Annotated in this window: 52 protein-coding genes; 18 read left to right on the forward strand and 34 right to left on the reverse strand. The window is 68.9% G+C overall.

Annotation, left to right across the window (positions count from 1 at the left end):
- Positions 1–25: 25 nt before the first annotated feature.
- The 3 genes from rpsF to FPZ61_RS06315 all read right to left on the reverse strand — a co-directional run bounded on the left by rpsF (position 26) and on the right by FPZ61_RS06315 (position 1,964).
- Positions 26–379, reverse strand: a complete 354-nt coding sequence (gene rpsF / locus FPZ61_RS06305; RefSeq protein ID WP_185464801.1) for a 30S ribosomal protein S6 — start codon at positions 377–379, stop codon at positions 26–28.
- Between the two features lie 114 nt (positions 380–493).
- The gene (locus FPZ61_RS06310; protein WP_185464802.1) at positions 494–961 is read right to left on the reverse strand and encodes a Tic20 family protein; all 468 of its coding nucleotides are present in this window, start codon (positions 959–961) and stop codon (positions 494–496) included.
- A 70-nt stretch (positions 962–1,031) separates the two neighbouring features.
- Positions 1,032–1,964 (reverse strand): shikimate dehydrogenase, encoded by a 933-nt coding sequence (locus FPZ61_RS06315; RefSeq protein ID WP_185464803.1) that lies wholly within the window; start codon positions 1,962–1,964, stop codon positions 1,032–1,034.
- A gap of 154 nt (positions 1,965–2,118) precedes the next feature.
- Between FPZ61_RS06315 and dnaK the strand changes: the two genes are divergently transcribed.
- Positions 2,119–4,038: a molecular chaperone DnaK gene (dnaK, locus tag FPZ61_RS06320; protein WP_185464804.1), complete on the forward strand. Its 1,920-nt coding sequence runs from the start codon at positions 2,119–2,121 to the stop codon at positions 4,036–4,038.
- A 140-nt stretch (positions 4,039–4,178) separates the two neighbouring features.
- On the opposite strand, the gene pstS is transcribed toward dnaK, so the two are convergent.
- The 3 genes from pstS to psbQ all read right to left on the reverse strand — a co-directional run bounded on the left by pstS (position 4,179) and on the right by psbQ (position 6,860).
- Positions 4,179–5,186 carry a phosphate ABC transporter substrate-binding protein PstS gene (gene pstS / locus FPZ61_RS06325; protein ID WP_185464805.1) on the reverse strand — a complete coding sequence of 336 codons (1,008 nt, stop codon included), beginning with the start codon at positions 5,184–5,186 and terminating at the stop codon, positions 4,179–4,181.
- A gap of 67 nt (positions 5,187–5,253) precedes the next feature.
- Entirely contained in the window at positions 5,254–6,312 is a 1,059-nt protein-coding gene (locus FPZ61_RS06330) for an FAD-dependent oxidoreductase (RefSeq protein ID WP_185464806.1), read from the reverse strand.
- 50 nt (positions 6,313–6,362) lie between these two features.
- The gene (psbQ, locus tag FPZ61_RS06335) at positions 6,363–6,860 is read right to left on the reverse strand and encodes a photosystem II protein PsbQ (protein WP_185474778.1); all 498 of its coding nucleotides are present in this window, start codon (positions 6,858–6,860) and stop codon (positions 6,363–6,365) included.
- Positions 6,861–6,976: 116 nt separating this feature from the next.
- On the opposite strand from psbQ, the gene purU reads away from it, so the two are divergent.
- Positions 6,977–7,831, forward strand: a complete 855-nt coding sequence (gene purU / locus FPZ61_RS06340) for a formyltetrahydrofolate deformylase (protein ID WP_185464808.1) — start codon at positions 6,977–6,979, stop codon at positions 7,829–7,831.
- Entirely contained in the window at positions 7,828–9,108 is a 1,281-nt protein-coding gene (locus tag FPZ61_RS06345) for an O-antigen ligase family protein (RefSeq protein WP_185464809.1), read from the forward strand. The genes purU and FPZ61_RS06345 overlap by 4 nt, the downstream gene beginning before the upstream one ends.
- On the opposite strand, the gene FPZ61_RS06350 is transcribed toward FPZ61_RS06345, so the two are convergent.
- The 4 genes from FPZ61_RS06350 to acnB form a co-directional block, all read right to left on the reverse strand.
- Complete coding sequence (locus tag FPZ61_RS06350) at positions 9,099–10,712, reverse strand: radical SAM protein (protein WP_185464919.1); 1,614 nt, start codon at positions 10,710–10,712, stop codon at positions 9,099–9,101. The genes FPZ61_RS06345 and FPZ61_RS06350 overlap by 10 nt on opposite strands.
- A gap of 91 nt (positions 10,713–10,803) precedes the next feature.
- Positions 10,804–11,253: a hypothetical protein gene (locus FPZ61_RS06355; protein WP_185464810.1), complete on the reverse strand. Its 450-nt coding sequence runs from the start codon at positions 11,251–11,253 to the stop codon at positions 10,804–10,806.
- A 106-nt stretch (positions 11,254–11,359) separates the two neighbouring features.
- Entirely contained in the window at positions 11,360–12,796 is a 1,437-nt protein-coding gene (locus FPZ61_RS06360) for a ClC family H(+)/Cl(-) exchange transporter (RefSeq protein ID WP_370593344.1), read from the reverse strand.
- On the reverse strand, positions 12,793–15,420 hold the full coding sequence (gene acnB, locus FPZ61_RS06365) for a bifunctional aconitate hydratase 2/2-methylisocitrate dehydratase (protein WP_185464811.1): 2,628 nt from the start codon (positions 15,418–15,420) through the stop codon (positions 12,793–12,795). The genes FPZ61_RS06360 and acnB overlap by 4 nt, the downstream gene beginning before the upstream one ends.
- A 130-nt stretch (positions 15,421–15,550) precedes the next feature.
- On the opposite strand from acnB, the gene FPZ61_RS06370 reads away from it, so the two are divergent.
- Both FPZ61_RS06370 and FPZ61_RS06375 read left to right on the forward strand, forming a co-directional pair.
- Positions 15,551–16,624: a 3-deoxy-7-phosphoheptulonate synthase gene (locus FPZ61_RS06370; protein WP_185464812.1), complete on the forward strand. Its 1,074-nt coding sequence runs from the start codon at positions 15,551–15,553 to the stop codon at positions 16,622–16,624.
- Positions 16,625–16,766: 142 nt separating this feature from the next.
- On the forward strand, positions 16,767–17,108 hold the full coding sequence (locus FPZ61_RS06375; RefSeq protein WP_185464813.1) for a hypothetical protein: 342 nt from the start codon (positions 16,767–16,769) through the stop codon (positions 17,106–17,108).
- Here FPZ61_RS06375 and FPZ61_RS06380 read toward each other — a convergent pair.
- From FPZ61_RS06380 to FPZ61_RS06395, 4 genes are all read right to left on the reverse strand, one after another.
- Entirely contained in the window at positions 17,098–17,742 is a 645-nt protein-coding gene (locus FPZ61_RS06380; RefSeq protein ID WP_185464814.1) for a diacylglycerol/polyprenol kinase family protein, read from the reverse strand. The genes FPZ61_RS06375 and FPZ61_RS06380 overlap by 11 nt on opposite strands.
- Before the next feature lie 49 nt (positions 17,743–17,791).
- Positions 17,792–18,772 carry an RpoD/SigA family RNA polymerase sigma factor gene (locus FPZ61_RS06385; protein ID WP_255441424.1) on the reverse strand — a complete coding sequence of 327 codons (981 nt, stop codon included), beginning with the start codon at positions 18,770–18,772 and terminating at the stop codon, positions 17,792–17,794.
- Between the two features lie 181 nt (positions 18,773–18,953).
- Positions 18,954–21,089: a polyphosphate kinase 1 gene (gene ppk1, locus FPZ61_RS06390; RefSeq protein ID WP_185464815.1), complete on the reverse strand. Its 2,136-nt coding sequence runs from the start codon at positions 21,087–21,089 to the stop codon at positions 18,954–18,956.
- Positions 21,090–21,196: 107 nt separating this feature from the next.
- On the reverse strand, positions 21,197–22,393 hold the full coding sequence (locus tag FPZ61_RS06395; RefSeq protein WP_185464816.1) for an MFS transporter: 1,197 nt from the start codon (positions 22,391–22,393) through the stop codon (positions 21,197–21,199).
- Here FPZ61_RS06395 and FPZ61_RS06400 point away from each other — a divergent pair.
- The 3 genes from FPZ61_RS06400 to FPZ61_RS06410 are packed head-to-tail and all read left to right on the forward strand — an operon-like array spanning position 22,392 to position 25,386.
- On the forward strand, positions 22,392–23,225 hold the full coding sequence (locus FPZ61_RS06400; RefSeq protein ID WP_185464817.1) for a glycosyltransferase family 2 protein: 834 nt from the start codon (positions 22,392–22,394) through the stop codon (positions 23,223–23,225). The two genes, FPZ61_RS06395 and FPZ61_RS06400, sit on opposite strands and share 2 nt — an antisense overlap.
- Entirely contained in the window at positions 23,225–24,547 is a 1,323-nt protein-coding gene (locus tag FPZ61_RS06405; RefSeq protein ID WP_255441425.1) for a hypothetical protein, read from the forward strand. The genes FPZ61_RS06400 and FPZ61_RS06405 overlap by 1 nt, the downstream gene beginning before the upstream one ends.
- The gene (locus FPZ61_RS06410) at positions 24,544–25,386 is read left to right on the forward strand and encodes a DUF547 domain-containing protein (protein WP_185464819.1); all 843 of its coding nucleotides are present in this window, start codon (positions 24,544–24,546) and stop codon (positions 25,384–25,386) included. Before FPZ61_RS06405 ends, FPZ61_RS06410 begins: the two co-directional genes overlap by 4 nt.
- A 21-nt stretch (positions 25,387–25,407) precedes the next feature.
- Here the strand turns inward: FPZ61_RS06410 and FPZ61_RS06415 are convergent, their stop codons facing one another.
- The 5 genes from FPZ61_RS06415 to FPZ61_RS06435 are packed head-to-tail and all read right to left on the reverse strand — an operon-like array spanning position 25,408 to position 31,077.
- Positions 25,408–26,484 (reverse strand): methyltransferase domain-containing protein, encoded by a 1,077-nt coding sequence (locus FPZ61_RS06415; RefSeq protein ID WP_221629824.1) that lies wholly within the window; start codon positions 26,482–26,484, stop codon positions 25,408–25,410.
- Positions 26,485–26,533: 49 nt separating this feature from the next.
- Positions 26,534–28,759, reverse strand: a complete 2,226-nt coding sequence (locus tag FPZ61_RS06420; RefSeq protein WP_185464820.1) for an FAD-dependent oxidoreductase — start codon at positions 28,757–28,759, stop codon at positions 26,534–26,536.
- Positions 28,756–29,769: an arsenosugar biosynthesis radical SAM (seleno)protein ArsS gene (gene arsS, locus FPZ61_RS06425; RefSeq protein ID WP_185464821.1), complete on the reverse strand. Its 1,014-nt coding sequence runs from the start codon at positions 29,767–29,769 to the stop codon at positions 28,756–28,758. Before arsS ends, FPZ61_RS06420 begins: the two co-directional genes overlap by 4 nt.
- A 10-nt stretch (positions 29,770–29,779) precedes the next feature.
- Complete coding sequence (locus FPZ61_RS06430; RefSeq protein WP_185464822.1) at positions 29,780–30,505, reverse strand: anti-sigma factor domain-containing protein; 726 nt, start codon at positions 30,503–30,505, stop codon at positions 29,780–29,782.
- Positions 30,502–31,077: a sigma-70 family RNA polymerase sigma factor gene (locus tag FPZ61_RS06435; protein ID WP_370593348.1), complete on the reverse strand. Its 576-nt coding sequence runs from the start codon at positions 31,075–31,077 to the stop codon at positions 30,502–30,504. Before FPZ61_RS06435 ends, FPZ61_RS06430 begins: the two co-directional genes overlap by 4 nt.
- A 153-nt stretch (positions 31,078–31,230) precedes the next feature.
- Between FPZ61_RS06435 and FPZ61_RS06440 the strand changes: the two genes are divergently transcribed.
- The 3 genes from FPZ61_RS06440 to glp are packed head-to-tail and all read left to right on the forward strand — an operon-like array spanning position 31,231 to position 33,505.
- On the forward strand, positions 31,231–31,710 hold the full coding sequence (locus FPZ61_RS06440) for a DM13 domain-containing protein (protein WP_185464824.1): 480 nt from the start codon (positions 31,231–31,233) through the stop codon (positions 31,708–31,710).
- Between the two features lie 24 nt (positions 31,711–31,734).
- The gene (gene moaC / locus FPZ61_RS06445) at positions 31,735–32,238 is read left to right on the forward strand and encodes a cyclic pyranopterin monophosphate synthase MoaC (RefSeq protein ID WP_255441426.1); all 504 of its coding nucleotides are present in this window, start codon (positions 31,735–31,737) and stop codon (positions 32,236–32,238) included.
- Between the two features lie 13 nt (positions 32,239–32,251).
- Positions 32,252–33,505, forward strand: coding sequence for a gephyrin-like molybdotransferase Glp (gene glp / locus FPZ61_RS06450; protein ID WP_185464826.1), 1,254 nt, complete (start codon positions 32,252–32,254; stop codon positions 33,503–33,505).
- Positions 33,506–33,533: 28 nt separating this feature from the next.
- On the opposite strand, the gene FPZ61_RS06455 is transcribed toward glp, so the two are convergent.
- The 5 genes from FPZ61_RS06455 to FPZ61_RS06475 are packed head-to-tail and all read right to left on the reverse strand — an operon-like array spanning position 33,534 to position 35,772.
- Positions 33,534–34,016 (reverse strand): molybdenum cofactor biosynthesis protein MoaE, encoded by a 483-nt coding sequence (locus tag FPZ61_RS06455; RefSeq protein ID WP_185464827.1) that lies wholly within the window; start codon positions 34,014–34,016, stop codon positions 33,534–33,536.
- Positions 33,979–34,218, reverse strand: a complete 240-nt coding sequence (locus FPZ61_RS06460; RefSeq protein WP_185464828.1) for a MoaD/ThiS family protein — start codon at positions 34,216–34,218, stop codon at positions 33,979–33,981. The genes FPZ61_RS06455 and FPZ61_RS06460 overlap by 38 nt, the downstream gene beginning before the upstream one ends.
- Positions 34,215–35,198 carry a class I SAM-dependent methyltransferase gene (locus FPZ61_RS06465; protein WP_185464829.1) on the reverse strand — a complete coding sequence of 328 codons (984 nt, stop codon included), beginning with the start codon at positions 35,196–35,198 and terminating at the stop codon, positions 34,215–34,217. Before FPZ61_RS06465 ends, FPZ61_RS06460 begins: the two co-directional genes overlap by 4 nt.
- Positions 35,199–35,244: 46 nt before the next feature.
- Complete coding sequence (gene cutA / locus FPZ61_RS06470) at positions 35,245–35,580, reverse strand: divalent-cation tolerance protein CutA (RefSeq protein WP_185464830.1); 336 nt, start codon at positions 35,578–35,580, stop codon at positions 35,245–35,247.
- Between the two features lie 6 nt (positions 35,581–35,586).
- Positions 35,587–35,772, reverse strand: a complete 186-nt coding sequence (locus FPZ61_RS06475; RefSeq protein WP_185464831.1) for a DUF305 domain-containing protein — start codon at positions 35,770–35,772, stop codon at positions 35,587–35,589.
- Between the two features lie 156 nt (positions 35,773–35,928).
- Here FPZ61_RS06475 and FPZ61_RS06480 point away from each other — a divergent pair, with 156 nt between their 5' ends.
- Together FPZ61_RS06480 and FPZ61_RS06485 are read left to right on the forward strand one after the other, a co-directional pair.
- Positions 35,929–38,025: a copper-translocating P-type ATPase gene (locus tag FPZ61_RS06480; protein WP_185464832.1), complete on the forward strand. Its 2,097-nt coding sequence runs from the start codon at positions 35,929–35,931 to the stop codon at positions 38,023–38,025.
- Positions 38,025–38,471: a cupredoxin domain-containing protein gene (locus FPZ61_RS06485; RefSeq protein ID WP_185464833.1), complete on the forward strand. Its 447-nt coding sequence runs from the start codon at positions 38,025–38,027 to the stop codon at positions 38,469–38,471. Before FPZ61_RS06480 ends, FPZ61_RS06485 begins: the two co-directional genes overlap by 1 nt.
- Positions 38,472–38,482: 11 nt before the next feature.
- Here FPZ61_RS06485 and FPZ61_RS06490 read toward each other — a convergent pair whose 3' ends face one another.
- From FPZ61_RS06490 to FPZ61_RS06520, 7 genes are all read right to left on the reverse strand, one after another.
- A complete protein-coding gene (locus FPZ61_RS06490; RefSeq protein WP_185464834.1) occupies positions 38,483–38,707 on the reverse strand; it encodes a hypothetical protein in 225 nt (74 codons plus the stop codon).
- A gap of 380 nt (positions 38,708–39,087) precedes the next feature.
- The gene (gene dacB / locus FPZ61_RS06495) at positions 39,088–40,692 is read right to left on the reverse strand and encodes a D-alanyl-D-alanine carboxypeptidase/D-alanyl-D-alanine-endopeptidase (RefSeq protein ID WP_185464835.1); all 1,605 of its coding nucleotides are present in this window, start codon (positions 40,690–40,692) and stop codon (positions 39,088–39,090) included.
- On the reverse strand, positions 40,692–42,305 hold the full coding sequence (dacB, locus tag FPZ61_RS06500; RefSeq protein ID WP_185474780.1) for a D-alanyl-D-alanine carboxypeptidase/D-alanyl-D-alanine-endopeptidase: 1,614 nt from the start codon (positions 42,303–42,305) through the stop codon (positions 40,692–40,694). Before dacB (FPZ61_RS06500) ends, dacB (FPZ61_RS06495) begins: the two co-directional genes overlap by 1 nt.
- 41 nt (positions 42,306–42,346) lie before the next feature.
- Positions 42,347–43,594, reverse strand: coding sequence for a type III glutamate--ammonia ligase (glnT, locus tag FPZ61_RS06505; protein ID WP_185464837.1), 1,248 nt, complete (start codon positions 43,592–43,594; stop codon positions 42,347–42,349).
- 60 nt (positions 43,595–43,654) lie between these two features.
- Positions 43,655–44,698, reverse strand: a complete 1,044-nt coding sequence (locus FPZ61_RS06510) for an alpha/beta fold hydrolase (protein WP_185474781.1) — start codon at positions 44,696–44,698, stop codon at positions 43,655–43,657.
- Positions 44,695–45,657 (reverse strand): fatty acid desaturase, encoded by a 963-nt coding sequence (locus FPZ61_RS06515; RefSeq protein WP_185464839.1) that lies wholly within the window; start codon positions 45,655–45,657, stop codon positions 44,695–44,697. The genes FPZ61_RS06510 and FPZ61_RS06515 overlap by 4 nt, the downstream gene beginning before the upstream one ends.
- Complete coding sequence (locus FPZ61_RS06520) at positions 45,654–46,937, reverse strand: MSMEG_0569 family flavin-dependent oxidoreductase (protein ID WP_185464840.1); 1,284 nt, start codon at positions 46,935–46,937, stop codon at positions 45,654–45,656. The genes FPZ61_RS06515 and FPZ61_RS06520 overlap by 4 nt, the downstream gene beginning before the upstream one ends.
- Positions 46,938–47,106: 169 nt before the next feature.
- Here FPZ61_RS06520 and FPZ61_RS06525 point away from each other — a divergent pair, with 169 nt between their 5' ends.
- From FPZ61_RS06525 to FPZ61_RS06545, 5 genes are read left to right on the forward strand one after another with little or no spacing between them, the layout of a single operon-like run.
- Positions 47,107–47,589, forward strand: coding sequence for an MSMEG_0572/Sll0783 family nitrogen starvation response protein (locus FPZ61_RS06525; protein WP_185464841.1), 483 nt, complete (start codon positions 47,107–47,109; stop codon positions 47,587–47,589).
- 2 nt (positions 47,590–47,591) lie between these two features.
- On the forward strand, positions 47,592–48,626 hold the full coding sequence (locus tag FPZ61_RS06530) for a Nit6803 family nitrilase (protein WP_185464842.1): 1,035 nt from the start codon (positions 47,592–47,594) through the stop codon (positions 48,624–48,626).
- Positions 48,619–49,782 carry an MSMEG_0568 family radical SAM protein gene (locus FPZ61_RS06535; protein WP_185464843.1) on the forward strand — a complete coding sequence of 388 codons (1,164 nt, stop codon included), beginning with the start codon at positions 48,619–48,621 and terminating at the stop codon, positions 49,780–49,782. Before FPZ61_RS06530 ends, FPZ61_RS06535 begins: the two co-directional genes overlap by 8 nt.
- Before the next feature lie 7 nt (positions 49,783–49,789).
- Complete coding sequence (locus FPZ61_RS06540; RefSeq protein WP_185464844.1) at positions 49,790–50,419, forward strand: MSMEG_0567/Sll0786 family nitrogen starvation N-acetyltransferase; 630 nt, start codon at positions 49,790–49,792, stop codon at positions 50,417–50,419.
- Complete coding sequence (locus FPZ61_RS06545) at positions 50,416–51,456, forward strand: sll0787 family AIR synthase-like protein (protein WP_185464845.1); 1,041 nt, start codon at positions 50,416–50,418, stop codon at positions 51,454–51,456. Before FPZ61_RS06540 ends, FPZ61_RS06545 begins: the two co-directional genes overlap by 4 nt.
- Before the next feature lie 51 nt (positions 51,457–51,507).
- Here the strand turns inward: FPZ61_RS06545 and FPZ61_RS06550 are convergent, their stop codons facing one another.
- From FPZ61_RS06550 to FPZ61_RS06560, 3 genes are read right to left on the reverse strand one after another with little or no spacing between them, the layout of a single operon-like run.
- The gene (locus tag FPZ61_RS06550) at positions 51,508–52,740 is read right to left on the reverse strand and encodes a mechanosensitive ion channel family protein (protein ID WP_185464846.1); all 1,233 of its coding nucleotides are present in this window, start codon (positions 52,738–52,740) and stop codon (positions 51,508–51,510) included.
- Positions 52,737–53,951: an extracellular solute-binding protein gene (locus tag FPZ61_RS06555; protein ID WP_185464847.1), complete on the reverse strand. Its 1,215-nt coding sequence runs from the start codon at positions 53,949–53,951 to the stop codon at positions 52,737–52,739. The genes FPZ61_RS06550 and FPZ61_RS06555 overlap by 4 nt, the downstream gene beginning before the upstream one ends.
- 5 nt (positions 53,952–53,956) lie before the next feature.
- Entirely contained in the window at positions 53,957–54,868 is a 912-nt protein-coding gene (locus tag FPZ61_RS06560) for an oxidoreductase (RefSeq protein WP_185464848.1), read from the reverse strand.
- Positions 54,869–55,004 lie beyond the last annotated feature (136 nt).

The following is a 55,004-nucleotide window of genomic DNA, read 5'->3' on the forward strand; positions in this document are numbered from 1 at the left end:
TGATCCGTCGATCCCCGCCGCCGGCTCAGCCCTCGAGGGCCACGGCTTCAGCGGCCGAGGGAGCGTTGCGGGGGGTGGGAAGTGGACCGTCCTGCTTGACCGTGAGGTAGCGGATCACATCTTCGCTGAGGCGCATGGCCCGCTCCAGCAGCGCCACCTGCTGGCCGTCCCCGTCATGGTTCAGCTGCACGTAGATGCCCTCACGGTGCTTGGCGATCGTGTAGGCCAGACGGCGTTTGCCGCGCATCTGGCAATCAAGCACTTCAGCGCCCGCTTCGGTGAGCAGATCCCGGTACTTGGCCAAATGGGTTTCCACCTCTTCCTCCGGAATGTCCGGACGAAGGATGTACATGGTTTCGTAGTAAGGCTTCTGCGACATGGTGACGGAGGCTCCGTGATGGGCTCGTGGGAGGCCGGCGGCAGAGCGCTGCCAGCAACGGATCGACAAGCCTACCTTCCAGGCCTCTTCCCATCCTCAGACCATTGAAGAGGGTCAGTAGAGCTGCATGCGCACCGCTTCCGAGACGGTGGGGATGTCGGCCTCTCGGCCACGGATGCTCTGCACCACTGAGAACACCACCAGCAGCAGGGTGCCGAGAAACACGGTGTTGCTGAGGGTGCGCAGGGCAAAGCCGGCCCCCAGGGGACGCAGCAGAACGCCGAACGCCAGCGACAGCAGGATCAGCACGATGTCGATCAGGATCGCCTGCAGGACGTTGAAGCGGATGAAATAGGGCACACGGGCATTGCGCACCACCGCCAGGAACAGCAGCAGGAAGAGCACAAAGCCTCCGAAGGGGATCTGCTGCTGCAGGGCCATCAGCGGCAGGGCCGGCAGCACCAGCCACTGCAGGGCCGGCACCAGGCCGAACAGGGCCTCCCCGAACGGCACCCCGTCACTCCAGGGCAGCAGATAGGCCAGGACGGCCAGGAGCCGTTGCCAGATTGGAGGGCCTTCCATGAGCTATGGGATGTGATCGCTGCAGTTCGCCCAGGCTAGGGGGCCTGCCCACGCGCACCGAGATCAGCGATCAGGGCCTCCCCAGCTGATCGAGGGCCGCCTGGCGCATCGCGGCCAGCGGCAGCCGCCTGGCCTCGGAGCGGCCCGGCTCTCCGATCCAGAGCTGCAGAGCGGCAGCCCCCTGCTGAACCAGCATTTCCAGACCATCCAGAACGCCGCAGCCGCGCAGGCGGGCCTCCCGCAGCAGGAGGGTGGGTCTGGGGGTGTAGATCAGGTCGTAGACCAGGCTCCCTGGGCGAAGGGCATCGAGGTCGCCAGGCTCCAGAGGGCAGGTGCCTGAGCTGGCCCCCATGCCGATCGGGGTGGTGTTGACCACCAGATCGGCCTCGGCCAGCGCCCGGCGCAGGCCGGCGCGTTCGCCTGCAGGCCCTGGCCAGGCCAGGCCGTTCAGCTGCGGTGCCCAGGCCTGGCACTCCTCCTGGAAGGCCCCAAGGGCCTCAGGGCGGCGCCCGGCCAGCTGAATGCGCTCCATCCCCAGCTCCACCAGAGCCGCCACCACGGCCCGGGCGCTGCCGCCGCAGCCCAGCACCAGGGCCGTGCCCCCCGTCAGGGGTCGGGCCCAGCCGGCATCGGAGCCAGAGGCGGCCCGCAGTGGCGTGAGGAACCCCTCCACATCGGTGTTGGTGCCCAACCAGCCGCCGCCCTCGCGCCGCATCAGGGTGTTGACGGCGCCGACCCGCCGGGCCAGGGGGGTGAGCTCCGCCGCCAGCTCCGCCACCGCCCGTTTGTGGGGCAGCGTCACGTTCAGGCCGCGACAGTCGATGGCCTCCAGGCCCCGCACCGCCACCGCCAGATCGCTGGCCTGCACCGGCAGGGCCAGGTAGACCCAATCGAGACCCAGCTCCCGCAGGGCGGCGTTGTGCATCGCCGGCGAAAGGGAATGGCGCACCGGATCGCCGAGAACGGCCACGAGCGAGGTGCGGGCGGAGATCTCGAAGGGCATGGCGGCTCGGGCCTGGGGCGGTCCCTGCAGCGAAATGTACGGGTCCGGGCGCGACCCGTCCGGGTCCTGTTCGGAAACCACACCTCGCCTGCGGTGGCCCCCACTGCTGAAGATGCATGGGACAGAAACATCAATTCAAAGGAGGTGGGAACCCATGGGCAAGGTTGTCGGCATTGACCTGGGCACGACGAACAGCTGCGTTGCGGTGATGGAGGGCGGCAAGCCCACCGTGATCGCCAACGCGGAAGGGTTCCGCACCACACCTTCTGTGGTGGCCTACACCAAGAACCAGGACCAGCTGGTGGGGCAGATCGCCAAGCGTCAGGCGGTGATGAATCCCGAGAACACCTTCTATTCGGTGAAGCGCTTCATCGGTCGTCGGGTCGATGAGGTGAACGAGGAATCGAAGGAAGTCAGCTACGGCGTGGAGAAGGCGGGCGCCAACGTGAAGGTGAAGTGCCCGGTGCTGAACAAGCAGTTCGCACCCGAGGAGGTGTCGGCCCAGGTGCTGCGCAAGCTGGCCGATGACGCCGGTAAGTACCTCGGTGAAACCGTCACCCAGGCGGTGATCACCGTGCCCGCCTACTTCAACGACTCCCAGCGCCAGGCCACCAAGGACGCCGGCAAGATCGCCGGCCTCGAAGTGCTGCGCATCATCAACGAGCCCACGGCGGCTGCCCTGGCCTATGGCCTCGACAAGAAGAGCAACGAGCGCATCCTGGTCTTCGACCTGGGCGGCGGCACCTTCGACGTCTCGGTGCTGGAGGTCGGTGATGGCGTGTTCGAGGTGCTCTCCACCAGCGGCGACACCCATCTGGGCGGCGACGACTTCGACAAGGTGATCGTCGATCACCTGGCCGCCACCTTCAAGTCGAACGAAGGCATCGATCTGCGCCAGGACAAGCAGGCCCTCCAGCGCCTCACCGAGGCGGCCGAGAAGGCCAAGATCGAGCTCTCCAGCGCCACCCAGAGCGAGATCAACCTGCCCTTCATCACAGCCACCCCCGAAGGTCCCAAGCACCTCGATCTCACCCTTACCCGGGCCAAGTTCGAAGAGCTGGCCTCCAAGCTGATCGACCGTTGCCGCGTGCCGGTGGAGCAGGCCCTCAAGGACGCCAAGCTCTCCAGCAGCGAGCTCGACGAGGTGGTGATGGTGGGTGGTTCCACCCGCATCCCCGCGGTGCTGGAGCTGGTCAAGCGGGTCACCGGCAAGGACCCCAACCAGACTGTCAACCCGGATGAGGTGGTGGCCGTCGGCGCCGCCATCCAGGGCGGCGTGCTGGCTGGCGAGGTGAAGGACATCCTGCTGCTGGATGTCACTCCGCTCTCGCTGGGCGTCGAGACCCTGGGCGGTGTGATGACCAAGATGATCACCCGCAACACCACCATCCCCACCAAGAAGGCAGAGGTGTATTCCACTGCGGTGGATGGCCAGACCAACGTGGAGATCCACGTTCTGCAGGGTGAGCGTGAACTCGCCTCCGACAACAAGAGCCTGGGCACCTTCCGACTCGACGGCATCCCGCCCTCACCCCGTGGCGTTCCCCAGATCGAAGTCACCTTCGACATCGACGCCAATGGCATCCTCAGCGTGACGGCCAAGGACAAGGGCAGCGGCAAGGAGCAGAGCATCTCGATCACCGGCGCCTCCACCCTCAGTGAGAACGAGGTGGAGAAGATGGTGAAGGACGCCGAGGCCAACTCGGCTGCTGACAAGGAGAAGCGCGAGCGCATCGACCTGAAGAACCAGGCCGAAACCCTCATCTATCAGTCCGAGAAGCAGCTCACCGACCTGGGTGACAAGGTCAGTGCCGAGGTCAAGGCCAAGATGCAGGAGAAGCGTCAGCAGCTCCAGGAGGCTGTCGACAAGGAGGACTACGAGGCCATGAAGTCCCGTCTGGAGGATCTCCAGAAGGAGCTCTATGAAGTGGGCGCTTCCGTCTACCAGCAGGCGGGTGCCGACGCCGGTGCCAGCGCCGCCGAACCCGGTGGCAACGGCGCCGCCGGCGATGCCTCATCCTCTGGCCCCAGTGCTGATGATGTGATCGATGCGGAGTTCACCGAGAGCAAGTGATCCGTCAATGATCAGTTCATGATCAGGCAGTGATCAAGGTCCGACGAAAACAGCCCTCCATGTGCAACACATGGAGGGCTTTCTGCTGATCCAGCACGACCCGTTGCCGAAGACCTGCCTTCGGCAACGGGTTATTTGAGTTATTCGCCGATGCTGGCCAGGGCCTCCTTGGCTTTGGTCACCACCTCAGGCGGCAGGCTCACGTAGCCGAGTTCTGGTGCCAGTGCCTGCGCTTCGGGTGAGAGAGTCTGCTCGAACACCTTCTTGAGCAGCGGTGTCTTCTCGCCATTGCCGCTCTTGTAGAGCAGAATCCAGGTGAAGGTCACGATCGGGTAGCCGGCTGAGGGGTTGGGATCACTGCCCACCAGATCAGGACCGATGTCGATGGCGCCCAGGGCTGCGCTGGCCGTTTCGTTGGTGGGTTTGAGCATCTCACCCCCTTTGTTTTCGACGGCCGCGGCCTGCAGTTCCCCCTGCACATAGGCGGTTTCGACATAGCCGATGCCACCGGGGCTCTGCTTCAGCGTTGCGGCGACGCCCTCATTGCCCTTGGCGCCCACGCCCGTGGGCCAGGCCACGGATTTGGCCGAGCCTGGACCGTTCTTCCAGTCGTCGCTGAAGGCCGAGAGGCTCTTGGTGAAGTTGTAGGTGGTGCCGGAGCCGTCGGAGCGGTGCACCACGGTGATCGCCTTGTCCTCGCAGCCCAGTTCCTTGAAGTTCTTGATCTTGCCCAGGAACACGTCCGCCACCTGCTGCTGGCTGAGCATGAGGTCGCAACCCGGCAGGTTGTAGGCCACGGCAATGGCGCCCGCCGTCATCGGCACCTGCACCACACCCCGCTGAACCTTGGCGATGTCCTTCTCCTTCATCGGTGCGTCGGAGGCTCCGAAATCGATGGTGCCGGCCACGAACTGCCGCACACCCGCCCCGGATCCCACCGACTGGTAGTTGACGTTGATGCCATCGGAGGAGAGATCCTGGAACCAACGCTGATAAATCGAGGCCGGGAAGGAGGCCCCGGCTCCATTCAGGCTGCCGGTGAGTCCACCACCGTCGTCGCCTCCCCCACAGGCGGTGAGGGCCAGGGTGAAGGAGAGCCCCAGGGCCGTTCCGACCTTGGCGAATGGCTTGGTCTGGCTTGATTTCATGATGGAAGGGAAAGGCTTCGGACCTGCAGTCACCAGGCGACGCTATCCAGCCATCTCCCCAAATACGTTAACGGCAGGTAAGGAATCCTTCGATCTGCTCGAGGGCCCACTGGGCGGACCCCGGTGCCAGCAGAACACCGTTGCGGTAGTGACCACTCAGCAGCAGCAGCCCCGGCTCCAGCTCCTCCAGCAGTGGGGCTGGTCGGCCCTGGGGTCGGGCCCGCAGGCCCTGCCAGCGGCGGATCACCGTCGCCTCCCGCAGCCAGCTCGGTGCCGCACCGCCCAGCTGCCGCATCGGCTCCAGCAGGCCGGGATCGGCCTGCTCTCCTGGTTCGAGGGTCGCCCCCAGCCAGAGTCCGCCGCCGGGTCTGGGCACCAGGTTGAGGCCCTGCCAGACCACTGGGCAGGGCCATCGGATCGGCGTGGCCGGTGCAAGCTCCAGGCACTGCCCCAGCACGGGTTGCAGCGGCACCTGGTGCCCCAGTGGGCGCAGCAGCGCCTCGCTGGCCAGGCCTGCGGCGACCACCAGCCAGTCGACCTCAAACGGGGTGACGGCTGAGCGGCTTTGGACCCTCCAGCCTGCCGGCCTCCGCTCCAGTGCCACCACCCGGTCGCTGCTGAGCTGAAGGCCACAGCGCAGTCCATCGCGCCGAAAGGCCGCCATGGCGGCCAGGGGGTCCAGCTGCCCGTCCTGGGCAGAGTGGAGGCCCCCCATCCCCTGAGGCGGATCCCCGAGTTCCATGGCCCTCAGCCGCGACGGCTCCCACCAACTCAGCGGAAAGCCCATGGCCTGGCGTTGTTCCTGCAGCTGCCGCAGCCGCTTCTGCTCGTCAGGGTCCCGCGCCAGCAGCAACAGGCCGGCCTGAAACGGGATCGGGCAGCCTCGCTCGCTCAGCTCCTGGCGCCAGCGCTGCCAAAGCCCCAGGGAGGTCTGCCGCAGGTGCCAGGCGCGGCCCTTGCTGCGCTGAAACACGTGGGCCATCAGCACCCCCAGGGCCGCGGAACTGCCGCTGCGGCTCTCCTGGGGGGTTGTCCCCAGGGCATCCGGGGCGATCAGATGCACCCGATGGCCACGTCGCTGAAGCAGCCAGGCTGTGGCCAGGGCGACGATGCCGCCGCCGATCACCCCGATCGAGCGGGACTCATTTGGCTTCAGCGGCGCCGGTGGCGTTGAGCTCAGGCTTCGGAGCCGCTGGCCAGAGCGGCGGCGGGGAGCACCTCGGCATAGGAGCCGAAGCTGCTGGCCACCTTGATGTAGCCCTTGCGCAGCCGTTCTCCATCCTGGAGCCGGGCGGCCTCATCGAGCTCGGCGAGGGCGCTCTTGAGCTGGCTGGCCCGCGCGCTGGCTTCGGCGCGGTCGGCAGGCAGCAGCCGCTGGTTGATGTAGAGCATTTCGCGTCCCACTTCCTGCATGGGGCCGTGGATGAGGTTGCGGGTGAAGATCCAGTTCCTCTCATTCACCAGGGACGCCAGTTCGGGCAGCCTGTCCTTGGCGGCGAGGAAGCCTTCGGCCTGCCGTTGGATGATCGCCATGTCGGCGGGGCTGATGCTGGGGGGTTTCCTGGTCTGGCCGCCATCGCAGGCCACCAGTCCGAAGCTGAGGACCACGGCGAGGGCCACGAGGGCCAGCCGCCTCAGCGCCTGACGAAAGGTGGAAACCAGCTGAGCGGCCATGGCGAACTCCGAGGTGAGGGGCGACTGTACGCCGCGCGGGCATGGCTGTCTGCCCTGCTGACGACTGGCCTGGGGAGCGCCGGGCACAATGCCCTTCGAGACAGGCCCCGGTGCCGATGAGCGTGCCCACAGCGATTCTGCAGGTGATCTGCCCCGACCGTCCCGGCCTGGTCAGTGAGCTCTCCAGCTGGGTGGCGGCCAACGGCGGCAACATTCGCCATGCCGATCACCACACCGACGCCGGAGCGGGTCTGTTCCTCAGCCGGATCGAATGGCAGCTGGCCGGCTTCGGGCTGCCGCGGCAGGCGGTGACCGCGGCGGTGAACGCCCTGGTGGAGCGGCTCGGCGGGGAGGGTCAGCTTCATTTCTCCGACGCCACAGTGCGGGTGGCGATCTTCGTGAGCAAACAGGACCACTGCCTGGTGGATCTGCTCTGGCGGACCCGGGCCGGCGAGTTGCCGATGCAGGTGCCGCTGGTGATCTCCAACCATCCCGATCTGCGCCCGCTGGCCGAGGATTTCGGCGCCAGCTTCATGCATGTGCCCGTTCAGAGCTCCTCCAAGGCCGAGGCCGAGCGGACGCAGTTGCAGCTGCTCGATGAGCATGGCATCGAGCTGGTGGTGCTGGCGAAGTACATGCAGGTGCTCAGCCCTGACTTCCTGGCGCGCTTTTCCTCGGTGATCAACATCCACCACTCCTTCCTGCCCGCCTTCAAAGGGGCTCAGCCCTACCACCGGGCCTGGGAGCGGGGCGTGAAACTGATCGGGGCCACCGCGCACTACGTGACCGAGGATCTCGATGGCGGACCGATCATCGAGCAGGCCACCGTTCCCGTCAGCCACCGGGATGAAGTGGAGGACCTGATCCGCAAGGGCCGGGACATGGAGCGGCTGGCCCTGGCCCGGGCCCTGCGCCTGCACCTGCGGCGTCAGGTGATGGTCTACAGGGGTCGCACCGCCGTGTTCTCGTGACGCAGGCGTGCCTCCGCCGACTCGATGCTGCGCGGCCCCCGGGCGCCTCGCTCCTGGGCTGGCGCTGCTTTCAGCTGGGGTTGCTGTTGCTGGCGAGTTCGGCTTTGTTAGCAGGCGTGCTGTTGCTGGCTGCCCTGATCCTCGGCTGCCGAGGGCGCCGTCCCTGGCTGCAGGATCGGGTCAACCAGGTGCTGCTGCTGGTGTCGGCCCTGATGGTGCTGGGCAGTGTCACCGCCTCCAGCGGCTGGCTGGCCTGGGTGGGCCTGGCCAACTGGCTGCCGTTCTTCTGGGCGTTCTGGGGATTTCTGCCCTACCTGGCCACGGCGCCAGCCCGGCGCCGCGTGGCGCTGTGGCTGGTGGCCGGCACCGTGCCGGTGATCCTCACCGGCCTGGGGCAACTGTTCTGGGGCTGGAGTGGACCGTTCCAGGTCCTGGGGGGGGCGATCATCTGGCATCTCAAGGCCGGTGGCAATCCGCCCGGGCGCTTGGCCGGACTGTTCGACTACGCCAACATCGCCGGGGCCTGGCTGGCACTGGTCTGGCCTTTCGCCCTGGCGGCCCTGCTGCAGCGGGCCCAGTCATGGCGCGGCCGCCTGCCGGCCTTGCTGATCACGGTGAGCCTGGTGGTCGCCATGGCCCTCACCGACTCCCGCAACGCCTGGGGTGCCCTGGTGCTGGCGCTTCCCCTGGTGGCGGGGCCGGCCCGCTGGATCTGGCTTCTGCCCCTGCTTGTGTTGCTGCTCATCCCCGTGGGCCTGGCCAGCCTGCCCGGGGTGCCGCTGACGTTGCAGCAGCAGGCCCGCGCCCTGGTTCCCGCTGTGATCTGGGAGCGGCTCAGTGATCTGGAATTCGCCGGCCGCCGGCCGCTGGCCATCACCCGGGTCAACCAGTGGGGTGTGGCCCTGCAGCTGGTGGCGGAACGCCCCTGGCTCGGCTGGGGTGCCGCCGCCTTCAGCGTGATCTATCCCCTGCGCACGGCAGGCATCTGGCACGGCCATCCCCACAACCTTCCGATCGATCTGGCGGTCAGCCACGGCGCCCTGGTGGCCGTGCTGCTGGTGGGACTGGTGCTGGTGCTGCAGATTCAGGCGGCCCGCCTCGGCATGGCCAGCGGCGCTTTGTTCGAGCGGGCCTGGTGGGCGTCCTTCCTGGTGTTGATGGCGCTTCACGCCACCGATATCCCCCTCTACGACAGCCGCATCAACATCGCAGGCTGGGTGCTGCTCTGCGGGCTGCGCGCCTACACGCTCGGCCCGGAGCCCCTTCCTCAGACCTGAGCGAAGGCTTCCTGGCGGTGCCGGACCAGGGTGGCCTTGGTCAGGGGGCCCTCCAGGTGATCCCAGGGCAGCACCCGTTCAGGATCCCAGGTCCGATGGACTGTCTCGTGCCATGGGGGCAGCGGGGCCAGATCATCCGCGCCCTGATCAAGCACCTCGCGGTAGGCGGTCTTCCATCCCCCCTGGCTGCCGTGGCGGCCCCGTACGGCCATGATCACGGCGGCCAGGCGCCGATCGCTGCGGGAGAGCAGGGCCTGGATCACGCTCCAGCCATAGCTTTCAGGACGCAGAGCGATGCCTTTGGGCTGCAGGCGGCGCGCCAGCCGCTTCAGGCGCTTCTCCGCCTCGGGCCGCACCGGCTCCCACTGGAATGGGGTGTGGGCCTTGGGCACGAAGCTGCTCACCCCCAGGCTCAGCCGCAGCCCGGGGGTGGCCGTCTTGAGCGCCAGCAGCAGATCGGCGGTGGCTTCGATGTCCTCGTCGTCCTCAGTCGGCAGGCCGGCCATGCCGTAGAGCTTCAGGCCCGTGAGCCCCCCCTCTTTCGCGTAGCGAGCCGCCGCGAAGATCTCGTCTCTGCTGAGCTTCTTGTTCACCACCTCGCGCAGGCGCTCGCTGCCGCTCTCAATGGCGATCGTGAGCGATTTGCTGCCCCTCCGCGCCAGGATCCGGGCCAGTTGGGGGGTCACCGTGGCAGCCCGCACCGAGCTGACGCTCACCCGGGTGCCGTCGAAGCGGTCCTGGTCGAGCCAGGTCAGCAGGTCGTCGAACTGGGGGTGCTGGGTGACCGAGGCCCCCAGCAGGCCCAGGCGCCTGGTGGCGGTCAACCCCTTTTCCACCGCCGGGATCAGGCCGTCGTCGAGGGAAGGTGTGCGGAAGGGCAGCGTGAGGTAGCTGGCCAGACAGAAGCGGCAGAGCTCGGGGCAGCTGCGGACCACCTCCACCATATGGATCGAGGGCCAGGCCGCCTCCGGGGTGATCACCGTGGAGTGGCTGAGGGTGTTCCCCCGCCAGGTCTGCTTGGCCACCGTGGCCGGGATGTCCGTGTCGATGGGCTCGATGCTCAACAGCCGGCCATCGGAGCCGTAGCGAGGGACGTAGAGCGCCGGCACGTACACCCCCGGCACCTGGGCAAGGGCCCGCAGCCGCTCGGCTCGCGGGGCGTTCCTGTGGGCGATCACCGCCTCCACGAAGTCGGGCAGCAAGCGTTCGCCATCGCCCAGCAGCACGGCATCGAAGAAAGGTGCCAGCGGCTCGGGGTTGGCGGTGAGCACCGGCCCTCCTCCGAACACGATCGGGTCCTCCTCCCCCCGCTCCCGGCTCCAGAGCGGAATGTGCTGCTGCTCCAGCAGGTCCAGCAGCACCGGCCCGTCCAGTTCCCAGCTGAGCGAGAGTCCGAACAGGTCGCAGCGGCGGTGGGCGGGGTCACCCCGGTCGGTGAACAGCCTGCGCACGTCGAGGTCGGTCCGCTGCGCCAGGCTGGCCCAGACCACCTGAAAGCCCAGGCTGGTGATGCCCACCGAGTAGGTGCTGGGGAAGGCCAGTACTGTCCGCAGGGCATCCGCCTGCGGCTGGGCCGGCTCGAACAGCAGGGTCTCCTGATCCAGGGGAAGGCCGGCAGTGCAGTGTCACCAGGGTGTCACCCCCGGGGGGTGGCCGTTGCTCCGGCTGGCTGCCGGCTGATGGGCTGGTGGCTGTTCAGTTGGTTTTGAGCCCTTTCAGCAGGGTCATCAGGCCGGAGATGGCGGCTCCGCCAGTCTCGGCGGTGGGAGGTGTCGCGCCCCCGAAGGTGCTGATCACCTGCTGGGCGGCGGCCTCGATGGCCGGCCACTTGTCGCCGGCCAGGGGCTGGATCAGGGGCGCCACCTTGCTGTAGACCCCCTCGAACCCACCCATGGTGGCCACGGCGGCCTGGATGTCGCCGGCCTTGATCTGGCCATCACCCTTCCTGAGGATGTCGAGCAGGGGGGCGAGCGCAGGGCTGAGCGCTGTTCCGGAGGCATCACCGGCCGCCTGCTTGGCGGCCTCCCCCATGCCGTCCCCGGCCTGCTTCATGCCCTCCTGGGCGCCCTGGCAGCCCGTGAGCAGCAGGGAGACCGCCAGGGCCCCGCTCCAGGTGGTGCGGATCAGATCTCGAGGGGTGTTCATCAGCCACGGGCGAACGGACCTCAAGGTATGCAGCTGAACCCGATGCGCCCGTCGACGGGGGGTTTTGTAATCCTGGCTACCAAGGTGCGGGCGGTTTCAGCGCGGATCAGAGCTGTCGGGGCCTGAGTGGCACCGACAGCACAGGCAGCCCACCGACCCCCTGACCGGAGGGAGTCCGGGGCGGCTCGTGGGGAATCAGCCGCTGGAAGATCGACTGGCGATGCAGCAGCCGGGCGATCACGAGGCTGCCCAGGCTGGCCACCAGCACGGGCTTGAGCAGCAGCAGGTCCTTGGTGAGGGCGAAGGTCAGGAAGGTGGCTGTCATCGGCGTGCGCGCGCAGGCGGTCATGAAGGCCGCCATGCCCGCGAAGATCGAGGTGTTGGGCGCGATCAGCCCCAGCTGCTCCAGCACCCCGGCGGCCGCCAGGCCCAGGGCTCCCCCGAGGGTGAGCATCGGGGCAAACAGCCCGCCTGGGGTGCCGGCGGCAGCGGCCAGCCCCGTGCTCAGGAACAGCACCAGAAAGATGGCCAGGGCTTTGCTGATGTCCAGATCGCCTTCCGCCACCGCCTGGCGGATGCCGGCACGGTTGATGAAATCCACCGGGAGCAGGGCGTCGACCACCCCCAGCACCACTCCGGCGGCCGCCATGGCTCCCGCCAGAGGGATGGCCCGCTGGCGGCGCCAGTTGTGCAGCCTGACCACGAAGCGGCAGTAGGCCTCCGCGCCCAGCGCCACCAGGGCCCCGAGCCCGAACAGCACCACCAGGTCGAGGGGCAACACCTCCACGTAGGTGCTGACCTGCCGCTCCAGGGCGAAGCCCCGGCCCAGGCTCCAGCCCGCGGTCGGCATGCCGATCCCCGCCAGACCGAGCAGATCCGTCCAGGTGTCGGCCCAGAAGGTGGTGACCAGCACCAGCAGCATCACCACCGGACGGGCCCCCTGCAGCAGCTCTTCGATCGTGTAGAAGAAGCCGCCGATCGGGGCGTTGAACACCGCGGCGATGCCGGCGCCGCCGCCGGCGGCCACGATCATGCGCAGGAAGGCGTTGGGCGCCTTGAGCAGGCGGGCCATCACCCAGCCCACGGAGCTGCCCATCTGGACCGAGGGCCCGGAAGGGCCGAGCGGGAAGCCACTGCCGATCGCCACGATCCCCGCCACCAGTTTCACCACGGCCACCTCGAAACCCATCGGGATCGGGCGCCGCAGCAGGAACTGCATCACCTGGGGAATGCCCGAGCCCTGGGCCGCGGGAGCGCCGATCTGCACCAGCAGGCCGGCGATCAGGCCGCCGCCACCACTGATCGCAGGCAGCAGCAGCCAGTCGGGCCCGAGCGCGAGCATCCTGATGCGCAGGCGTCCCAGGCCATCAAGGCCCACCTTGAAGAGCAGGGCCGCACTGGCGGCCCCCAGACCGGTGATCACCAGGGCCAGGATCACCTTCAGCCAGTGCTCCTCCAGCATCCGGCGGATCGTGGAGGTGGTCAGCCGCTCCTTCTGGGGCTTGACGAGCGCGGTGGCGTGACGCTCCGTGCTCAGGGTCACACTTCCGCCAGCACCTTCGCCTCCTCCTCGCTGCTCACGATCCGGCCCTGGTCCTCGAAGCCCTCGATCTGATCGAAGTTGAGGTAGCGGTAGAGCTGGTCCGAGAGGGGATCGATCTTCGCCGCGGCGATCTCCAGATACTCGGCCGGGGTGGGAATGCGGCCCAGCAGGGCGCAGACCGCCGCCAGCTCCGCGCTGCCCAGGTACACCTGGGCGCCATTGCCCAGGCGGTTGTTGAAATTGCGCGTGCTGGTGGAGAACACGGTGGTGTTGTCGTCGACACGGGCCTGGTTGCCCATGCAGAGCGAGCAGCCGGGCAGCTCCAGGCGCGCCTCAGCCCCCTCGAAGATCCTGTAATAGCCCTCCGACTTGAGCATCTCCTCATCCATGCGGGTGGGAGGACACACCCAGAGTTTGGCCTGGCTGGTGCCGGCGCCGTCGAGCACGGTGGCGGCGGCGCGGTAGTGGCCGATGTTGGTCATGCAGGAGCCGATGAACACCTCATCGATCCGGTCCCCCGCCACCTCGCTGAGCAGCTTGACGTTGTCGGGATCGTTGGGGCAGGCCAGCACGGGTTCCTTCAGCTCGTCGAGGTTGATCTCGATCACCTCGGCGTAGGCAGCGTCGGCATCGGCGGCCATCAGCTGGGGATCGGCCAGCCAGGCCTCCATCGCCTGGATCCGCCGGGCCATCGTCCGCTCGTCGTGGTAGCCACGGGCAATCAGGTTTCTGAGCAGCGCCACATTGCTGCGCAGGTATTCGGCCACCGTGGCCTCGCTCAACTTGATCGTGCAGCCGGCACAGGAACGCTCGGCAGTGGCATCGGTGAGCTCGAACGCCTGTTCCAGCTTGAGGTCGGGCAGGCCCTCGATCTCCATGATCCGTCCCGAGAAGACGTTCTTCTTGTTGGCTTTCTCCACCGTGAGCAGGCCCTTCTGGATCGCCACGTAAGGAATGGCGTTCACCACGTCTCGCAGGGTGACGCCGGGCTGCAGGGAACCGGAGAAACGCACCAGCACCGATTCGGGCATGTCGAGCGGCATGGCGCCGATGGCCGCCGAGAAGGCCACGAGGCCCGAGCCCGCCGGAAAGGAGATGCCCAGGGGGAAGCGGGTGTGACTGTCACCGCCCGTGCCCACGGTGTCGGGCAGAAGCATGCGGTTGAGCCAGCTGTGGATGATGCCGTCGCCGGGGCGCAGGGCCACGCCGCCGCGGGAGCTGATGAAATCGGGCAGCTCGGCGTGGGTCTTGAGGTCCACCGGCTTGGGGTAGGCGGCGGTGTGGCAGAAGCTCTGCATCACCAGGTCGGCGGAGAAGCCCAGGCAGGCCAGCTCCTTCATTTCGTCGCGGGTCATCGGCCCGGTGGTGTCCTGGGAGCCCACGGTGGTCATCAGCGGCTCGCAGCTGGTGCCGGGGCGCACCCCCGGCAGGCCGCAGGCTTTGCCCACCATCTTCTGGGCCAGGGTGAAACCCTTGCCGGTGTCGGCCGGAGCTGCCGGGCGGACGAAAACGTCCGAGGGAGCCAGGCCCAGCTGGGTCCGCACCTTGTCGGTGAGGGAGCGCCCGATCAGCAACGGGATGCGACCGCCGGCGCGCACCTCATCGGCGATGGTGCTGGGCTTGAGCGCGAAGCGGGCCACCACCTCACCGGCGTTCGGCTCGCCTGCGGCCCGCTCGATCGTGCCGGCGAAGGGGCGGATCGTGATCACATCGCCGCTGTTGAGGGTCGAGACGTCGCATTCAATCGGCAGCGCGCCGGAATCCTCGGCGGTGTTGAAGAAGATCGGCGCGATCTTGCCGCCCAGGATCACCCCACCGGCGCGCTTGTTGGGCACATGGGGAATGTCGGTGCCGGTGTGCCAGAGCACGGAGTTGATCGCCGACTTGCGCGAGCTGCCGGTGCCGACCACATCGCCCACGTAGGCGACGGGGTGGCCCTTGGCCTTGAGCTGCTCGATCAATTCCAGCCCGCCCGGCATCCGGGTCTCCAGCATCGCCATGGCATGCAGGGGGATGTCGGGGCGGGTGGTGGCGTGGGTGGCGGGGGAGAGGTCGTCGGTGTTGGTTTCACCGTCCACCTTGAAGACCGTGACGGTGATCGCCGCCGGCAGCTCGGGCTTGGCGGTGAACCATTCAGCGGCGGCCCAGCTGTCGACCACCTGTTTCGCCATCGGGTTGGTGGCCGCCAGCTCCAGCACGTCGTGGTATGCGTCGTAGACGAGCAGGGTGCGGCTGAGGCCCACGGCCGCCTCGACCGCGATGGCGGCGTCGGTGTGGCTGAGCAGGGTGATCAGGGCGCCGACGTTGTAGCCGCCGATCATGGTGGCCAGCAGCCTGGTGGCCTCGATCGGGCTGACCAGGGGGCTCCGGGCGTGGTTCTGGGCAATGGCGCTCAACCAGCTGGCCTTGACGTAGGCGGCCTCATCGACTCCTGGCGGAATACGCTCGCTCAGCAGCTCGAGAAGAAACGACTCCTCGCCAGCTGGAGGCTGCTCCAGCAGCTGGGTGAGGGCCTGGACTTCGGGGGCGGTGAGGGGGAGCGCCGGTACGCCCAGGGCCGCACGCTCCCTCTGGGCCTGGCGGTGGCTGGCCAGCAGGTCGGTGACACTCTCTGAAGCGGGCATGGTGAAACGTCGGGTTTGACATCATTCTTTCGGGCCGCGGGCCGCTCCTCGGTCACCGTCGCTGCCAAAGATCCAGCCCGGGGAGTCTCTAGGGTGTGAGATTGGCCCACGGTTCACGACCGCTCCCGGCATGCTCACCACCTCCGACCTCCACATCGTGGAGACACGGCCGCTGGTGGCTCCGGCGGTGCTGCATCGCGAACTGCCCCTGAGCCAGACGGCTGCCCGCACCGTGCTCGACGCCCGTGAGCGGATCAAGGCGATCCTGCACGGACAGGACTCCCGCCTGCTTGTCATTGTGGGCCCCTGCTCAGTCCACGACGTGGAGGCAGCCCGGGCCTATGCCGAGGCCATCGCCGAGGTGCGTCACCGCCACCGGGATCAGCTGGAGGTGGTGATGCGGGTGTACTTCGAGAAGCCCCGCACCACCGTGGGCTGGAAGGGCCTGATCAACGATCCGCACCTCGACAACAGCTACGACATCAACACCGGCCTGCGGCTGGCGCGAGGCCTGCTGCTGCACCTGGCCGAGATGGGACTGCCGGCTGCCACCGAGCTGCTGGATCCGGTGGTGCCCCAGTACATCGCCGATCTGATCGGCTGGACGGCGATCGGAGCCCGCACCACCGAGAGCCAGACCCATCGGGAGATGGCCTCGGGCCTCTCGATGCCGATCGGCTTCAAGAACGGCACCGACGGCAGCGCCGTCACCGCCATCCATGCCATGCAGGCCGCCTCCAAGCCCCATCATTTCCTGGGCATCAGCCAGATGGGCCATGCCGCGATCGTGTCCACCACGGGCAACCCCGATGGTCACCTCGTGCTGCGCGGCGGCAAGGGAGGCACCAATTACCACGCCGAGGCGATCGACGCGGCAGCGTCCGCTCTGGAGCAGGAGGGTCTCCCGGCCCGGCTGATGGTCGACTGCAGCCATGGCAATTCCAACAAGGACTACCGGCGTCAGGGCGAGGTGCTCGCCGAGGTGGCCCGGCAGGTGCGGGGCGGCTCTCGCCACGTGATGGGGGTGATGATCGAGAGCCACCTGGTGGCCGGCAATCAGAAGATCCCCTCCGATCTCAGCCAGCTCACCTACGGACAGAGCATCACCGATGCCTGCATCGACCTCGAGACCACCCGGGAGGTGCTCGATGGACTGGCTGCAGCGGTGAGCGAGGCCCAGGCCGCCAGCCTGGCACCGGTCTGATTGGATTAGTTCTGGCACTCCCAGAGTGAGACTGCCAGGCTGATGCTTTTGCGACAGGATGTTCCTGTTGAACAGTTGATTCTGGTCGGCGCACTAAGTTGCGCTTCTTGAGGCATCCGGTGATGCATCAGGAGGTGACTCAATGACCTATCTCCTGCAATTCTGCGGCCTGAGCGAGCCCCTTCAGCTCTTTTATCTCGAGCAGAGTGGGGCTTCCAGGGAGCTGCAGGGGCCTGTCTTTGCGGGCTTTCGACCCTTCCAGCTCGATGATCTGCTCGGCTGGGCTCTCGGTTCCGCCCGTCAGCGGGGCTGGGATCCCGAGGGCATTCAGGCCACGGTGCTTCAGGCCTGGATGGAGCGCGCTGAGGTGATCCGCCAATGGCAGCTGCGCCTCAAGGCTGAGCCGCATGATCGCCTGGTGGTGGCGGGCCTGGGCACCCCCAGCGACTGGCAACACCGCTGTGAGGGCATGCTCAGGGCCTGAACGACAGCCAGTTCCAGAGCAGGCCCGTGGCCACGGGCACGGTGAGGTTGTCGAGCCCGAGCACGGCGATCTGTTCCAGCATGGTGGCCGCCAGGCTGATCAGCACCAGGGCGCCTGGGCCTGGGCCCGCGCCCCCCAGCAAGCGCAACAGCAGGAGCACCACCAGCGCCGTGCCGGCCATCGCGGCCGTGCCCACCACCGACTTCCGTTGGCCCAGGATCAGCCAGCTCGGTGAGGGGATCGAGGGGCCCAGCAAGCCGGCCAGACCATCCCCCCAGGCCATCACCAGCACTCCCGCCACCAGGGCCTGGGGCTGGGAGGGCCAGAACAGGGCCAGCAGCGCCGTGATGGCGGCGCCGTAGGCCACGGTGCCGTAGCTGTGGCGCCCCACGTCCTCGATGGCCGGCAGCAGGCGATAGCGGTGGTTGAGGGCCGCCAGCAGGGTGACCAGGGTCGCCGCTGCCAGGGCGAGGCGGCGATCGACGGCCACGGCCCAGGCGATCAGCACCACGGGCCCGGTGCCGATATGCAGCACCTTGCGGCTCCATTCGGGTTGCCCAGGCCAGCGCCGGCGTGCCGCCAAGGCCAGGCCGACCACCAGGGCCAGCCAGAGCAGCACCAGAGCCACCCCCATCAACGGTTCGATCCCGGAGGACGAGGTCCAGCGTGGCAGCCGCTCCGGTTCAGGCGGCCTGCTGCAGGTTGCTCATCAGCCGCAGTTTCATGATCGCCTTGGCTTCCAGCTGGCGCACGCGCTCGCGCGAGACATTGATCTTGCGTCCGATCTCCGCCAGGGTGAGGGGCTCCTTGCCTTCCAGGCCGAAGCGCAACCGCAGGATTTCCTGCTCCCGCTCATTGAGCTGGGAGAGCCAGGCGCCCAGGTGCTCCTTCTGGATCGAGCGGTCCATGTGGTCCATGGGCTCGGTGCTGGCCGGATCAGCGATCAGCTCACCGAGGGTGCTGCGGTCTTCCTCGCCCCTGGCATGGGCATCGAGGGAGGCGCAGGGGGCGCTCTGGGAGATCAGATCCTCCAGATCCTTGATGTCCATGCCCATGGCGTGCGACAGCTCCAGCCGGTTGGGCTGGCGGCCGAAGCGGTGGGAAAGCTCCCGGGTGATGCGCCGCATCTTGGAGAGCTTTTCACTCACATGAATCGGCAGACGAATCGTGCGGGCGCTGTTGTCGATGGCACGCGTCATGCCCTGGCGGATCCACCAGTAGGCGTAGGTGGAGAATTTGTAGCCCATGGCCGGATCGAACTTGTCGACCGCACGCTCCAGACCGATCGCCCCTTCCTGAACAAGGTCGAGCAGTTCCAGGCCCTGGTTCTGATACTTCTTCGCGACGCTCACCACAAGGCGAAGATTGGCGGCCATCATCCGCTCTCGAGCCCGTCCACCCATGCGGATCTGATGGCGCTGGCGAGGGGTGAGGCTGGCATCAGGCAACTCAAGCAGGCGCTTCATCGCCTGCACATGGTGAGCGAGCTCGATTTCTTCCGCTGCCGTGAGAAGCGGGACGCGCCCGATGTTGCTCAGATACCAGCCAATGGAGTCGGCGCTGAGCCGACCGCCGCCGGTCTTGGGCTGCACCCCCCGAGCCGTTGACTTCGCACCCTTGGGAGCGAGACCTGTGGCAGGGGTGGATTGCAGAGGTGTCCCCATCACCCCAGCCTCCGGATGAGTTGTGCGCGGAACATAGCAGGGTCCGGAGGTTGACTGCAGCAGGAATCCGAAAAATCCTTGAAGAAGACGATCAACTTTTCTTCATTGAGTTATCCATGATGCCGATTTCCAGGTCGTGTAGCGATGCTTACCAGACTTGGAACACATGAGTCGCAGCGCCTCAGGCCGGCGCCGTCAGCCCCGTGCGCCACTGCTTGATCAGGTCGAGCTGGGCGCTGTGGGGTTCACCGCTCGGGTGGCGCTGGACGAAGCTGCCGTCGCTCTGCATGTCCCAGGCGGCACAGTCGTCGTTCTGGTAAACATCCAGCAAGCGCTCCAGCTGGCCCCGCAGCTGGGGGCTCTTGATCGGGGTGATCGCCTCGACGCGGCGGTCGAGGTTGCGCGGCATCCAATCGGCACTGCCGATGTACATCTCCGCCTCGCCACCATTGGAGAACCAGAACATCCGGGAGTGCTCGAGAAAGCGCCCGATGATGCTGATCACGCGGATCGTCTCACTCACTCCGGGAACGCCGGGCCGGAGGCAGCACATGCCTCGGATCACCAGCTCGATCACCACTCCGGCCTGGGAGGCTTCATAGAGCAGGGCGATGATCGACGGATCCACCAGAGAATTCATCTTGGCGCGGATGTGCCCGCCCCTGCCGTCGCGGGCGTGGGCGATCTCCCGCTTGATCAGCGCCTCCATTCCCTTGCGCAGGGTGACCGGAGCCACCAGCAGACTGCGGAAGCTCTGCTGCTTCGAGAAGCCGGTCAGGTAGTTGAACAGCTCCACCAGATCCTGGCCCAGCTCCGGCTGGGCCGAGAGCAGGCCAAGGTCGGTGTAGAGGCTGGATGTCTTGGAGTTGTAGTTGCCGGTGCCGATGTGCACGTAACTGCGCAGGCGCTCCTTTTCCTTGCGCACCACCAGCATGATCTTGGTGTGGGTTTTGAGGCCCAGCACGCCATAGACCACATGAACGCCCGAGTGCTCCAGCTGGCGGGCCCACTGGATGTTGTTGTCCTCGTCGAAGCGGGCCTTGAGCTCCACGAGGGCCATCACCTGCTTGCCGTTCTCGGCGGCGCGGATCAGGGCCGCAATGATCGGCGAATCCTTGGAGGTGCGGTAGAGGGTCATCTTGATGGCCAGCACCGAGGGGTCGTCGGCGGCCTGGTTGATGAACTCCTCCACCGAGGTGGCGAAGAGGTCGTAGGGGTGATGGAGCAGCACATCGTTGCGGCGGATCGCCGCGAAGATGCTCTCGAACTCCTCCGCCTTGATCGAGCCATCCCCCAGGCGGCTCTTCTGGGCCCGCACCAGGGCAGCGGCGGTGCGGCCCTGGTGGGGCTTGTCCTTGAGCTGGGGCAGGGGGATCGCCAGCAGGTGCATCAGGTCGTCGAGACCCAGGGGGCCATTCACCCGGTAGAGATCCGCAGGATCCACGGCGGTGCCGTCCATCAGCAGCTCGATCACCTCGGCGGGCATCTCATCAGCCACCTCCAGCCGCACCACTTCGCCGCCGCGGCGACGTTTGCGCAGGCCCTCCTGCAGGGCCTCCATCAGGTCGTCGGCCTCGAGATCCCGCAACTCCAGGTCGGCATCGCGGGTGATCCGGAAGAAGTAATGCCCCTCGATCGTCATGCCGGGGAAGAGGAGCTGCAGGTTGAAGGCCACCACCTGCTCCAGGGGCACCACGGTGTAGACGGGGGATGGCTTGCGAGTGCAAAGTTCGGTGGGAATCTCCACGAAGCGCGGCAGGGTCTTGGTGGGGACCTTCACCCGGGCGAACTGCTGCTGACCGGTGTCGGGGTCGCGGATCAGGGCCGCCACGTTCAGGCTGAGGTTGCTCATGAACGGGAAGGGATGGGCCGGGTCCACCGCCAGGGGGGTGAGCACGGGAAAGATGGCGGTCTGGAAGTAGGTGTTGACCCAGGTCTTCTGCTGCTTGTTCAGGCGCTGATAGTCGATCAGCTGAACGCCCTGATCGAACAGGGCCTGTTTGAGCTCAAGCCGGTAGTGGTCCTGTTGCTGCTTCAGCAGAGGACGCAACTTCAGCTGGATGGCGTCCAGTTGCTGCCGTGGGGTGAGGCCGTCGTCGCTGAGGGTGGAGAGGCCAGCCTCCAGTTGCGATTTCAGGGACGCCACCCTGACCATGAAGAACTCATCGAGGTTGTTGCTGAAGATGGCGCTGAATTTGGCCTGCTCCAGCAGGGGGGTGGCGGGATCGAGGGCCTGCGCCAGCACGCGGCTGTTGAAGTCGATCCAGCTCAGCTCGCGGTTGATGTAGAGCTCCGGTGCCACTGCGGGGTCATTCATCACCGGATCCATCGCTGGGGCTGCAGGGGGGAAGGTAGCAATCAAGGATTGGAACGCACTGTGTCGGGGTTGCTGGCCGAAGGACGGCGGAGAGCCCCTCCTCCCCCTCAGCTCACCAGCAGGGCCACCAGCAGGAACAGGGCGATGCCGGCCCAGAACGGGCTGGTTTTCCCCACCAGGTCATAGGCCAGCCCAGCCAGGGGAGGGCCGATGAAACTGCCCAGGCTCTGCAGGCCCTGCAGGCTGCCCAGGGCTGCCCCCTGGCCGCTGTCATCCAGCCGGCGGGACACCTGGCTGCGCAGGCAGGGGGTGACCAGCCCGGTGCCACAGGCCAGCAGGGCCAGGGCGGTGAACACCACCGGCAGGGCATTGGCGGTGGTGGCCAGGGGAATCAGCAGACAGCCCACCACCACCAGGCCAAGGCCGGCCAGGCTGAGACGGCCCTCGCCGAAGCGTTGCACCAGCGGGCCGATCAGGCCTCCCTGCACCACCGTGGCCACCACGCCCACCACCAGGAAGGCCATCGCCGCCAGTTCCGGCCCCCAGCTGAAGACCTGCTTGAAATAGAGCACCAGCACGGCGGTGAAGCCGTTGAAGCCCAGAAAGAAGAGAAAGAAGGCCAGGCTGAGGCGCCGCACCCGGGGATTGCGGAACACCCGCATCAACTGGGTGACCGGGTTGAGCTCACGCTTGCGGGGCAGTTCCAGCCGCGCCTCCGGCGGATGGGTTTCCGGCAGCACTGTGAGCACCAGCAGCAGGTTCACCGCTGCCACCGCCACCGCCAGCAGCAACGGCAGGGTCACGTTCACCCCTGCCAGCAGACCTCCGAGGGCCGGCCCGAGGATGAAGCCGAGCCCGAAGGCCACGCCGATCAGCCCGAAGGCCTTGGCCCGCTTCTCCGGAGGGCTGATGTCGGCCAGCACGGCGCCGGCCGTGGCGGCGGTGCCGCCGCTGACCCCATCGATCAGCCGTGCTGTGAACAGCAGCGGCAGGGGCCAGGCGCTGGCCGGCGGCCAGGGCACGGCCAGGGTGAGGGCGAAACCGCCCAGGCCCAGCACCGAACCGGCCACGCAGCCGGCGATCACCGGTTTGCGCCCGAACCGGTCACTGAGGGCGCCGATCAGAGGAGTGAACAGGAACTGGGCCAGGGCATAGCTCCCCGCCAGCAGTCCCAGGGTGCGCCCGTCGCTGGTGAGGCTCGCCAGCAGGAAGGGCAGCAGGGGGAAGACGATGCTTTCGCTGAGGCGGTCGTTCAGCAGCGTCAGGAAGATGCAGAACCGCGTGGAGGGGCGCGACCAGCCCATGGCGGCGACCCGCGACAGCCTTTTACCTTCCCATGGGTGGCCGACAGATCCGATCGCCTGCCCCACCGGTACCTCTGGGGTGGACTGCCTGAGCCGACCCATTCGTCACCAGCCGCCCTGGCCCGAGCCCGCCTGCCTGCAGGCGCTGATTCCCGCGCGCAACGAGGCCGCCACGATCGCGGCGGTGATCCAGGAGCTGCATGGCCAGGGCCTGGTGCGGATCCGTGTGGTCGACAACGGCAGCGGTGACGGCACGGCCGAGGTGGCCAGCGCCGCCGGGGCCGAGGTGCTGAGCGAAGAGCGGCCGGGCTATGGCCGGGCCTGCTGGCGTGGGCTGGGCGGGCTCTCGCCCGGAGTTCGCTGGATCCTGTTCTGCGATGGGGATGGCAGCGACGATCTGGCGGCGTTGCCCAGGCTGCTGGCGGCGGCGACGGATGCGGATCTGGTGCTGGGCAACCGCCTGGCCGGCGCCGAGGGGCGGCGGGCGATGACTCCGTTGCAACGGTTCGGGAACCGGCTGGTCACCCGCCTGATTCAGCTGGGCTGGGGTCACCGCTACAACGATCTCGGCCCGATGCGCCTGATCCGCCGCGACTGCCTTGAAGCTCTCGCCCTGAGGGATCGCGGCTTCGGCTGGACGCTCGAAATGCAGGTGCGGGCTGTTGAGCAGGGCTGCCGCATCCTGGAAGTGCCGGTGGGCTATCGGCCACGCCAGGGGGGGCGCTCCAAGATCTCCGGCTCCTTGCTGGGCAGCCTCCGGGCCGGACAGGTGATTCTGCGCACCCTCGGGGGCCTGTACCTCGCCCGGATTCCGCGCCGCTTCGCCCGATGATGCCTCCGGTCCGCCACCACCACCTGTGGCGTCTCTGCGCCCTGCTGCTGGTGGGTGGAGCCGCCTGGATGGCGCCCCATGGCCAGCTCAGTGACTGGCCGACCCTGCAGGCGTTCTGGCTGGCGGTGGCCGTGATGGGTCTGGGCTTTGCGCTCTCCTGGCGCCTCGAGGCGCTGCCGGCTGCCTGGTTCTGGGGGGTGGCGATCGCCACCCGGCTGCTGCTGCTGCCGATGGAGCCGGGGGACGATGTCTGGCGTTACCTCTGGGAAGGCACGATCCAGCAGCACGGGTTCAATCCCTACGAGCTGGCGCCCGACGCCGGCGCGCTGCAAGGCCTGCGGACCCCCTGGTGGGGGCAGATCAACCACCCGGCGGTGACGGCCATCTATCCGCCCCTGACGCAGCTCGGCTTTCGTCTGCTCACCCTGGTGCCCGCCCAGGTGCTGCTGTTCAAGCTGGCTTTTCTGGCCTGCGATCTGGGCATCTGCGCGCTGCTGAGCCGGCGGTTCGGGGCTGCGGCCGCGTTGCTCTGGGCCTGGAACCCCCTGGTGATCTACAGCTTCAGCGGGGGCGCCCACTACGACAGCTGGTTTCTGCTGCCGCTGGTGGCGGCCTGGTTCCTGCTCGACCGCCCAGCAGAGCCGGGATCAGGTTCCGGATCAGCACCCGATGGCCGCTGGGCCCTGGCCGCCCTGCTGATCGGAGTGAGCGTGGCGATCAAATGGGTCTCGCTGCCCCTGCTGGCCTACCCCTGCTGGCGGGCGCTGCGCCGTGGCCGAAGGCTGCTCGCGCTGGGACTCGCCCTGCTGGGGCTTCTGCCCCTTGGCCTGGGATCGCTGGCCTACTGCGATTCGATCCGCTGCCCCCTGATCCCGACGGGATCGGCCTTCGTGGCCCATGCCCGCAGCTCCGAATTCGTCCCCCATCTGCTGGCGGGGCTCTGGCCGGCCAGTGCGGGGAGCAACGCCATCCACCTGCTGCCCCTGCTGGTGGCGGTGGCCGTGCTGATGGGGCGCTGCCGCCGCTTCGGGGGATTCGCCCAGGCCTACTGGTTCGCCCTGCTGGCGCTTTCGCCGATCGTTCACCTCTGGTACTTCAGCTGGATCGTCCCCTTTGCCGTGCCCACGGCGAACTGGGGCGTGCGGCTGGTGAGCCTGAGCGGCTTCATCTACTTCGTGCTGCTGCACCGGAATCCCCACTGGAACCTGCTGGAGATCGAGCGGGCCCTGATCTGGATCCCCTTCGTGGCGGGCTTCGCCATCACCCAGTTGCGGAGCTTCGGCCGTCAGCCCCCTGATCTCTCCACACCGTCCGTGCCATGACCCCCCTCAGACTGTTCCTGCTCGCCGGTATGACCACTGGCCTGGTGGGTTGCTCCCTGCCCTTCGCCCTGCCGGGCTCTGACGCGCCGATGACGGCGGCCCGGAAAGCCGCTGCCGCTCGGCCCTACTCCAGCGAGGCCTACGCGCGGGTGCTGCAGGAGCACGTGAACGACCAAGGTCTGGTGGATTACCAGGCCCTGCAGCGCCAGCCGGCTGATCTGCAGGGCTACGTGGCAGCGATCGGGGCCGTTCCCCAGGAGCGCTACGACTCCTGGAGCGACGAGGAGCAGATCGCCTTCCTGCTCAATGCCTACAACGCCATCACCCTGGCCTCGATCATCCAGGAGACACCGCTGAAGGCCAGCATCAAGGACATCTGGGGCGTGTGGAATCTGCGACGTCACCAGGTGGTGGGCCAGCCGCGCACGCTGGATGCGATCGAGCACCAGATCCTGCGCAGGGAGTTCAACGAACCACGCATCCATGCGGCGCTGGTGTGTGCGGCCGTCAGCTGCCCGCCCCTGCGCCGGGAGCCCTACGAAGCCTCCCGCCTGGACCGGCAACTGGATGATCAGGTGCGGCGCTGGCTGGGAGGTCCCCATGGCTTCCGGATCGATCGTGCCGGGGAGCGGGTGCTGATTTCAGCGATCTTCCGCTGGTTCGGCGAGGACTGGCGTCGGGCCGATCCATCGGCCGCGAAGGTTCCAGGCCAAGAGAACGACAGCGCGGTGCTGGCCTTCATCGGTGCCTACGCCAGCCCTGAGGACCGTGCCTACCTGGCCCAGGGCGGCTATGCCCTGGGCACCCTCGACTACGACTGGTCGCTCAATCGCCAGTGAAGGCCACCTGGGCGCCAGTCCTCAACAGCAGGAGGACGAGCCGGCCTCCACGGGCTGACCACCGGCGGTGAAGGGCATCTCGCTGCCGCAGCCCGGGAACAGGCCGAAGTGGGCACTGGAGTCGGCGCCGATGAAGCTGAAATGGGGGGCGAGCCGGCTCTGGTGGAGCATCCGGAAGGTGTTGCCGCAGACGGGAAACACCCGGCCCGCTTCGAGGCTGTGGTGCTTGTCGAAGTCGAGGCGGTGGGGGTGGCCTGGGATCGTGCCCCGGTAGATCACGGCCTGGCCGTGGTCCTCGCAGGCGTCCTCCAGGTCGTCGATCCGGAACAGCCGGTAGGTGGCGGAGAAGAAGCGCACCTCCCCGGTGCGCTGGGCCAGCTCAGGATCGGTGATCTCCAGAGAGCGGTCGTTCACCAGGCGCGGATCGGCGAAGCCCGCCTGGCGGGCCAGGCGCAGGAAATCGTTCCAGTAGAGGGCGCCACTGAGGCATTCGCCGTAGAGCACCGGGTCACACTGCAGGGCCTTCGGCACCCGCCGATCGGCGTAGACATCGGCGAAGAAGAACTCACCACCGGGCCTCAGCAACCGCCGCACACCCCGCAGCACCGCCAGCTTGTCGGTGGAGAGGTTGACCACGCAGTTTGAGATCACCACATCGAAGCTTCCGGGCTGCAGGTCAAGTTGATCGAGCTGCTCGATGTAGCCGGTCAGAAAGCGGACGTTGTCGTAGCCGAAGCACGCGGCGTGAAAGGCGCGGTGGGCTTCGGCCACCGCCAGCTGCTCCGCCGTCATGTCGACCCCCACCACCCTGCCACTGGGCCCCACCAGCTGGGCGAGCAGGTAGGCGTCGCGGCCGCTGCCGCAGCCCAGATCCAGCACCCGTGCCCCCTCCAGCAGCGGCGGGCAGACCAGGCCACAGCCGTAGTAGCGGGAGAGCACCTCGGGATGGAGGCGGCTGAGCAGGGGCTTGAGGGCGGCAGGCAAGGCGCTGGCATCACAGCAGGCGCTGGTGCGCAGATCGGCGCTGCTGGTGAGGGTGCTGCCGTAATAGCTCTGCACGGCCTCGCGCACGCCGGGGCTCGATGGTGAAGCGGTCATCGCGAAACGGAAAGGGACGGGGTGGAGCGGGTTAATGGGCCCGGCGTGGTCAATGGCCCCGGCGCCAGGTGTGAAAGCGTTGCAGCAGGGCCAGCGTGCGCTGGGGGGCGTGGGCCCGTTTCCAGGCCCCGGCGGCGTACTTGTTGGCTTCCGAGAAGGTGGGGTAAGCGTGGATGGTGGAGAGGATCTTGCCGAGTCCGAGGCGCCAGCGCATCGCCAGCACGAACTCGGCGAGCAGTTCACCGGCCTGCTCGCCCACGATGGTCACCCCCAGCAGGCGGTCGCTGCCAGGGGCGGTGAGCACCTTCACGAAACCGGTTTCGGCGCTCTCGACGATCGCCCGATCGAGCTCATGGAGCGGGAATCGGGTCACCTCCACCGCCACCCCCTGGCGGGAGGCCTCGCTTTCGCTGAGCCCCACGCTCGCCAGCTCCGGATCGGTGAAGGTGGTGCGCGGAATCACCCGTCCGTCAACGCGGAAGCGTCGAAAGTCGCCGAAGAGCGCGTTGACGGCGGCGTACCAGGCCTGGTGGGCGGCGGTGTGGGTGAACTGCCAGGGACCGGCCACGTCGCCGGCGGCATAGATGTTGGGAAACAGGGTCTGCAGGGAGGCGTTGGTTTCGATCGTGCGGCCTGTGGGGATGCCGAGCTCCTCGAGGCCATAGCCCTCCAGGCGGGCGCGCCGGCCGATCGCGCAGAGCACCTGATCACAGAGCAGCTCGGTGGGCTCAGGCCCTTCCGGGCCGTCGGTCTCGATCAGCACCGCCGTTGCCGCCGCCACGCCTTCCGCCGCCGGGCGCAGCTCGAAGCCCCGCACCGTGCAACCCGTGAGCACCTGCACGCCATCGGCCTCCAGGGCCTGGCGCACCACCGCCGCGGCGTCGGGGTCTTCGCGACTGAGCAACCGTGGCCCCCGCTGCAGCAGGGTGACCCGGACCCCCAGCCGGGCCATGGCCTGGGAGAGTTCACAGCCGATCGGACCGCCGCCCATCACCACGATCCGCGGTGAGGCCAGGGGGCAGTCGCGCAGGGCCTGCCACACCGTTTCACTGGTGAGCAGGCCGACTGCCCCGGCCCCCGGGAGATCCGGCAGCACGGGGCTGGCGCCGGTGGCCAGCACGATCGCCGGAGCCGTGAGTCGTTGCTCGAGGCCATCGCGTGTGGTGATCGCCACGGTCCAGGGGTCGATCAGGCGGCCATGGCCGCGCAGCACCTCAACCCCCAGCCCCTCGTAGCGCTCGACGCTGTCGTGGGGGGCCACCTCCGCCACCTTGGCGAACACCCGCTCCAGCACCACCTGCAGCGACACCTGGGGCTCGTGGGGCTCGAGGCCGTAGCGATCGGCCTGGCGCATGCGCGCCGCCTGGCGGGCCGTGGCGATCAGGGCCTTGCTGGGCACGCAGCCGGTGTTGAGGCAGTCGCCGCCCATGCGCTCGGCCTCGATCAGGGTCACCTTGGCCTTCACGGCTGCGGCGATGTAGGCGGTGACCAGGCCTGCTGCCCCGGCGCCGATCACGATCAGGTTGCGATCGAAGCGGGCCGGCCTGGTCCAGGGGCGGTAGAGCCGCCAGACCTTCCAGCGCTCCAGCGCCAGACGCGCGATCCAGGGGAAGACCCCCAGCAGCGCCAGCGACAGCAGCAGCGGCGGCGTGAGAATGCCCTCGAGGCTGCGCAACTGCGCCAGCTGGGTGCCGGCGTTCACGTACACGAGGGTGCCCGGCAACATGCCGAGCTGGCTGGTGAGATAGAAGGAGATCGTGCGGATCGGGGTCAGCCCCATCACCACGTTCACCAGGAAGAAGGGAAACACGGGCACCAGGCGCAGGCTGAGCAGGTAGAGCACCCCATCGCGGCGCAGCCCCTCCTCGATCGGGGCCAGGCGCGCGCCGAAGCGCTTCAGCATCGGCTCCCGCAGGAGGGTGCGCGCCAGCAGGAAGGCGATGGTGGCGCCGGCGCTGGAGGCGAACGACACCAGCAGGGTGCCGAGCCCCAGCCCGAAGATCGCCCCACCCGCCAGGGTCATCACCGCCGCTCCGGGCAGGGAGAGCCCGGTGACCACCACGTAGGCCAGCCCGTAGAGGGCCGCGGCCCCGAAGGGGGCCCGCTCGCGCCAGGCCAGCAGGCTGCCGTGGGCCTCGCGCAGGGCCTCGAGGCTGAGCTTCCCGGGTAGATCCAGCAGGAAGAACAGGGCCACCAGCCCCACCACGGCCAGCAGCAGCAGCCAGCGTCTGGAGGATGCGCCGCTTGGTCCGCGGCGAAGGGGATTTCGTGTCATGCCGCCAGGGCCCCACCGCAGCTGGAGCCGCTGCCGGCGGTGCAGCCGAAGCAGTGCTCCGCCACCTGGATCGGATCACCGGCTGGATCGCGCTGCAGCAGATCGCGCAGATGGGAGCGTTCGCCGCAGCCGCTTTGAGCATCGGCGGCCGGATCGCCAGCGGCCGCCAGCCCCAGTTGCTGGTTGAAATCGCAGTCGTAGAGGAAGCCCTGCCAGTCGACGCTGATCAGCTGGCGGCACATCACCTGGGCCAGGTTGTCGTCGCAGTGGCTGCGGCGCAGCAGCTCCCGATAGCCCTCCAGCTCCCCCTGGGCGCTCAGCACCGCCGCGAAGCGCTGGACCGGCATGTTCGCCAAGGCATAGAGCCGGTTGAACACCACGCCGTGATCGGCCTGCAGCACCCGCCGGTAGTCGGCCTCCAGGGGGCCCTGCTCGGGCGGCAGCACAGCCCCCTGGGGGTTGAACACCAGGTTGAGTTCCAGGCCCGAGCCGGGCCGGCCATAGCCGAGGGCGTTGAGCTGGCGCAGGCCGCTGATGCTGCGCTGGAACACCCCGGAGCCGCGCTGGCGCTCCACGTTGTCCTGGAGGTAGCAGGGCAGCGAGGCCACCACGGTGACCCCCTGACCGGCCAGAAACCCGGCGAGATCCTCCTGGCCAGGTTCCTGCAGGATCGTGAGGTTGCAGCGATCGATCACCTCCACCCCCAGCGCGCGGGCCTGGCGCACCAGCTGCCGGAACTGGGGATGCAGCTCGGGCGCACCGCCGGTGAGGTCGAGGCAGCGCAGACCCCGGGCGGCGAGCACCCGGGGGATCAGCGCCAGGGTGGCGGTCTCCATGCTCTCCGTACGGGTCGGGCCGGCATTCACATGGCAGTGGACGCAGGCCTGGTTGCAGCGGTAGGTGAGGTTCACCTGCAGGGTGTCCAGGCGTCCGCGCCGGAGGGGCGGGAAGGCCTGCCTGGGCTCCAGGCGGTCGCGCCCGGGGGTGGTGAGGCTGGGGGCAGTGGTCACGGTGGGGGGATCAGATCGTGCTGGTGAGAACGCGGCGCCCGGCGGGCTTGGCCCCCAGCGCGTCCATGGATTCGATGCTGACGCTGACGCTGGTGGCCCGGCTGGTGGGGTAGGTGGGGATCGGCATGGCCACATGGCCCTTGCCATCGGGCACGAAGGGAACGCAGCCCACCTCACGTCCGTCGACGCTGGCCCAGAGCCGGTAGGTGGTGTTGGGCGGCGGCGGCGGCAGACCGTCGAGCATCAGCAGGTTGTGGGTGGGATTGCCGGTGACCAGCACCTTGCCGCTGGCGCCGCCCTCGCCGCCCATGGCCTGGAGCGGCAGCTCCCGGCTGGCGGTGGTGAGCGTGCCGCTGATCCCGGCCTGCTGCTGGGCCCGGGCCAGTTGCTGCCGGGTCTGGTGCAGCTGGGTGCCCAGCACCAGCAGACCGAGGCCCATCAGCGCCGGCAACAGCCAGGGGAGGAACGCAGGCCGGTGCGATGGCTGATCCAGCAGACGCTGGCGCAGGCTCTGCGGCGGCATGGCGGCGGCGGGCAGGGCGAGGGGCAGCAGCTCGAGGGTGGTGCTGAAGTCGTCGAGGCGCTGGCGCAGCTCGGGCCTCTGCTGCAAGAGCTCCGCCAGCTGCTGCCGCTCCTGCTCGTCGAGGTCACCGAGGGCATGGCCGGCCAGCAGCATGTCGAGGTCGGCCTCGGCCTCCGGTCCAGGTCCGTGGGGGTGGGTGTCGTGGCGGCTCATGGTTGGAGGCGACTGTCGATCAGCTGGTCACGCAGGCGAATCAGACCCTGACGGGAGCGGGTCTTGACGGTGCCGAGGGGAAGTTGCAGCCGTTCGGCGATGGCCGACTGGCTCAGGCCCTCGTAGTAGGCCATCTCCAGCACCTGCCGCTGGTTGGCGGGGATCGTCTCGAGGGCCGCGCGCACCCGCTGGCAGAGGTCGTCGGCCTCGGCGGCTTCCTGGGGGCTGCGCACGGCTGAGGGAAACAGCTGCGACGACCAGCGTTGCACCAGCTGCCAGCGGTTGCGCCGCTGCTCGATGCGGTTGAACGCCATCGAGCGGGTCATCATCAGCAGGTAGGCCAGCACGGGCCCCCGCCTGGGGTCGTAGCGACCCTTCTGCCAGTAGCGCAGGAAGACGTCGTGGCAGAGGTCCTCCGCCTCCTGGTGCGACTGACTGAGCCGCAGGGCGAGCCGGAACACCGGGGCGCCGCAGGCGTCGTAGAGGCCGGCCAGATCCGGATAGCTCGCCGGGGGGTGGCCCGGGAGCCCGCCCCCTGGGGGTGCGGCGGCGGCGGGCTCGGGGGTGGTCACGCGCAACGGAGAGCCGAACGGGCAGGAACAAGCGGTGTACCGCCGAGGCAGCCGTTCGGATTGCGCAGGGTTGGGGCCATGGTGTGGGGTGCCGGGCAAACCGATTGCAGGGCTCGGCGGTAGTGAAGGGGCGTCAACCGAATCCACCCCGTCATGTTGTTCCCGAATTCCACCCTGGCTCGCGGCGTGGCCGCCCTGGCCCTGGGCGCCTCCACCACGCTGGTGGTCCAGGCCGCCGATATGAAGCAGCACAGGGGCACCTTCATCAAGGCCGAAGCGCCGGTGAGCGGCAGTTTCGTGATCAAGAAGGAGGGCGGCAAGCAGCTGCTGATGCTCAGCCGCGACTTCAAGACCAGCGACACCGCTCCCGATCTGAAGCTGGCCTTCAGCCCTTCAGCCACCCCGCTGGCGATGAGCAAGCCGCCCAAGTTCTCCATCAAGCCCGGCAGCTACACGGTGCTGGCGCCCCTGAAATCCAGCAAGGGTGGCCAGACCTACGTGATCCCCGCCTCGGTCGACCTCAGCAAGCAGAAGTCGGTGCTGATCTGGTGCGAGAAGTTCAACGCCACCATGGCCTGGGCGCCGATCCAGGGCGCCTCGGCCATGGACAAGGACTCGATGAGGAAGAAGTGATCCTGACCGGCCATGATCGCCGGCATGGACGCAGCCCGGGGCCGGCTCAGCCACCTCACCGCCGGCGGTGAGGTGCACATGGTGGAGGTGGGCAACCGCCCCGCCACCGACCGCCGCGCCGTGGCGGAAGGGTTCCTGACCATGGAGGCGTCGGTGCTGGCGCTGGTGCTCGAGGGGCGCGCCCCCAAGGGGGATGTGCTGGCGGTGGCGCGGGTGGCGGCGATCCAGGGGGCCAAGCGAACCTGGGAGCTGATCCCCCTCTGCCATCCGATCGCCCTCACCGGCCTGGAGGTGCGCATCGAGCCCAGCGCCGATGGCCGCGGCCTTCGCCTCGAAGCAGCAGCCCGCACCACCGGCCCCACCGGGGTGGAGATGGAAGCCCTCACCGCCGTGCAGGTGGGCCTGCTCACCCTCTACGACATGGTGAAATCCGCCGATCCGGCCATGACCATCGGCCCGGTGCGGCTGCTGAGCAAGACGGGGGGACGCCATGGCACCTGGCACCATCCGGGAGCCGTGCCCTCCTGAGCCGAGAGCCCCGATGAGCAGCAGCACTGCATCGCCAGAGCCCTACCCCCGCGAAGGCCTGCCCCTGGAGGAGGCCCGCCGCCAGCTGCTCGCCTCCCTGGTGCCCCTGGCCGGCAGCGACATGCTGCCGCTGCAGCAGGCCCTGGGGCGGGTGAGTGCCCGGCCGGTGCTCGCCGCGGAGGCGGTGCCGGGCTTTCGGGCCTCGATCATGGATGGCTATGCGCTGGCCGCAGCGAGTGTCCCGCAGGTGGGACACTCGTGGTCCCTGCTGGGCCGCTCGGCGCCGGGCGCCCCCTATCCCCGGCCCCTGGCGGAGGGTGAAGCGATCCGCATCCTCACCGGTGCCCCACTGCCGGAGGGGGCCACCCGGGTGCTGCCCCAGGAGCTGGTGGAAGCCGATGGCGAGCGCCTCAGCTTGATTCGCGAGGCGGGGCCCAACCCCTGGATCCGCGCCGCCGACGAGGAGGCCGCCGCCGGCCAGGAGCTGCTGGGCGCCGGGGTGCGCCTCGGTCCCGCCGACCTGGGACGACTGGCCAGCTGCGGGGTGGCGGAGCTGGCGCTGCGGCCGAGGCCACGCCTGGGGCTGCTGATCACCGGCGATGAACTGGTGCCTGCGGGCAGCGCCCGCGGGCCCGGGCAGATCTGGGAGAGCAACGGCACGCTGCTGGTGGCGCTGCTGGAGCGGCTGGGGGTGGCGGTGGCCGAGCGGCGGCTGGTGGCCGATCAGCCTGCCGCCCTGCGGGCGGCGCTGCTGGAGCTGGCGGCCGGCTGCGACGTGGTGGTGAGCACCGGCGGTGTGTCGGCGGGCGACAGCGACTGGATCCGGCCGCTGCTGGCGGAGCTGGGATCGGTGGCCTTCTGGAAGCTGTTTCTCAAGCCCGGGCGGCCCTTCGCCTTCGGGGAGCTGCTGGGCACGCCGTTCTTCGGGCTGCCGGGCAATCCGGTGGCGGCGGCGATCACGGCCCTGCAGCTGCTGGTGCCGGCCCTGCAGCGGCTGGAGGGGGCGCCGGTGGAGCCCCTGCCGCGCCTGAAGGTGCGCCTGGCCGCCGATCTGAAGCGGGGCGCCGGCCGCCCTGAGCTGGCCCGCGCCCGCCTGCAGGTGGGACCCGAGGGGGAGCTGCTGGCGCGGGTGGAGGGCAGCCAGACCTCCTCCCGCATCGGGTCGCTCCAGGGCGCCGACCTGCTGCTGGAGATTCCGGCGGAGCTGGGCACGCTGGCGGCCGGTTCCGAGTTGTGGGCGCAATTGCTGCGCCTGCCGATCTTCTGAAGGCCGCTGCTGGGCATGTCCTGCTGGCTCAGAACGCCGTGTTGCCCTCCACCCAGGTGCCCAGGCCGCCGCTCCACTCCCGTTTCCAGAAGGGGGCCTCGTGCTTGAGCGCTTCAAGCAGCTCCTGGCCGCCGCGCTGGGCCGGGCCGCGCCGGTCGGCGGCCACCGCCACCAGCACGATCGCTTCCCCAGGCAGCACCCGCCCCACCCGGTGATCCACTCGCACCGCCAACAGGCCGTGGCGGCTGGTGATGGTGGCGGCGATCCGCTCGATCTGGGCCTCGGTCATGCCGGGGTAGTGCTCCAGCTCCAGGGCTTCGAGCGGTGCGCCGCTGGCGGTGCGGCCGCGCACACGGCCGATGAAATGGGCTTCCGCTGCGGGCGCTTCAGCTCCCGCGGCGGTCAGGCCCTGCTGCCATTCGGCCAGGGCGGCGAGGGGATCGAAGCGAGCGGGATGGAGGTGCAACACCCGCTCAGCCGCCGCTGATCGGGGGCAGGAAGGCCACCTCATCGCCGGGCTGGAGCTGCTGATCGTCGGTGGCGAAGGCCTGGTTCACCGCCACGCGCACCTGGGGCGGAATGGTCTCGCCCAGAGCCAGCTGCCGCCAGAGATGCGCCGGTGTGGGCAGGGGGGATCCGGCCGGGATGGGCACCTGTTGCTCCCCCCAGCCGGCCCGCTCCCGCAGCCCGGCGAACAGCCGCACGCGGATCACGGCCTGGTCGCCACCAGCACCCGGTGGCGGTGGTCGGAGGCCACCCGGCGGATCGCGCTGAAACCGGCCTCGGCCAGGGCGGCGGGCAGATCGAGACGGAAGTAGTCCTCGAGGTAGGGCTCGGTGGCCTTGAGCAGGGTGGCCAGGGCCGGGGGCATGGCGCGGATCGCCTCCGCTTCCGGATCCTGGTCCACCAGGGCCAGCACACCCTGGGGCCGCAGCAGACGCGCCGCTTCGCCGAGCACGGCGCGGGTGGCGTCGCCCGGCAGTTCATGGCAGAGGAACTGGGCGGTGATCAGATCGAAGCTCCCCGCCGGCAGGCCCGTGGCTTCGGCGGCGCCGTGGTGCCAGGCCGTGATGCGGCCGCCGGTGTCGCGCACCCGCGCCACCGCCAGCATCTGGGGGGAGAGGTCGAGGCCGCGCACGCGCACGCCGCGGTGGCCGTGCTGCTCCAGCCAGTCGGCCAGGGCCAGGGTGCCCACTCCCACGGAACAGCCGATGTCGAGGACGTCGTGCACCGGGCCCCTGAGGCTGGGTTCGATCGCGGCAAAGATGCCGTCGCGCATGCGTTGCTGGGCGGCTGTGGGGCTGAGTTGCTTCTCCTCTTTCCACACCCGCAGGGCCACCGAATCGGTGGCCTGCTCCGCCTCACAGGCCGCGTCCCAGCAGAGGTTCCCCTCGGCATAGGCGTGAAAGCGGGCCCGGTAATAGGGCGGGGCCACCACGGCCGCCTCGGTGCTGGCACTCAGCAGTGGCTCCGCTTGCTGGCGCAGCTGTTCGCGCCGCTGACGCCAGGGGATGCCCCTGGTTTCGGCGGTGCGGATCATCATCCGCCGGGCCTGCAGGAACAGCAGCTGGCGTAAGGGCTCCACCGCCAGCGCCGCGGCGATCAGCCGGCCCAGGGGTGTGCGCGCGTCCACCCAGGGGGGTGGCGGCGGCGAGCCGATCACCGGGCCGGCGTGGATGGCACTGGAGTTCATCGGGGCGCTGGGATCGCGGCGAGGCTGCCATCCTGACGTCCCAAGTTCAGGCCTTGGGCTGCGTTTGCTCGATCACCCAGCGCTTGTAAGCGGGATCGGGATCCTGCAGGGGTGTGGCCGTGATCGCGGGAATGTCGTAGGGATGAGCCTCACGAATCACCTCCATCAGTGCCTGCCGGCGCTGTCGGGTGCTTTTGAAGGTGATCCGGATCTCCTGCTCCTCCACAAGCTCCCCCTTCCAGATGTAGAGGCTTTCGATCGGCTCCAGCTGGGCACAGGCCGCCAGCCCGGCCCTGATCACCTGCCGCGCCAGCCGCCTGGCGTCGTCGTGGTGGGCCACCGTGGTGTGCACGGCGAGCAGGACTTCCTCGTCGGCTGTCATGGCGGCTCAGTACCAGCTGCGATACCACTGCTCCATCTGGCTGATCTCCTCGCTCTGCACCCGCACCATCGACTCCTGCAGCGCACGCAGCTCCAGGTGCTGGGAATTGATCTGGACCATCGAGGCCATCATCGCGCCCATTCGGCCCGGACTGGCCCGGCCACCCCAGCCCTGGCTGTGAGCTGGTTGCATCGCCACCGGTGGTGTCAGCGCTCTGTGAGCAACAAGACCCAAGGTCTCGAACGAGGCTACGACTTGAGGCAGGGGCTTGACCCTCCACTGGGCTGGAGCCCATAGGTTGAAGACATCGCTCTTTGCGATGGACCAGCCCTTGATCCCAGGCCACCGATGAGCTCGCCATCTGCCGGCCCCTCCTGCTGCCATGCCGATGACCTGGCCGGATCGGCGTCGGGGATGGAGCGGGAGCTGGCCCATGAACTCACCCTTCTGCGCCGCAAGCTGACCGTGGCGTCTGTGCTCACCGCTCTGGTGATGCTCTCCAGCCTGCCGCACATGCTCGGCGTCCATGCCCTGCCGTTTCTGCCCGGCTGGTTCACCAGCCCCTGGACCCAGCTGGTGCTCTCCGCACCGGTGTTGCTCTGGTGCGGTCGGGAGTTCTTCACGGGCGCCTGGGCTGCCTTTCGCCAGCACAGCGCCGACATGAACACCCTGGTGGCGGCCGGCACAGGCATCGCCTGGCTCACCTCGCTGGTGGCCACCCTTGCCCCGCAGCTGCTCACCAACGAGGGGCTGCCGGCCGACGTGTACTACGAAACGGCTGTGGTGATCCTCACCCTGGTGCTGCTGGGCAGCCTGATGGAGGCCCGCGCCCGCGGCCAGACCTCGGAGGCGATCCGGCGGTTGCTGCAGTTGCAGCCGCCCACGGCCCGGGTGCTGCGCGACGGGGCCGTGCAGGAGATCCCGGTGGCCCTTGTGGTGGTGGGCGATCTGGTGCAGGTACGCCCCGGCGAGAAGCTGCCCGTGGATGGGGTGGTGGAGGAAGGCAACTCCTGGGTGGAGGAGTCGATGCTCACCGGCGAGCCGACCCCGGTGGAGAAGGGGCCCGGCGACGCCGTGATCGGCGCCTCGATGAACCGCAGCGGCAGTTTCAGCTTCCGTGTCAGCCGGGTGGGCACAGGCACGGTGCTGGCCCAGATCGTGGAGCTGGTGCGCCAGGCCCAGAGCTCGCGCACCCGGGTGCAGCGTCTGGCCGATCAGGTGGTGGGCTGGTTCGTGCCGGCGGTGATCGCCCTGGCCATCGCCGCTTTCGTGGTCTGGTTCCTGGTCAGCGGCAACCCGGTGCTGGCGATGCTGTTTCTGGTCAGCGTGCTGGTGATCGCCTGCCCCTGCGCTCTTGGCCTGGCGACGCCCACCTCGATCATGGTGGCCTCGGGCAAGGGCGCGGAGAACGGGCTGATCTTCCGCAGCGCCGAGGCCCTGGAAACCGCCGGCGGTCTGCGCACCATCGTGCTCGACAAGACCGGCACCCTCACCCGCGGGCAGCCGGCGGTGACCGATTTCGAGTGCCTGCCCGCTGGCCGGCTGCCGGCCCAGGCCCTGCTGGCCGCCGTGGCGGCCCTTGAGGAGCGTTCGGAGCATCCGCTGGCCGAGGCGATCGTGGCCTTCAGCCGCCCCCAGCTCCAGGATCCGCAGCTGCCCGCCGTGGAGGGCTTCGAGGCGGTGGCGGGCCGGGGCGTCAAAGGCCGCACCGGCGGAATGAACGTGCTGGTGGGCACCCCCCGCTGGCTCAGCGAGCTTGGCCTCGAGATCACGGCACTCGAGCCCCTGGCTGCACGGCTGGAGGGATCGGCCTGCAGCGTGGCGGCGGTGGCTGTGGACGGGCGGATCGAAGCCTGCTTCGGCATCGCCGATCCGCTCAAGCCCAGCGCGGTTGCCGCCGTGGCCGCCCTGAGGCGTCTGGGCATTGAGGTGGTGATGCTCAGCGGTGACGCCCGCCGCACCGCTGAGGTGGTGGCCTCCCAGGTGGGGATCGAGCGGGTGATCGCGGAGGTGCGCCCCGCCGACAAGGCTGCCGTGATCCGCCGGCTGCAGGAGCAGGGGGAGGGCCCGGTGGCGATGGTGGGCGATGGCATCAACGACGCGCCGGCCCTGGCGGCGGCCGATGTGGGCCTGGCGATGGGCACCGGCACCGATGTGGCGATCGCCGCCAGCGACATCACCCTGATCTCCGGCAACCTGGCCGGCGTGCCGGCGGCGATCGAACTCAGCCGCCACACCATGGCCAACATCCGCCAGAACCTGGTGTTTGCCTTCGCCTACAACGTGGCGGGGCTGCCCATCGCCGCCGGGTTGCTGTTCCCGCTCACCGGCTGGCTGCTGAGCCCGATGATCGCCGGCGGCGCCATGGCCTTCAGTTCCGTGTCGGTGGTGAGCAATGCCCTGAGGCTGCGCCGCTTCCGGCCCACTCCCCTTGCCGCCAGCTGATGACCAGCTTCGTTGCCGCTGCCGCAGCCCTGACCAGCGGCGAACCGCTCTGGCGCACGATCGAGCAGCCCCTGGTGCTCCGGCTTGCGGTGACCGCCGCCGGCCTGGCGCTGATCGCCGCCGAACTCTGGTGGTTTCTCGCCCGCCATGGCGAGGCCGTGGCCGCCAGGGAAGGGGAGCGTGGCCTGCAGGAGATCACGATCACCGTTGATGGCGGCTACTCCCCAGCCCGGGTCAGGCTGATCGCCGGCCGCCCGGTGCGCCTCACCTTTCACCGCCTCGATCCCAGCGGCTGCGTGGCCAAGGTGATCGTTCCCGACTTCCGGCGCAGCCTCGATCTACCCCTGAACGCGCGCACCAGCCTGGAGTTGCCGGCGATGGAGCCCGGGGAGTATCCCTTCCACTGCGGCATGGCGATGGTTCGGGGGGTTCTGGAGGTGGTGTGAGCCTGGCGAGCTCACTGGCCGGGTGTGATGGCCTCGGCAGCTCCCTTGATCCCCTCCTTGATGGCCTCAGCGGGCGCCTGGATCATCTTGAGCTGGGTGTCGGACCAGATGCTCACGGCCCAGACCGCGGCGCCTCCCAGGATGATGGCGGCCACGATCAGACCAATGGCGGTGCCGTTGCCTCCCTGGCTGACGACAATGGGAGTGGCCTGATCGCGCGGTGATGAGTTGTCCATGATTCGATGTGGCTCTGTCGTTGCTGCTTCACCAGTGTGCCCGCGGCAGGTTCCGATGACCATGGCCGGGGACTTGATCGGCTTTGGATCAGGAGGGTCGAGAGTGCAGCTGGCTCAACCGAAAGCAGCGGGTTGTTGATCAGCATCCCCTCCAAAGGGAGGATTGGCCACCAACCTTATTCGCGTAAGTCTGCTTGTAGTCTGTGAAGACAGGGTGATTGGGAATAGTGATCAGTGTCCCGGCCTCAGTTTTTGACCTGGGCTGATTTTATTGGCTCTTCAGATGCCCCAGTGGCTTGAGCCCTTGTTGTCGCTGATCTTCAGGATCACCTTCACGAATGAAGCGAGCGTCAGCCAGGCGGGCCTTGCCGGGACCGGGATCAGGGGCTCCAGCTGCGGATCAGATCGGTGATCACCGCCTGATCCTCGAACACCTCGGCCACATCGGTGATCGCGCTCACCGGGCCGGCGTCGTTCACGAACAACGCGAAGGCCAGATCCCTGCCGCTGCGGCTGCGCAGGTAGCCCGCCAGCACCTGGGCCCTGAGGCCGCTGGAATCGATCGTGGTGCCCGTCTTGGCCATCACCTTGCCGCGGGCGGCCAGGTCCCGTCCGGTTTCCGCCAGGGATCCATCCACGCCCAGCACAGGCAGCGCTGCACGGAACACGGCGGCCTGGGGGCTGCGTTGCATGATCCCCAGCCACTGCACCACCGCCCGAGCCGTGGCCTGGCTGTCGGGGCTGCCGCTGCCGTTGGTGGGAAACCGGAAGCTCTGGGGGCTCAGACCCTGCCTGATCAGGTCGCGGCGTTCGGCGGCCAGCGCCCCCTCGACGCGGCGCTCCCCCTCGCTCAGCCCCACCTGGGTGAGGCTGAGGTTGGCCCCCAGGTTGAGGCTCACCTTCAGGATCAACCGGGCCAGTTCGCCGTAGGGTGCCGAGCGCCAGGAAGCCACCGTCTGCTCCGCTTCCCCTGGGTCGGCTCGCTCGAGAAGGGCACGATTGTTCGGGGCCTCCAGGGGGGCCTGCACGTCCACGCCGGCCCGGGCGAGGGCTTCGCGGAAGGCGATCCGGGCATAGGAGGCGGGATCCTCGATTCGGAACGTGCGCACCGCCACCGGGCTGCCGGAGAGGGGAGCCCGGTAGTCGAGGGGGATCGTGCCGCTGATGGTGCCCGTGCAGGGTTCCCGCCAGCGGCAGTCGATCCGCCCCTCACCGGAGAGCTCGAGAACGGCCTCCTCCCCCGCCGCCACGGTGCGAACGCTGGACTTCAGCTGGAACGCGGCGCTGCGGGGCCGCCAGTCGACCCGGGCCGGTTCCCCCACGGCTGTGGGTGTCACCGACACGTCGACCATGTTCTCGTTCACCAGAATCGGTGTGATCAGCAGATTGCCGTTGGGGACCCGGTAGGCCGGAAACAGCCGATCGTCGACCACCACATCACCCTCCACCTGGCTGATCCCCGCCTGCCGCACCTGGCGCGCGAGGGCGTCGAGTGCCTGCAGCGGATCCTGCGGCGTCAGCAGGGCTGTGCCGAGGTTGTTGGCATCGTTGTGATCGAAGGCTGTGAAGGCCACGCCGCCATCGGCCGGTTGCCGGCCCCCGAAGGTGAGGTCGCCTCCGGATACCAGCACCAGATCGCCCGCCAGGCGACCCCCTTGCCGTGGGCCCCGCCGGAGCACGGTCGTCTCGACCCGGTGCTCGGCCCCCAGGGTCTGCAGGGCCCGGCCCACCGAGAACAGCTTGCGGACCGATCCGGTGAAGGCCAGTTGATCGGGGTTGAGAGCCATCAGTGTGCGGCCGCTGGAGAGATCGCTCACCAGCAGGCTCCAGCTCGCCCCCGCGTAACGCGGCTTGTTCATCACCGCCGCCACCGCCGCAGGAGGGGCCGCCTCCGCCAGGGCTTTCTCCGCCAGGGCCGGCGCGGCGGAGCCGGAGGGCACGAGCGCCAGGGCGAACAGTGCCGCCCTCACAGGCAGGGCCCCCATCAGAAGGCCTCCTGAAAGGCCGCCGCGATCGCGGCGAGATCGCGGTCTGCGGTTTCGAAGCTGCTCAGCAGGGTGGCGGGGCTGGTGGGCACGTTGTTGAGATAGAGGGCGTAGATCAGCCGCCGGCCGCTGGCGGCCACGATGTAGCCCACCTGGGTCTTGGCAGGAATCGACATCTGGCCGCTGGCGCTGCCCATCACCCTGGAGCCGTCCTTGAGCCGGATCCGGCCGGCGGCCGGGGTGCCCACCTGGTTCACCGCCTGGGTGCCATCCACCCCCATCACCGGCAGCCCCTGCCGCAGGGCCTCGCCCCAGGGTTCCTGCAGCAGGCGGCGCAGCAGGCTGGTCTGATCGATCGGGGAGGTGCGGCTGCTGTCGATGGAGCCAGCCCCGTCCTCCACCAGGGTGCTGGCGGGCGACACCCCCAGGGCGCTGATGATCTCCAGCTCCCGCGCCAGGCCATCGGGGCAGTCGCGGCTGCCGGCCTTCACCGCCACCAGGCAGACCATCAGATCGGCGCCGCGGTTGTAGCTGATCTTCAGGATCACCTTCACGAATTCAGAGAGCGGCGGCGAGACGTGCTCCGCCAGCTTCGGGGCACCGGCATAGGCTCCGGTGCCGGCCGGCAGGATCGCCGCCGGGTTCACCCCTGTGGCCGGGGCGTCCACCGCCACCCCGGCGCGCTCGAGGGCTTCGATCAGGGCAGTGCGCGCGAAATCAGCGGGTCGGCGGATCTCGGCGGTGCTGATCTGCGGCGGGGCCTCGGCGGCGATCTGGCCGCTGATTCGCACCCGCCCCCCATCGAGCGGCTCCACCTGCAACGGCTCGGTGGCCGTGCCCGCCGCCACCGTCGTCACCTGCGACACCACGCTCAGCGCAGCGGTGCGCGGCCGCCAGTCCACCAAGGCCGGTTCACCGGGGCGGCCGGGACGGGTGGTGATGTCGAGCAGGTTCTCGTTCACCCAGATCGGCGCGATCAGGCCATCGGGCCAGCCCGCATAGGTGTTGAACAGGCGATCGTCGATGGCCACATCACCCCGCACCCTGCGGATGCCGGCGGAGCGCACCTGGCTCGCCAGCTGGTCGAGGGCCCTGAGAGGATCGCTGTCGGGAAGCAGGGCCACGCCTGGAAATCCGGTGCTGGCGTAGTTGTGATCGATCTGGGGCAGGCTGTTGAACCCGAGGCTGCTGTCGGGCCGCTCGCGCAGGCCGAAGCTGAAATCACCGGAGCCCACCAGCACCAGGTGGCCGTCGAGCTCGCCGTTGCGCACCGTGCCCAGCTGGTGGATCGGGGTGCGGAAGCGGTGGTCGGCTCCGTACTCCTTCAGCACGGCGGCGGTGCTGTAGGTCTTCATGATCGAGCCCGGCACGACCATCTGGGCGCTGTTGCGCTCCAGCAGCACCGCGCCGCTGCTCTCCTCCACCCCCCGCCACCCCCAGGTGCTGTGGCGGTACATCTCCTTGCCGGTCACCGCCTCCAGGCGTCGCGCCAGAGCGGCAGGCAGGGCTGGCGCGGGCCCAACTTCCGCCGACAGTGCCGGGAAGGTCAGGCTTCCGATCGCTGCGGCGGCCGCCGCGCTGGTGGCCACCATGACGTTGGAGAGGAGCGACATCGAGGCAACACCAGGGACCTGAGCACACCATCCTCAGCCCTTCAGCCGTGCTTTCGCCTGAGGCTCTCGTAGGCCACACAGAAGGGTTCCCCCAGGGCCTCGCGCAGCACCGTGTCGGCGGCGAAGGCGGCCAGGGCCTCCTCGAGGCTGGCGGGCAGCTCGGTCGCGGTGCCGGGAGCCGGCGGGTCGGTGTAGAGGTTGGCGTCATTGCGGGGGCCGGCCTCGAGCTGCCGGTCGAGGCCGTCGAGGCCGGCGGCCAGCACCGCCGCCGGCAGCAGGTAGGGGTTGGCGGCACTGTCGGGCAGGCGCAGCTCCAGGCGCTGGTCGTCGGGGAGGCGCACCATGTGGCTGCGGTTGTTGCCGCCGTAGCTGATCCAGCCCGGTGACCAGGTGGCGCCGGAGTTGGTGGTCTGGCCTCCGAGCCGCGCGTAGCTCTCGGCGGTGGGATTGGTGATCGCACAGAGAGCCGGAGCGTGCTCCAGCAGGCCCCCCAGAAAGTGATAGGCCAGCGGCGAGAGGCCCAGCTCGCCGCGGGGGTCGTGGAAGAGGTTGCGGCCCGAGGCGTCCCAGAGGGAATGGTGCAGGTGGGCGCCGCTGCCGGTGAGCTGGGGGAAGGGCTTGGGAGCGAAGCTCACCCGAGCGCCCAGGGGTTCGGCCATCGCCTGGGCCATCACCCGGAACAGGGCGTGGCGGTCGGCGGTCACCAGCGCATCGGCGAAGGTCCAGTTGATCTCGAACTGGCCGTTGGCATCCTCGTGATCGGCCTGGTACGGACCCCAGCCCAGCTCCTCCATCGCCTCCAGCAGGCCGCCGATCAGCTCGAACTGGCGCATCAGCGCCAGCTGGTCGTAGCAGGGCTTGCTCTGGGTGTCGTGGGTATCGGCGATCGCTGTGCCGCCGGGCTGCAGCAGAAAGAACTCCGCCTCCACCCCCGTGCGGAAGCTGTAGCCCAGCTGGGCCACCCTCTCGAGCTGGCGGCGCAGCACCCAGCGCGGCGACTGCTCCAGCGGCCGGCCCTCCACCTGCAGATCGGTGGCCACCCAGGCCACGCTGCGCTGCCAGGGAAGCACAGCCAGGCTGGCGGGATCGGGCAGGCCGAGCACGTCGGGATCGGCCGGAGTCATCGCCAGCCAGGCGGCGAAGCCCGCAAAGCCGGCGCCATCGCGGGCCAGCTGGTTGGCGGCGCTGGCGGGCACCAGCTTGGCCCGTTGCACCCCGAACAGATCCGAGAAGGAGAAGAGGAAATGGCGGAGGCCGTGGTCGGCGGCGTAGCGGGCCAGGTCGGTCATGGGCTCAGCGGGGTACGGGCGGAACGGCGGGGCTTGGTCGGCCTGATGCAGGGGGGAGGATCAATCCATCAGCAGGCTCTCCACGGCGGAGCGGATCCGGGCCTGCTCGGACGGCGCGTCGCGGGGATTGCCGGCCCGGTGCCCCAGCACCGACTCCAGCCGCTCGAAGCGGGCGCCGGGAATGCAGGCGGCTTCAGCGGCGCAGTCGTCGGGAGGGAAGTAGAGGTCGTGGGAGCCGGCGATCACCATGGTGCGGGCCGTGATCCGCCCCAGGGCGGCGGCCAGCTCCAGGGGCGTGCCATCCCCCCGGGCCGCCCCCACGGCGGCGCCGAGATCGTTGGCCAGCCAGGTGTCGAGCATCGCCAGCAGATCACGGGGCTCATGGCGGCGGTAGGCGGGCAGCCAGCTGCGCTCCACGTAGTCGTCCACGCTGCAGTAGCCCAGCGCCGCGTGCCGGCCCTGCCGGTAGTAGGGCTGGCTGGCGGCCCAGCTGGCGTAGATCAGGGCGAAGGTGCGCAGGCCCTGCTCGGGGGTTGCGCTGAAGCGCCGCCCATCCCAGGCGGGATCGGCGGTGAGGGCCTGGCGCAGGCTGAGCAGGAACAGGCGGTTGTGGGGCGTGGTGCGGGCCGTGCCGCAGAGGCAGCAGATCCGCTCCACCGCCCCTGGCTCCAGGGCTGCCCAGTGGTAGGCCTGCTGGGCCCCCATCGACCAGCCGTAGATCAGGGCGAGGCGCTCCACGCCGAACACCTCCCGGATCAGGCGTTGCTGGGCGGCCACGTTGTCGCCGTGGCTGATCACCCACCCCTCCTCCGCCAGGCCCATGGGGCTGTTGCTGGGGCTGCTGGAGCGACCGTTGCCGAACTGGCTCACCAGCAGCACACAGAAACGCGCTGGATCGAGGATCGGCCCCACCACCCAGTCGATGTCCTCGGGCCAGGCGCCGTAGGAACTGGGGTAAAGCACCAGGTTGGAGCGTGCGGCGTTGAGCTCGCCGAACACCCGGTAAGCCAGTTGTGCCTGCGGCAGCAGGCGACCGCAGGCCAGCGGCAGATCCCCCAGCGTGAATGTTTCGTCCCGTCCGGTCGGAGACGCGGCCGCGTTCATGCTGTCGGCAGCGCCAGCTGAGCGGGATCGGCCAGGAAGCGGCGGTGCAGGGCCAGGTAGCCGGGGGCCTCGTGCACCAGCCGGGGTCCGATCCAGCCGTGGGCCGCCGGCAGGGCATGGAAGGGAATCGAGGCGAACAGGTGGTGCTCGGTGTGAAACGCCATGTTCCACATCAGCCAGCGCAGCGGCACCAGGGTGAGGGTGGTGCGGGTGTTGCGCAGCGCGTCGCTGGCGGTGCTGCAACCGCCGTGCTCCGCCAGCAGCACGAAACGGAGCAGGGGCTGGCCCACTGCCAGCGGCAGCAGCCAGAACCAGAACAGAGCGCCGTTCCAGCCCGGCAGGGAGAGGGCCACCAGCACGGCGTAGACGGCCAGCTGGCGGCGCAGGGAGGCGCACACGGCCGGGGCCGCTTCGGGGGGGATGTAGGGGCGACCCGCGAAATCCCCGACCAGACCGCGGGCATGGCCGCGCAGCTTGTCGATCCACCAGGGCAGGCCGCTCAGCGACAGCAGGTAGGCCCTCCGCGTGTCGGGCGGCGCCGACTCCAGCTCCGGATCCAGCCCGAGCTGCTGGGTGTGGCGGTGGTGCCACTGGTGGTAACGGCGGTAGAAGTCAGCGTTGTAGAAACTGAGCACCCCGGCCCACCAGGCCACGGTGTCGTTGACGCGGCGACTGGCGAAGGCGGTGCGGTGGCCGCATTCGTGCATGGCGCAGAAGGCGAAGGCCAGGCCCCAGCCGAGCAGCAGCAGGGCCGCCAGCCGCAGCGCCCAGGGCAGGGCGGCATGGCCCCAGACCAGTCCGGCCCCCAGGATCAGCCCGCCGTGGCCGGCCAGCTGCCGCCAGGCAGGGCCATCGCGGCGGCCGTTGAGCTGGCGCAGCACTTCTGCGGGAATCAGCCCGCCGGTGCCACGGCTGTCTCTCCCATGGGCCAGATCGAGGCCCGGGCCAGTCGCCGTCATGAGCCCAGCAGCGCCGTGCACTCCAGAGCCTCCTGGCTGCCATCGCGCCGCATCTGGCGTCGCTGGATCACCTGCGCCAGATGATCGGCATCCCCGCCGACGCCGCAGAAGCGGCCCGACCCCCAGGTGTGCAGCCAGGGCAGACCGATGAAATAGAGACCAGGCGCCTGGGTGACGCCCCGCTGGTGGACCGGCTCGCCGCCGCCATCGAAGACCGGCACCTCCACCCAGCTGAAATCTGCGCGGTAGCCGGTGCACCAGATCACCGCCGCCAGGGGTTCCTCGGCCAGCTCCAGCCTGGAGCCGCTCCCGTCCGGTGGGGGGCTCCAGCAGGGTTCGTAAGGCGGATCGATCGGCGCCTCCAGTCCCTGATCCGCGATCCAGGCGTCGATGCTGCCGCGGATGCGCCGGTAGACGGCATCGGCGGCCTCGAGGTTGGCGGCCAGGTTGGCGGCAAAACTCAGACCCGTGGGGCTGATGCCCTCCAGACGGCCGTGCAGCACCATGCCCTCGCGGGCACGCTGGCGCAGGTCGATCTCACGGCCGCCGTCGCGGCCCGTGAGGTAGTGGTTGGTCTTGTGGCGCACGGCGCGGGGATCCTCGTGGGCATCGATCGGGGTGTCGTAGACCCCCATCCGCTCCAGCCACTCGACCACGTCGCGGCCGCGGTAGCGGCGGGGCGAACGTGGCGCCGAGCCCACGCTCAGATGCACCCGGCGGCCGGCCAGGGCGAGGTCTTCAGCGATCTGGCAGCCCGACTGGCCACTGCCGACCACCAGCACCGGGCCCACCGGCAACTGGTCGGGGCGGCGGTAGTCCCGGGCATCGAGCTGGAGCACCGTGGCGGGCAGCCGCTCGGCCAGCGGATGGCGCCGAGGGCGGTGGTAGGCGCCGGTGGCGATCACCACCTGCTCAGCTTCGATCACCCCGGCGCTGGTGAGCAGGCGGTAGCCGTCCCCGCTGCTCTGCAGCCGTTCGACGCTCACCCCCTCCCGCACCGGCACCGCCGCCCGCTCGGCGAAACGTTGCAGATAGGCCACGATCGCCTCGCGGCCCATGAACCCGTGGGGGTCGTCACCGTCGTAGGGGAAGCCGGGAAGGCGGCACTGCCAGTTGGGGGTGACCAGGCAGAAGGAGTCCCAGCGCTGGTGCTGCCAGGCGTGGGCGATCCGGTGACGCTCCAGCACCAGGGGCTCGATGCGCCGTTGCCGCAGACAGCTGGCCAGGGACAGTCCCGCCTGGCCGCCTCCGATCACCACCACCGCAGGGGTCAGGGTCATGGGGCGAGCAGGCTTTTGCCCATCGTTGACCCGCGACACGGGCTGCGGTGGTAGCAAGCAAGACCGAAGCGAAAGCCAGGTTGAAGCTGATTCAGTGCCGGAAGATACGCAACTTCACACTTTGTTCGGGCATGGTCGTGCTCTTCCCACCTCCGGAGGTTGCTGCTTCATGCCCCAGGTCACCCGCCCCGCCAATCAACCGGGGGACTTCCTCGTCGACTACGAGGAGAAAGTGTTCCCCGACGTGAAGGCCGAGCCGGGTGAGAAGGCGCTCGTCACCTTCCACACCGTGGCTTTCGAGGGCTCCATCGGTCTGGTGAACCTGCTGCAGGCCAGTCGCCTGATCAACAAGGGTTTCGAGACCTCGATCCTGCTCTACGGCCCCGGCGTCACGCTCGGTCTGCAGCGGGGCTTCCCGAAGCTGGGGGATGCCGCCTTCGACGGCCACCTCAATTTCGGCGCCCGCATCCAGAAGTTCATGGACCAGGGCGGCAAGGTGTACGCCTGTCGCTTCGCCCTGCAGGCCCTCTACGGCCACGGGGAGGGTGCCCTGATCCCGGGCATCACTCCGGTGAACCCTCTCGATGTCCTCGACATCGTGCTGCTGCACCGCAAGGAAGGTGCCTTCATCCTCGACACCTGGACGCTCTGAGCATGGACGGCCCGATCGTCGTGGCCGCCGCCCAGATCCGTCCGGTGCTTCACAGCCTGGACGGGTCCGTGGAGCGGGTGCTGGCGGCGATGGCCGAGGCCGCCGCCCAGGGGGTGCAACTGGTCGTTTTTCCGGAAACCTTCCTTCCCTACTACCCCTATTTCTCCTTCGTGGAGCCTCCGGCCCTGATGGGCCGTTCTCACCTGAAGCTCTATGAGCAGGCGGTGACGGTCCCAGGCCCGAGCCTCACCCGCATCGCGGCGGCCGCCCGCGAACACAGCCTGCACGTTCTGCTGGGCATCAACGAACGCGACGGCGGCAGCCTCTACAACGCCCAGCTGCTGATCGACGCCAGCGGCGAGCTGGTGCTGAAGCGCCGCAAGATCACCCCCACCTTCCACGAGCGGATGGTGTGGGGCCAGGGCGACGGTGCCGGACTCACGGTGGTGCCCACGGCCCTGGGGCGCATCGGTGCCCTGGCCTGCTGGGAGCACTACAACCCCCTGGCCCGCTTCAGCCTGATGACCCAGGGCGAGGAGATCCACTGCGCCCAGTTCCCCGGCTCACTGGTGGGGCCGATCTTCAGTGAGCAGACGGCTGTCACCCTGCGGCACCACGCGCTGGAGGCCGGCTGCTTCGTGGTGAGTGCCACCGCCTGGCTCGATCCCGCCGATGTGGAGCGGATCAGCAGCGATCCTGCCCTGCAGAAGGCCTGCCAGGGGGGGTGTCACACCGCCGTGATCAGCCCGGAAGGCCGCTACCTGGCCGGACCTCTGCCGGAGGGCGAAGGCCTGGCGATCGCCGAACTCGACCCGGCCCTGATCACCAAACGCAAACGGATGATGGACAGCGTGGGCCACTACAGCCGCCCCGACCTGCTTGCTCTGCGCCTCGATCGCAGCCCGGCCCGCCAGGTGGAGGACAGCGGCGCCACCGCCCCCAGCCCTGCGGCTCCGCAGGTGCTGACCGCAGCGCCCCCCGACCACCTGCCGCTGACGCCCAGCAGCCCTGCCCCGGAGCCCGTTCCCCATGGCTGAATCCAACGATCCCTCCGCCCTCGGCCGTCTGGTCACCGACCTGCAGGTGCAGGGGGTGGTCGAGCCAGCTTTGGAGGGCAACACCGGCCGTCGTGGCGGCGCCGGTCCCTCCGACCATCGCGCCCTCACCTTCGGTGACACCACGGTGATGGTTCCCGTGTACAGCCACGCCGCCCAGCGCTCCCCCTACCGGCTCAGCGCGCCGGCGGATACCCCCGCTGCCAGTGCCCGCACGCTGGCCTCCGGCAGCAACCTCCAGTTGGCGACGGTAGAAACCCCGGCGCAGCCGCGTTTCTACGGCCTCCACACCGCCGATGGCACCCCCTACCGCGCCATCGCTCTGCTGCATGGCCGCGACGTGCTGGCCACCACCCTGCTGCAGACCTGCATCCGCTTCCGCGACCGCAGCCAGTCGTGCCAGTTCTGTGCCATCGAGCAATCCCTCGAGGACGGTCGCACCGTGGTGCGCAAGACCCCCGCCCAGGTGGCGGAGGTGGCCGAGGCGGCGGTGCGGCTCGATGGCGTGCGCCAGCTGGTGATGACCACCGGCACCCCCAACAGCGACGACCGGGGCGCCCGTCTGCTGGCGGAAACCGCCGCCGCGGTGAAGGCCCGGGTGAACCTGCCGATCCAGGCGCAATGCGAGCCGCCGGAAGATCCGATCTGGTTCCAGCATCTGAAGGACGCCGGCGTCGACAGCCTGGGCATGCACCTGGAGGTGGTGGAGCCCGAGGTGCGCCGGCGCATCCTTCCGGGCAAGGCGGAGCTCAGCCTGGAGCGTTACTTCCAGGCGTTCGAGCAGGCGGTGGCGGTGTTCGGCCGCGGCGAGGTGTCCACCTACCTGCTGGCGGGTCTGGGAGACAGCGCCGCGGCGATCGTCGCCTGCTGCGAACGGTTGATCGCCGCAGGCGTGTATCCGTTTGTGGTGCCGTTCGTGCCGATCAGCGGCACGCCGCTGGAGCACCATCCGGCTCCCGAGACCGACTTCATGGTGGAGATCTACACGGCGGTGAGCCAGCTGCTGGCCGCCTCGGATCTCAGCGCGGCGGCGATGTCGGCTGGCTGCGCCAAGTGCGGCGCCTGCTCCGCCCTGTCGCTGTTCGAGCAGGCGGCCACGGAATCAGTTGCCGCGCCAGTCCCCGGGCCGACCCCCTGATCCTCTGATGTTCTTCATCGATCCCTCCAGCCACGACATCGGCCGCAGCCCCACGTCGGCGCCGGCTGCCTTCACCCCCTCGGTGCGCTGGGGTCTCGGCATCGATGCCGAGGATTTCCGCCTCTCCCCCTCAGCCTGCTCCGAGCGCTTCTCCTTCCATCTGCTGCGCCCGGGCACCCCACTGCTGGCCCAGTACTGGGAGTTGCGCAGCCGCATCTTCTGTCAGGAGCAGCACCTGTTCGAAAGCTCCGACCGCGACGAGCACGACGCCAGCGCCACTGCGATCGCGGCGATCGCCCACGGCGCCAACCGCTCCGGCAGCAGTCCGGTGGTGGGGGTGGTGCGGATCCTCGAGCAGAAGCCGCGCCTCTGGTATGGCGGCCGCCTCGGGGTGGATGCCGCCTTCCGCCGCCACAACCAGATCGGCAAGGGGCTGATCTGGAAGGCGGTCACCACCGCCAACGGCTGGGGCTGCGACCGCTTCCTGGCCACCGTGCAGCTGCAGAACGTGCGCTTCTTCCAGCGCCTGCACTGGAGCTCGGTGGACACCGTGGAGATCAAGGGGCTGCCCCACCACCTGATGGAGGCCGACCTCAGCTACTACGTCCCGTCGCGGGAACGCCGCCCGGTGGCATGAGCGCCATCAACGGTGTGCCTGCCAACGGTTCCATCGAGCTGGCGCCATTGGTGGCACGGTTGCGGCAACTGGGCGGGATTCAGGGCAAGAACGCCATCCAGCGGCCCGCCGCCCACTTCCCCCACCAGCCCTTCGCTGACCTCGGACCCGCCGCCGCCCTCGGCGATGACGCCGCCCTCCTGCCGGCCAGCAGCGGCCAGCTGCTGCTGGCCAGCGAGGGCATGGACCCCGATCTGATCGAGCGTGATCCCTGGTTTGCGGGATGGTGCGGCGTGCTGGTGAATCTCAGTGACATCGCCGCGATGGGCGGCCGGCCCCTGGCGCTGGTGAACAGCCTCTGGTGCCGCGAGGCTGATCGGGCCGAACCGGTGCTGGCGGGCCTGCAGGCGGCAGCGGCGCGCTTCGGGGTGCCGGTGGTGGGGGGGCACACCAACCTCAGCAGCCCCTACGACGCGCTGGCGGTGGCGGTGCTGGGCACGGCAGACGGGCCGGTCCTCTCGGCCCGCTTCGCCCGGCCCGGTGATGCCTGCGTCCTGCTGGTGAACACGTCCGGTCGCATGCGCCACCCCGACCCCTTCTGGGATGCGGCCACGGAAGCGGATCCCGCCCTGCTGCGCCGTCAGCTGGCGTTGCTGCCTCAGCTGGCGGAAAGCGGCGCCGCCCGTGCCGCCAAGGACATCAGCATGGGTGGCCTGGTGGGCACCGCCGTGATGTTCTGCGAGAGCTCCGGCTGCGGCCTGCTGCTGGATCTCGAGGCGATCACTCCGCCGGGCGGGGTGACGCTGGAGGCCTGGCTGAGCTGTTTCCCCAGCTTCGGATTTCTGCTGGCGGTGGCGCCGGGGCACGGTGAGGCGCTGGCCCGGGCCGTTGCCGCGAGCGACACCGGCCCCGCGACGACCCTGCTCTGCCAGCCGATCGGACGGTTCACAGCCGAGCCTGGCGTGCGCCTGCAGGCCGGTGGCATTGCGGAGATTCTCTGGCATGGCAGCGAGGCGCTCACTGGTTTCACTGCCCTGGCGCCGCCCCTGGGAGGCTGATCTCAAGCCACTGCGGCGGTCCTGGGTCTTCGCCAGCGATCGGCAGGATCTTCAGGTCGCTGTGGAGGCATGGCTGATCACCCGCTGCGGAAATGGGATCTCGATGCCTCCGGCGGCAAAGGCTTTCCAGACCGCCTGGCTCACGGCGCTCTGAATGGCCAGGTTGCTGAGGGGATCTTCGATCCAATACCGCAGGGAATAGTTGATCGAAGAATCGCCATACCCCATCAGGAAGGCCTTTGGGCTGGGCTCCGGCAAGACCCCGCTGGTGCTGCGGGCCACCTCCTCGAGCAGGGCGATCACCTGGGAGGGATCATGGCGGTAGGCGGCTCCGATCTGCACCTCGCTGCGGCGCAGCCGGTCGCTGCCGGTGTAGGTGGTGGTGGTGTCGGTGAAGAAGGTCTGGTTGGGAATCACCAGTTCGGCATTGTCGCGGTTGCGCCACAGCACGGCCGCCCGCAGGCCCAGGCTGCGCACCTCGCAGGGATCGCCATCGATGAACAGCACTGATCCCGGTCGCACCGATCCCTCGAACAACAGCCACAGGCCGCTGATGAAGTTCGAGAACACCTCTTTGATCCCGAAACCGATGCCCACCGACAGCCCGCCGGCAATCGCCGCGATGGCGCTGGTGTTGAGCCCCACCTTGTGCATCAGCCACAGCACCCCGATGCCGATCAGCAGATAGCGCATCACCAGGGTGGCGGCGTCGCGGGTGCCTTGGGAGAAGTGAAACAGCCGCTGCAGCAGGTGCCCCAGCCACACCATCGGGAAGGCCGAGACCACCAGCAGGAAGTAGGGGACGATCAGCAGCAGGGCAAGCCCCCCGCTGGTGAGTGGGGTGCCGAACAGGGAAAACAGGGGAATCTCGGCCACATCGCCCACATCACCCAGCTGGTTCACCAGCGCCACCAGCACCACCAGTCCGAACAGGGGCTGCACCAACCGGGAGTACAGCAGCTGGATCTGCTTGGCGGGAAAGCGCGTCAGCAGCAGCAGCCGCGCCAAGGCCAGCAGCACCCACATCCCCCACACCTGGCTGTAGAAGTGCACCAGACCACCCGGAAGCCCCAGGCGCTCGATCAGCAGACCATTGAGGCGCAACACCAGCCACAGGCCCACCGAACCCAGGGCCATCAGGCGATACCTCTGTTTCTTCAGCCGTGGCACCACCAGCAAGACGTAGAGCAGCACCAGAGCGGTGCTGCTGAGGAACTGCAGCAGCACCGCTGGGCGGCTGAGGAACCCCAGCCAGCCGCCCATCTCGTAGAGGAGCTGATTCATGGGGCGGGGGCCAGCAGGCGAGCCAGCGCCTCGGGGGGGAGCACTTCCCCCTGCACCACGTTCTTCAGCATCGATTCAAGCTGCGAGCCACGGGCCATCGCCGCGTCGGGATCGCGGAAATCGAGCATGAGGGAGTGATCGAGGCTGAAGGTGAGCGTGCGCAGCAGGGCCGAGCTGCGGGTGGGGATCAGGACATCGGGATTCACCGGCAGATTGCCGGGCGCCGTGTGCATCAGCTGCTTCTGATTCACCTGATTGAGGGAGAAGGCCACGAAGCGCTCGGCCGCCTGCCGCTGCCGCCCGCTCGAGTGACGGCCGAAGCTCCACACCAGCAGCCGGCTGATCGGTTCTGCCGGCGCGTCGGGTCCCCCGGGGAGCACCGACACCCCCAGGTTCTCGCCCAGCTTTTGGCGCAGAGCATCGATCCAGAGGCTGCTGCAGCTGATCCAGTCGCGCTCCCCTTGCTGCAGTTGCCTCACCAGATCCAAAGGGTCATCGGAGAAGGACACGTTCTTCTGCAGGCTGGAGTCGTACACCCAGGTGATCCAGCGCTTGAGCGCCCTGCGCTCGGTTGTTGACAAGGTGGCGGCCTTCCCGGCCGGTGACTGATTCAGCAGCTGCAGCACGGCATCGCCGGCCCCCTGGGGCGTGGTGGTCCAGAACAGCTCGCTCACCCTCAGAGGCAGGCCCACCCGCAGGCCCTTGGCGCTGAGGGCCAGCAGCTCCTTGACGGTGCCAGGCGGTTCCGCCAGACGTCGCCGGTCGTAGCAGGCCACCTGCGGCTGGGCCAGGACGGGGACAGCAAACACCTGTGAACCCTTCCGGAAGTTGTTCACGAAGCGGGGCGGCTGGGACCGGGAGAGGGAGAGGTCCTTCAGGGCCACGGTGCTGATCAGCCCATCCTGTTGCAACTGCAGGGCGGTGATGACGTCGCTCACAATCAGATCAGGGCCCAGGCCACGGCTGTCACGGAAGCGGGTGTCGGCCATGACCTCCCCCATGGGGAGGTGGCGGACATGCACATCCACGCCGGGATTGAGGGCACGGAACTGGTTGACCAGAGGCCGGCTGATCCTGCTTTTCTCCCAGAGCTCCGTGAGACTTTCGGAGTTGATGTCGGTTTCGATGGAGATGTAGAGGGTGTCGGGGGCGAGCCTGCTGCCACAGCCGCCCGTCGCCAGCAGCACCGCCAGTGCGGCCAGCAGTTGCACGCCCTTCATTGGCCTCTGGAGATGAGCGTCTCGCTCACCTCCCACAGGCGCCGACGCTGGGCCGGATCAAGGGCGGCTGGGGCGAGGCGCACCTGGGTGGGCCAGCCGCGCATTCCCCCCCACTGATCGGGCCCGTAGTGTTCGCCGCCCTTCGCTTCGGGCGCCGTGGCGGCGAACAGCTGGGGCAGAGCGCCCATGGCGGCACTTTGGAAAAGGGGGTCCATCAACCGGTAGGCGAAGGACTCCAGCTTCGAGCCGTTGGCGGCCACCGAGGCCGGCTGCAGGTTGGTGCGGGCCAGCCCGGGATGGGCCGCCAGGGAGATGGCGGTGCTTCCCGCGGCCGTCAGCCGCTGCTGCAGCTCAAGGGCGAACATCACGTTGGCCAGCTTGCTCTGGCTGTAGGCCTTCCAACGGTCATAGCGCCGTTCACCCATCAGGTCATCGAAGGCGATGCGGCCGAAATACTGGGCGCCGGAGGTGACCGTGACCACCCGGGATCCTGGCCGTTGATCCAGCAGGGGCAGCAGGGCGGTGGTGAGGGCGAAATGGCCCAGGTGGTTGGTGCCGAACTGCAGCTCGAACCCGTCGCGGGTCTGTGTTCGCGGTGTGCCCATCACCCCGGCGTTGTTGAGCAGCAGGTCGAGCCGGCCGTACTGGTCGGCCATCCAGCGGGCGGCGGCGCACACGCTGGCCAGATCGGCCAGGTCGAGTTCGAGCACCTCAAGGCCCGCGGCGGCCGTCGGCAGCAGCTCGGTGCGCGCCTCACCCCCCTTCTGGCGTGAGCGGCAGGCCAGCACCACCGTGGCGCCGTGGGCCGAGAGGGCCCTGGCCGACTCCAGGCCCAGGCCGCTGTTGGCCCCCGTGATCAGGGCGATCCGCCCGCTCTGGTCGGGAATGTCGGAGGTGGTCCAGGTCATCGGGGGCAACATCCGCTCAGGTTGCCCATCGTGTCGCGCGCGTTTCCATCAGCGTGGGCCCCACCCGGAGGGAGCCTGGGTCCTGCCGGGCCGCTGCCATCCCGGCCCCGGCCTGCCGGCCGTCGTCTTCGCTCCA

This window comes from Synechococcus sp. BSA11S, from assembly GCF_014224355.1.
Lineage (GTDB): Bacteria > Cyanobacteriota > Cyanobacteriia > PCC-6307 > Cyanobiaceae > Regnicoccus_A.

Coding starts and splice junctions, on each gene's coding strand:
- FPZ61_RS06420 (WP_185464820.1), bottom strand. CDS start 28,759: ATGACACGAAATCCCCTTCGCCGCGGACCAAGCGGCGCATCCTCCAGA.
- FPZ61_RS06370 (WP_185464812.1), top strand. CDS start 15,551: ATGCTCACCACCTCCGACCTCCACATCGTGGAGACACGGCCGCTGGTG.
- FPZ61_RS06440 (WP_185464824.1), top strand. CDS start 31,231: ATGTTGTTCCCGAATTCCACCCTGGCTCGCGGCGTGGCCGCCCTGGCC.
- FPZ61_RS06520 (WP_185464840.1), bottom strand. CDS start 46,937: ATGACCCTGACCCCTGCGGTGGTGGTGATCGGAGGCGGCCAGGCGGGA.
- FPZ61_RS06535 (WP_185464843.1), top strand. CDS start 48,619: ATGGCTGAATCCAACGATCCCTCCGCCCTCGGCCGTCTGGTCACCGAC.
- FPZ61_RS06510 (WP_185474781.1), bottom strand. CDS start 44,698: ATGAACGCGGCCGCGTCTCCGACCGGACGGGACGAAACATTCACGCTG.
- glp (WP_185464826.1), top strand. CDS start 32,252: ATGAGCAGCAGCACTGCATCGCCAGAGCCCTACCCCCGCGAAGGCCTG.
- FPZ61_RS06485 (WP_185464833.1), top strand. CDS start 38,025: ATGACCAGCTTCGTTGCCGCTGCCGCAGCCCTGACCAGCGGCGAACCG.
- FPZ61_RS06475 (WP_185464831.1), bottom strand. CDS start 35,772: ATGCAACCAGCTCACAGCCAGGGCTGGGGTGGCCGGGCCAGTCCGGGC.
- FPZ61_RS06395 (WP_185464816.1), bottom strand. CDS start 22,393: ATGGGCTGGTCGCGCCCCTCCACGCGGTTCTGCATCTTCCTGACGCTG.
- glnT (WP_185464837.1), bottom strand. CDS start 43,594: ATGACCGACCTGGCCCGCTACGCCGCCGACCACGGCCTCCGCCATTTC.
- FPZ61_RS06310 (WP_185464802.1), bottom strand. CDS start 961: ATGGAAGGCCCTCCAATCTGGCAACGGCTCCTGGCCGTCCTGGCCTAT.
- FPZ61_RS06430 (WP_185464822.1), bottom strand. CDS start 30,505: ATGAGCCGCCACGACACCCACCCCCACGGACCTGGACCGGAGGCCGAG.
- FPZ61_RS06375 (WP_185464813.1), top strand. CDS start 16,767: ATGACCTATCTCCTGCAATTCTGCGGCCTGAGCGAGCCCCTTCAGCTC.
- acnB (WP_185464811.1), bottom strand. CDS start 15,420: ATGCCCGCTTCAGAGAGTGTCACCGACCTGCTGGCCAGCCACCGCCAG.
- FPZ61_RS06560 (WP_185464848.1), bottom strand. CDS start 54,868: ATGACCTGGACCACCTCCGACATTCCCGACCAGAGCGGGCGGATCGCC.
- FPZ61_RS06355 (WP_185464810.1), bottom strand. CDS start 11,253: ATGAACACCCCTCGAGATCTGATCCGCACCACCTGGAGCGGGGCCCTG.
- dnaK (WP_185464804.1), top strand. CDS start 2,119: ATGGGCAAGGTTGTCGGCATTGACCTGGGCACGACGAACAGCTGCGTT.
- FPZ61_RS06380 (WP_185464814.1), bottom strand. CDS start 17,742: ATGGGGGTGGCTCTGGTGCTGCTCTGGCTGGCCCTGGTGGTCGGCCTG.
- FPZ61_RS06415 (WP_221629824.1), bottom strand. CDS start 26,484: ATGACCGCTTCACCATCGAGCCCCGGCGTGCGCGAGGCCGTGCAGAGC.
- FPZ61_RS06400 (WP_185464817.1), top strand. CDS start 22,392: ATGGCGGCGACCCGCGACAGCCTTTTACCTTCCCATGGGTGGCCGACA.
- dacB (WP_185474780.1), bottom strand. CDS start 42,305: ATGTCGCTCCTCTCCAACGTCATGGTGGCCACCAGCGCGGCGGCCGCC.
- pstS (WP_185464805.1), bottom strand. CDS start 5,186: ATGAAATCAAGCCAGACCAAGCCATTCGCCAAGGTCGGAACGGCCCTG.
- FPZ61_RS06550 (WP_185464846.1), bottom strand. CDS start 52,740: ATGAATCAGCTCCTCTACGAGATGGGCGGCTGGCTGGGGTTCCTCAGC.
- FPZ61_RS06405 (WP_255441425.1), top strand. CDS start 23,225: ATGCCTCCGGTCCGCCACCACCACCTGTGGCGTCTCTGCGCCCTGCTG.
- FPZ61_RS06515 (WP_185464839.1), bottom strand. CDS start 45,657: ATGACGGCGACTGGCCCGGGCCTCGATCTGGCCCATGGGAGAGACAGC.
- FPZ61_RS06530 (WP_185464842.1), top strand. CDS start 47,592: ATGGACGGCCCGATCGTCGTGGCCGCCGCCCAGATCCGTCCGGTGCTT.
- FPZ61_RS06545 (WP_185464845.1), top strand. CDS start 50,416: ATGAGCGCCATCAACGGTGTGCCTGCCAACGGTTCCATCGAGCTGGCG.
- moaC (WP_255441426.1), top strand. CDS start 31,735: ATGGACGCAGCCCGGGGCCGGCTCAGCCACCTCACCGCCGGCGGTGAG.
- dacB (WP_185464835.1), bottom strand. CDS start 40,692: ATGGGGGCCCTGCCTGTGAGGGCGGCACTGTTCGCCCTGGCGCTCGTG.
- purU (WP_185464808.1), top strand. CDS start 6,977: ATGAGCGTGCCCACAGCGATTCTGCAGGTGATCTGCCCCGACCGTCCC.
- FPZ61_RS06385 (WP_255441424.1), bottom strand. CDS start 18,772: ATGGGGACACCTCTGCAATCCACCCCTGCCACAGGTCTCGCTCCCAAG.
- rpsF (WP_185464801.1), bottom strand. CDS start 379: ATGTCGCAGAAGCCTTACTACGAAACCATGTACATCCTTCGTCCGGAC.
- cutA (WP_185464830.1), bottom strand. CDS start 35,580: ATGACAGCCGACGAGGAAGTCCTGCTCGCCGTGCACACCACGGTGGCC.
- FPZ61_RS06525 (WP_185464841.1), top strand. CDS start 47,107: ATGCCCCAGGTCACCCGCCCCGCCAATCAACCGGGGGACTTCCTCGTC.
- FPZ61_RS06455 (WP_185464827.1), bottom strand. CDS start 34,016: ATGAGGTGGCCTTCCTGCCCCCGATCAGCGGCGGCTGAGCGGGTGTTG.
- FPZ61_RS06540 (WP_185464844.1), top strand. CDS start 49,790: ATGTTCTTCATCGATCCCTCCAGCCACGACATCGGCCGCAGCCCCACG.
- FPZ61_RS06315 (WP_185464803.1), bottom strand. CDS start 1,964: ATGCCCTTCGAGATCTCCGCCCGCACCTCGCTCGTGGCCGTTCTCGGC.
- FPZ61_RS06480 (WP_185464832.1), top strand. CDS start 35,929: ATGAGCTCGCCATCTGCCGGCCCCTCCTGCTGCCATGCCGATGACCTG.
- ppk1 (WP_185464815.1), bottom strand. CDS start 21,089: ATGAATGACCCCGCAGTGGCACCGGAGCTCTACATCAACCGCGAGCTG.
- psbQ (WP_185474778.1), bottom strand. CDS start 6,860: ATGGCCGCTCAGCTGGTTTCCACCTTTCGTCAGGCGCTGAGGCGGCTG.
- FPZ61_RS06490 (WP_185464834.1), bottom strand. CDS start 38,707: ATGGACAACTCATCACCGCGCGATCAGGCCACTCCCATTGTCGTCAGC.
- FPZ61_RS06410 (WP_185464819.1), top strand. CDS start 24,544: ATGACCCCCCTCAGACTGTTCCTGCTCGCCGGTATGACCACTGGCCTG.
- FPZ61_RS06465 (WP_185464829.1), bottom strand. CDS start 35,198: ATGAACTCCAGTGCCATCCACGCCGGCCCGGTGATCGGCTCGCCGCCG.